Source organism: Clostridium vincentii, from assembly GCF_002995745.1.
Lineage (GTDB): Bacteria > Bacillota > Clostridia > Clostridiales > Clostridiaceae > Clostridium > Clostridium vincentii.
The window spans coordinates 1-57,671 of record NZ_PVXQ01000006.1 but is presented as its reverse complement, the minus strand read 5'-3'; the positions used below and the strand labels follow the sequence as shown (position 1 = coordinate 57,671).

Sequence of the window (57,671 nt, the reverse complement as noted above, 5' to 3'; positions counted from 1 at the left end):
TCATAATTGTTATTAGCTTTAAAATCTCCCCCTAACTTATCTATTTCGTTAAATTCTTTAAGTGCATCACTATAATTTGATTCATTACAAAGATCATCTATTTTCTTTTCTTTTATATCACTAGCTATATTTTTATAGTCTCCTTGAGATAATATAGCAGATATTTCTTCAAGTTTTTTCTCAGCCAAATCCACATCATTCTCTGCTATGTCAACAATAGTTTTTTTAAGTAAGTTCTTACTCTTAGTTGAATCAAAAGCTTTAGCAGCCTTTGTTGCATAGTCAATCTTATCCATTCCATTTAATGCACTATTGCTTTTTGACATATAGTATTCTCCCTTTATCCTATTAAAGAAAACACCAACTAATATTGCTAGGATTAAAAATACTCCTATAATTACCTTTGGAAAAACACCTGATAAGAAATTCTTATTGTTTTTTTTAGATTTTCTTACAACTGCTTCATTGTTTTTGGTATAATCCATAACTTTAGGTTTAGAAATTTCTTCTTCAGCCTTAAAGAATGAGTTACTATCCAAATTCCGTATGTTTTCTGAATCTGAAGATTCTATATTTTGAGGTTTATTTATATCAATTTTATTTATTTCATTTCCACAATTTTTACAGAATTTTATATCAGGTGAAATGGGCTTACCGCAGTTTTTACAAAATTTCATTATTACACCCCTAATCTCTATGTGCTTTTTAATTTTATTTACTACCTAAATTATCTATTTTCTTTATTGAATATACCTTGAATGCTGAGCCAATTTTATTCACAACATATGTTGTTCTAAACTCAGTAATTTTATATTCACTTTTTTTGCCATAATATATGTTGTATTTTTCATAAATAACTACCTCATACTGAGTATCACTTATTTTATTTATAGCTTCAATTTTATGATCTATTAAGCTTTCACTTATATTTTGTTCTTTGTAGCTTACTACAGTATCGTTCAATTCAGCTAATAAACTTCCGTTTAAATCTAATATTTCCTTAATATAATAGGTATCCTTATTATTTATCATTTGGATAAAATTCCTCAGATACTTGTCCATTGTATTCTTAATATCTACTTCATTATTGTCATAGGTATTAACTGCATTATTAGAATTAACAGTTTTAGTAGTATCTTTGCTTTTTTCTGGAGCTAAATAATTTACCTCTGCTATTACTTCCTTATCATTTTCCAAGTAAGCCAACTTTATATTTCTTTTTCCAGACGTACTTTCATCTGAAGTGTTATATGTTATTAAATACTCATTTTCTTCTATTGCTGAGTCAAGTTGTATATTCTTTTGAAAAGATTCATCTTCTTTTACAGTAAAATTTTCTCTAACAATATCTTCTGAATAATTATCAGTTTTTATTCTTATTGATATATTAGGATAATTAGTTGTATCTGCGTTTAGTATATCTATTCTTTGGCTCTCATCTTTTGGATTAGAATTTATTTTTATATATGTTAATGTGCCAGCTATTGAAACTATTAAAATAGTTGTTATTGCAAATAATATTATTTTAACTTTCTTTTTATTAGTTTTTTTATCTTGATGAACCTCATTTGTACCATCTTCTAAAAATATTTTCTCAATTACATTTTCATCATCTGAAATATTTATATTATCACTTAAATTAACTACTTCTCCACATTTTGTACAAAATTTAGCATTTTCCTTTACTATTTCTCCGCATTTTTTACATATGCTCATAAATTATTCCCCCATAGTTAATATTTAATGTAAAAATAATATGTCTATTTATCCTCAATTTTATACTAAATGAAACTTCCCATTGTTTCGAAAGCATTTGAAATTTCCATAATAGAACTTTCAAATTGTTTTGTAACGAATATTGCGAGTACAGCCGATACCACTATAAACAATATTGCCATTATGATAAATACCTTGTCATTTTTTTCTTCACTTAATTGTCTTATACCACTGTATATAGTAATAAATGATAATATATATCCAGAAATTAATATAAATGCTCCAAAAGTAGCACTAATAAAAGTCACTATAGTAGCTACTCCTAAAGATAATACTAATGGAATATATGATGCAGTTGATATTATTAATATATCTTTATAACTCATCCTGTTTTTTAAGATAACTGAATTAATAATAGCTAAAATTATACCTGTTAATATTATTATTCCTACTACTTGACCAGTTCCGTTAAGGAACACATCTTTATTATCCACAAATGCACTAATGTTATTTTTCATATCAACAACTTCACTTGATAAAAGTAATTCTTGTTTAGCAGTTATTGCTTCTTGTGCAGATATTATTCCAGATTTAGATAAAATATCTGGTAGCTTATTAAACATACTAAAAAAAGAATTAATTAATGATGACGTATATAAAATATTTATCAATCCATATATTATAGACAACCCTGCAAGTAACCCTACAGATGTTTTCACTGTATCATCATTTTTTAATTCACTAAAAAATGATAACGGCTTAATGAAATAGGTTTTTATTAATTTTATTATAATCAAATCTCTTGGTTTATCTTGTTTAATTCCTTTTTGATTTTCTCCAGGTTGTCCACAATTACCACAGAACCCATCGCCCTCGGCAATCTGACTACCACAATTTTTACAAAACATTATTATTCCCCCTATTTATATATATTTTATAAAATAACAAAACAACATACCTTATTAAAATATTTTTGTGCTTAATAAGGTAATACATTAAAATAATACCATAAATCCCATTAATATTATAATTATTTTTTCAGCAATTATTTACTTGTAAAATTCTGAACCCGCTCTTTTAATAATCTATTATACAAAAAAGGAACTGATGCATATTAGGATTTTAAAATCCTTTTGCAACAGCTCCTATTTATTTGGTTACTTAGACACAATCAAAAAAATAACAAATGAGTATACTTGTATATTTCCTTTCATGTGCCTTATTTCTTATTCTTGTTCTAAAATTACTCTTTTAGCATTAAGCATTGAAGTAGCACTCATCGAGAATTCATCCAAACCATATTCAACAAGAGTTGGTATAGCAATGTCATCTCCAGCCATTTCTCCACACATGCCTACCCATTTGCCCTGCTTATGAGCACCGTCGATAGTCATTTTTATAAGTCTTAATACTGCTGGATGCATTGGGTTATATAGGTAAGATACCTTTTCACTCATTCTGTCAGCAGCTAATGTATATTGAATTAAGTCATTAGTTCCTATTGAGAAGAAATCAACATGTTTTGCAAGTTCATCAGCACAAACTGCAGCAGATGGGATTTCAACCATAATACCCCATTGTATATCTTCTGCGAAGGATTGTCCTTCTGATTTTAATTCTTTCTTACATTCTTCAACAACTTCCTTAGCCTGAATAAATTCTTGCAACCCAGATATCATTGGGAACATAACGCAAAGATTACCAAATACAGAAGCTCTTAATAAGGCTCTTAATTGAACCTTAAATATATCTTTTTTATCTAGACAAAGTCTTATTGCTCTGTATCCTAAAAATGGATTCATTTCTTGAGGTAATGGCAAGTAAGGAAGAGTCTTATCTCCACCAATATCAAGTGTTCTAATTACAACTTGCTTTCCTTCCATTTTTTCAAGAACGAATTTATAGCTTTCATATTGTTCATCTTCAGTTGGAGCACTTTCTCTATCCATATATAAGAATTCGCTTCTAAATAAACCAATACCATCTCCACCATTTGCTAGTACAGTTAATACATCTTCAGGCTTGCCAATGTTTCCACAAACCTCTATTCTCTTACCTGACTTAGTAGCAGTCTTAACATCTATTAGTTTCTTTAATCCTTCTTGCTCAGCAATGAATTTCCTATTTCTTTCATGGTACTCAGCTATAACTTCTTCTGAAGGATTAATAAGTACATGTCCTTCAATACCATCAAGAATAACTGTATCTCCAGTCTTAACTGAAGTAGTTATATCACTAAGTCCAAGTACAGCTGGAATTTCTAATGTTCTAGCCATAATTGCAGCATGAGAAGTTCTTCCACCTACATTTGTAACAAACCCAATAACCTTAGTTCTATCTAATTGAGCGGTGTCTGATGGTGTTAAATCATTAGCAACAACTACTGTATTTACTTCAGTTATAGCAAATGCACTTCCGCCATTCCCAGCTAAATTAGATATAATTCTCTTTGAAACATCCTTTATGTCAGCTGCTCTTTCTTTCATGTAGGCATCTTCCATTGAGTCAAATATAGCAACAAAACCATTTGTCACGCTGTCGACTGCCTTCATAGCATTAATACTTTTTGTTTCAATCTCAAGCTTCATAGCTCCTGTAAATTCTGGATCATCTAATAGTGTAATGTGAGCTTCAAAAACTTCCGCTTTTTTTGCTCCCATCTCAATTGCTGCTTTTTCCTTAATTTTTTCTAATTGTTCTTTTGAAGCATCAAGTGCTTTTCGCAATTCTTTCTGTTCTTTAATTACATCTGTAACCTTAGCCTCTGTTATTACTATTTCTTCATGTTCTTGAAGAAATACTTTTCCTATTGCATATCCCTTTGACGCGGCAATACCTTTTTTCATAAATAATTGTCCTCCTCGAAATATATATTTAAGTTAATAAAATTTATCCCCATATTTCTCATTAAAAATTTATCAACTCTTAGTAAACCTTTAACAAATTAAAAATATCAAGATAATTATAACATATTTTTTTAATATGTTGATCTTTTTTAAATGATTATTTTTATTTTTTATTTTTTTATAGGTCATCTAACAAAGTTGCCGCTTTTGCATACGCTGTCGATTTACCTTCAAAAAAGTCAGTTTTAACTGAATTTGCATCGGCTAAAACATCTACCCAAGCTGCTGGATTTTCATTAATATCCGTATATATTTTAGGTAACCCAATTGCTGATAATCTAATATTTCCTAAATATTTTATATAATCTTCGATTAATTTTTTATTAATTCCCTGTATGCTATCTCCAATTACATACTGTCCCCAGGCAATTTCATGTTCTACCCCAGTCTTTACCATATTGACCAACTCTTGATTCATCTCTTTAGTAAATAATTCCGGTTCCTCTTCTTGTAATTCCTTTATTATATTTCTAAACAGCCATAAATGAGTATTTTCATCCCTATTTATAAACCTAATCTCTTGAGCAGACCCTATCATTTTACCATTCCTCTCAAGGTTATAGAAAAACATAAACCCTGAGTAAAAATATATTCCTTCTAAAATATAATTAGCCATAATTGTTTTCAGTAGATTTTTCTTTGTTGTGTCTACAATGAATTCATTGTAGAGCTCTCCAATAAACTTGTTTCTTTCTAAAAGAATTTTATCATCCTTCCACTGATAAAGAATTTCATTTCTTTTCTCCGGGGAACAAATAGTATCCAACATATAGCTATAACTTTGTGAATGTACAGCTTCTTGAAACGCTTGTATTGTAAGGCATAAATTCACCTCACTTGCAGTTATATAGCTTGATATATTACCTAAATTTGCTGTTTGTATAGAATCTAAGAAAATTAAGAAGGATAGTGTTTTATCGTAAGCCACCCTTTCCTCTTCTGAAAGCTTCCCATAATCCTTTAAATCTTGAGATAAATTTATTTCCTCCGGAATCCAAAAGTTATTCATCCCCTGTCTGTACCAATCACTAACCCAGGAATATTTCATATTGTTAAAATCATTAAGATTTGTGGTATTACCATTTATCATCCGCTTCTTACTAGTCTCAACATCTCCAAACTCATTAAAAAGTGGTTTTCTATTTATACTCATATTAAAATTTCTCCTCTCCTAAGCCGAACAGTTTTCGCAATCTCCCACAGTTAGGGATTTACTTCTTACATAATATATTGACTTAACTCCAAACTTACAGGCTGCTATATAAAGATTCATTATTTGTCTCATTGTGTAATCAGTTGTTATATATAAATTAAAGGATTGCCCCTGGTCTATATGCCTTTGCCTTATTCCATTAATTTTCACACACCATTCTTGATCTATATTATAGGCTGAATTGTAATACCAATAGTTATCCTCACATAAATCTGGAGCAGTTTTAGGAATAATACTTCCCTTCTTCTCCTCTAGATAAAATCTTGACATTACAGGATCTACACCTTCACTAGTACCTGCAATAGTTGCAGTAGAACCATTTGGAGCAACTGCCATAAGGTATCCATTTCTCATCCCATACTCTTTAATATTCTCCTTAAGTTCTATCCACTCACTCGAATTATATCCTCGTGATATGAAATAATCTCCATTTTCCCAATCTGACCCTGTAAATTCTGAATATCTTCCTTTTTCCTTTGAAATACTCATACTTGCTTTAATTGCATGATAATTAATTCTCTCATATATTTTATCGGCAAAATCCAAGTGTTCATCTGCAGTCCAATGGATTTTGTTATTAGCAAGCATATGATGATAGCCACTAGTCCCCAAGCCTATCCCTCTATACTTTTTGTTAGTTACTTCTGCATAGGGAACTGAATAATAATTTAGATCTATAACATTATCCATAGCTCTTATCTGTGTTTCAACAACATATCCAAGTTCCTCATCATTTAAAACATCTATATTTCCTAAAACCACTGAAGATAAATTACAGACAACAAAATCCCCTGGTTTCGTCCTTTCAACTATTACCTTATCTCCATTCTCCTCAATTATCTCTGATTTATCGATTTTTAAAGGACTCATATTTTGCATTATTTCCGTACATAAATTTGATGAATAAATCATCCCAGTATGCTTGTTAGGATTCATTTTATTTGCTGTATCTCTATAGAATGCAAAGGGGGTACCTGTTTCTGCAGCGCTTTTAATTATAAGCCTTACTATATCTTTTACTGACATAACTCGCTTCGGAATCTTATCATCCTCTACACATTCATAATATTTCTTTTCCCACTCTTGTCCATAAAAGTCCTCTAAAGAATATCCCTTTGCAATTTTAATTTCATGGGGACACATCATATACCAGTTAGCATCTATATCCTTTTCTGCTAATTTCCAAAATAAATCTGGATAACATAAACCCGGAAAAATATCATGGGCTTTTTTTCTATCATCCCCATTATTAGTTTTAAGTTGCAAAAATTCTGGCATATCCTTATGCCATGCATCAATCCAGATTGCGACTGATCCATTTCTTACTCCAAGTTGATCAACGGCAATTGCTGTGTCATTATATAATTTCACCCAAGGAATTACCCCTCCTGAAGCTCCTTTAAACCCTCTAATTGGCGAACCTAACGCTCTAATCTTTCCTAGATATATCCCCATGCCACCACCAAATTTAGATACCTTTGCAAAATTATCTAAAGTCTTATATATTCCCTGCAAACTATCCTCAACAGTGTCTATAAAGCAAGAGCTCAACTGATAAAAAGGCTTTCTTGCATTACTTATAGTAGGCGTTGCCATTGTAGCCTTAAGGGAACTTAGAACATCATAGAATCTTTTTGCCCACTGTACCCTCATTTCCTTCTTTTCGGGAATAGCTAGGTGCATAGCGATTCCCATAAACATTTGTTGTGGAAGCTCCACTATATCGCGATTAAAGTTATTAATTAAATATCTTGAGCTTAGCAGGCTTATTCCACTATATGTGAATAAATAGTCTCGTTCGGGTTTTAATTCCTTTTCTAATATGCAAATATCTTCTTTAGAATAGTTCTCTAGAATATATTTTCCATATAATTTTTTTTCAGTTAAGTCTGCTATGAAATCATAAAGTTCTGAATATAAATTCTTATCTTTATCCAATCCTCTATTTTTTCTAACTTGATCATGTAATCTTTCTATATATAATCTTGCAGCTACAAATTGCCATTTTGGTTCTAGCTCAGTTGTTAACTCCAAAGATACTTGCATTAATGAATCTCTTACCTCACTAGCATTCATATTAGGTCTTATAATATGCTCTAAAGCCTCTATAATTCTTTCTTTAGTATAAATTCCTTCATGATCCTTTATAGCCTCCAAGGCAAATTCACATAGGTTATCTAACGTATTCATTCTTTTCCTCCTATACAATATGTAGTGCATGATTTTTATTTTAATTCATCTATCTACAATATATAGTATATTATAATTATAACTTCTCTATCTGTAAAATATAAATTACCCCTTTCTGCCCTAATAGATACCTATATTAAAATATCTCTCTTATTATCTCCTTTTATCTGTAACTATTATTAATTAATATTTCCTATTTCATCTAGTTTGAAATTACAACTATACCAATCATATATGTCAATGACATTAAAAAAGCTGACTCCTGCATAGTACAGAAATCAGCTTTTAGTAGCTTAAACATCTTTTTTCTTTTTGACCCCAAACATAAAGCATGTTACTGAAAATCTTCTGGAAATCTCATAACATAATAATGTAATAACAAAGGTCATTACAACAATTAAACCAAACTGCAAAGGAATAATATTTGTAACCTTTAGCACATAAAAAGCAATGACAACTAACACTGTTTGATGGAAGAGATATATTGGAAATGCTGCTGGTGAAAAATACTGCGTAAATTTATTGTTAAAATTCAAATATCTCTTTCCAAATCCCATAATTGCAAGTATCCCAATCCAAGTAAGCATACGTTGCTCAATATCCCATACCAATCCATGACCTCCATTATTAAAATACAAATAACTTCTTAAAGCCATAAACACTATCCATAAAATACTAAGTGGTATACGATATTTCATAAGCTTGTCCTGAACATCATCAAGACTAAGAATAAAAAATCCAATTAAAAAGCATGCAAGGAATTCACCAACACTCTTTCCACCCACTTCAACGATTGGAGTCATTAGCAATATAATAATAAACATTGGAAGAAGTATGGGCATTGTAATTTTGCTTCCATTAAATTTCTTATCACTCTTGTTATACCAAAGCATAATTGGAAGTGATATCATTGAAATCACAAATAGATATAACATAAACCATGTATGTGCAGTGGTAAATCCTCCATCATATCCTGTTAGATCAGTAAACTTGGTAAAGAATACTTTATAATGTTCAAAATATCCTCCTGCATATCCATTATGAAAAACATCTGCTATGTAAGTTTGCAAAGGAATAATTGTTACTAGTCCAAACATAAGTGGAATTAGCAGCTTAGATACTCTTTCTTTTGAATATTTTTTACCACTTCTCTTTTTAAGGGCATAAGCCGAAGAAATACCTGCTATGGCAAACAGTAAAGCCATCCACCAAGGATAAACAATATTAACAAACTGCGAAAAGATATTAACAGGTTCACTAAACACATAAAATGGCTCTCCAAACGTATTAAAAATCATACATGTATGAAAGGGAAATAACAATAAAATACAAAAAATTCTGATGTTATCAATGTAATATTTTCTCATTATATTTTTCTCCTAACCAACAGTTAATTATAATAATGTCCTTTTTCTATCTAATCATAATAACAGAACTTCTCTTCTTATTGGTAAAAATGTATAAATAATCATAAAAAAAATTAAAACTAATAATATATTTAAGGACTATAGGTGAGTTTATATAAAAACAAACTCCTCTATAGTCCCTTTTTTCTTTAGACTTTCTTTATAACGGCAAAGTAAAACAAATAATTGTACCTTTAAAAGAAGATTCAACACAATGTATAAAACCTCCATGAGCCTCAATAATATATTTAGAAATAGAGAGCCCAAGACCAGATCCAGGAATATTTTGACTTCTACTCTTCTCTCCCCTATAAAACTTATTAAAAATATTAGGTACATCATTAGATGAAATACCTATACCATTATCCTTCACATAGACATATAAAGAGTTATCTAAGACTTCAAAGTATACAGCAATTTCTCCTTGAAGCTTTGAGTACTTTATACTATTTGAAACTAAATTATACATGACTTGAGAAAGTCTTTTTTTATCTCCATTTATCAATATATTAGGAATTTCATCTGGAAATTTAAACTTAATATTCTTACTTTCTATTTCAATATATAAGTCTTCTAAAATATCTCTAAAAAATTCTTCACAGTAAAATTCATCTAGTTTTATATTCATTTTATTAAGTTCAGCCTTTGAATGCTCTAAGATATCATCTAAAAGTTTATTTAACATCTTTAACCTATTTAATGTTAAGGTACAATAATTATCAATGCCTTCCTTATCTTTTACAATGCCATCTTTAATTCCTGACACATATCCATGAATAGCTGTTAAAGGTGTTTTAATATCATGGGATAAACATGCTAAAAGCTCCTTTTCATTAACCTTTATAGCTACTTCCTTTTCCTTCGAAAATTTAATTTCATCCCTCATAGCCTCAAAATCATGGCAAAACCCACCTATTTCAGTATTATAATCATACTTAATTTTATAGAAAAAATCCCCTTTTAAAATTTTACAAGCACTTTCATGTAGACTAGCTATAGGAGCTAAAATATCTTTTTTTGTGAAAAGGTATAAATATGTCGATAAGAATATAATTGCTAGTACACCTATAATTATTGGTAATAAACTTAAGAAAGTTAAATCCTTTGATGAAGTAGGTATAAACTCTTCCTTAGGAATCAAAAAAATTGCTGTTCCAACTTGTTTATTATCTATAATTAAAGGAGTGGGATATCTAACATAGTTAGGTTCATCAGCTAGGCTTTGATTATCATATTCTATAGACTCCTTTAAATTGACTACTGTATCTTTTTTATATCTATCAATAGTGGAAGCTAAAACCTTACCACTTAAATCTATAGCAGTATAATCATAAGTTAACTCTGTATTAAGTGTAAGACTATTATTTTCTAAAGCTTCCTCTATACTTAATTTTAAAGAGTTTGTTAAAATCCTACCCTTGTTAACAGTAGGATAAATGTTATTTTTATTAGATATAAGAAAAGCTGTATAAATAGTAATAGATATTGCACATGTAACTATTAATACAGTAAATATTTTTAATTTTGAATTTATACCCATCTTATTCATCTAAATCCTCTTCCCACTTGTACCAAACTCCCCAAACGGTTCTAATATAATTTATATTATGCTTGGCTAATTTTTCGCGAATTCTCTTTACATAAACAGCAACTGTATTTAATTCTCCAATATCACTCATCCCCCAGACATTATCATAAAGCTGCTCTTTTGAAAATACCTGATTTGGATAGCCTGACAAAAAATCTATGATTTCAAATTCTCGTGATGTTAAATGAATTTCTCTATCCTTGAAACTTAGCTTATAGCTTTTACTATCTATAGTTAAATCACCAAACTTCTTTTTATCCAAAATATTATTTGCTGGATTTGAAAAGGTCTTATATCTTCTAATATGAGCTTTAATTCTAGCAATTATCTCCATAGGAGAAAAGGGCTTGGTGATATAATCATCAGCCCCTACCCCTAAGGATAAAATTTTATCTATATCTCCACTTTTAGCAGATAGCATTATTATAGGCACCATAGAAGATATCCTAATAATTCTACATATTTCAATGCCATCAACCTCTGGAAGCATAATATCTAAAACAATAATATCCGGATTAAAGGATTTAAATACCTCTATGGCATCTCCTCCATTGTCGCAACAACTAACTATAAATTCTTCATTTGTTAAGTAATCCTTTAATATCTTTCTAATATCTTTATCATCTTCAATTATAAGAATCTTTTCATTTGCCATAATATCACTCCAAATATTTTGTAATTATCTCTAAAGATAATTTTACCACAAAAGGATGCCTTAGCGTATTTTACCAGCCTCTCTCACTTAGAAATTCAAATATTATAGTCTCTCTATTTTTATAATCAGTTTTAGAAAATTTATCTAAGGATAATTCCCCATCTACCCTACCATCTTTCAAATATACTAATCTAGAAGCACGAGCTGCAGCCTTTAAGTCATGAGTAACCATAACAACTGTTTGTCCTTTGCTGTTTAACTCAGATAATATGTCTAAGACTTCTTCTCCTTTAGTGGAATTTAATGCTCCTGTTGGTTCATCTCCAAATAGTATTTTAGGAGATGTAATTAATGCCCTCGCTATAGCTACCCTTTGTTGCATACCCCCTGAAATCTCAGAAGGATATTTATCCTTGTCCTCTTCTAATCCAAAGTCTTTAAGAAGCTTCAATACTTTTTCATTAACTTCTTTTTTATTTTTATTTACCCCATAACCACAATAAGCTATATTCTCAAAAACAGTTATATCTGGTAGTAGATTTATACTTTGAAAAACAAATGAGATATCTTTTCTTCTTACAGAAGATAAATCTTCTTCTTTCATTGATGTTATCTCATTACCAAGGATATTTACACTTCCACTAGTTGCTAAATCCATTCCGCTTAAGGAATATAATAATGTGGATTTTCCTGAACCTGAGCTCCCCATTATTACTGTAAAATCTCCCTCATATATATCTAAATTTAAATTTTTTATTACATTGTGAGCAGTTTTCCCTGTTACGAAAGACTTGCATAAATTATTTGTTTTAATAACTACATTTCTCATAAAATCACTCCTATTCTTCCATTAATTCAGTAGGCTTAGTATTTTTTATATTTGCGCAACTTACAATTGTAATAAGCAATATCAAAGCTATCATGACTACTAGTAAAACTGCCATTGTTTTTGGTGATATTACTAATACATCTAAGTTACTAAAGGCAGCAGCAATAAGAGGTCTACTTAAAGTTAAATTTAAGATAACAGCTATTACTGTGCTAATGGTTGTTAAAATTAGTATTCTATATAAATATCTATTTCGAATTTCTTTGGAGGTAAAGCCTAAAGCTTTCATAATTCCAAAGTTTCTTCTATTATCTCTAACACTTATTAATATAATATTTAGTATAGTGATTACACTAAAAATTATAAATACTACCATTAATATTTGAGTTATAGGAAGTATTAATTCTGGCATTGATTCTATGCTATCTTTTAAAAGTGGATGAACATCACTAGCATCTAAATTAGGATATTCATCAGTAATATCCTTTGTAAATTCATCTGTATCAGCTCCATCTTTAAGATTTAAAAAGATTTCACTTCCCTTAAATTCAGGATATTCTTTTTGCACAGCTGAATTTAACATCCTCATGGAATATCCATTGCCCGTTAATGAATTATAAGACCCTGATATCAAATAAGACTTTTTGTTATTGTTTATAGATAGTTCTATATAATCTCCTACAGTTAACCCCGAATCTTTTAATATCTTTGTTGTAACAGATACTTCATTATATTTTTCAGGATTATGTCCATGGATTATAGTAAATTCAAAATCATTATCAAAGGAATCCAGAACTGTTGTATTGAGTATAGTACTTTTTATATTGTATTTTTCCTTATCTACTGATACTCCATTATATAGCAGACATCCATTAACATAATTCTTAACCCTATCATCAGATTTGACCTTATTTAATACATTTTCAAGTTCACTCTGAGATGCCGTTAATGGTGCATCTAAACTCATCTTAGTACTTACAGTTATGCTACTTTTAGGAAGACCAAACCAAACATTAGTATTTTTATTCATTTCCCCTACCATCACATTAGTATTTCCAAAAAGCAATACCAAAGTAAAAGATAAGGTTAATGTCAAAGTAATTAAGATTGATATTTTTTTGTATTTAAAAATATCATTTACTGCTAAAGCTAAAGATGAAGTGGTATTTTTAATTAAAGATTTCGCAAGTTTCTTCTTTGAAGACGTAACACCTGTTCTTAGCGCTTCTACAGGGGAAATCTTATTAGTTTTTCTAACTACAAAATATAAATTTATAATTACTATTATAGAAAATAATAATATAGTTCCAAAAATTGCTGGTAAATTAATATCTACACCATTAAATTCACCTATATATCTTAAAGATTTAGACGCTATATAATTCAATATAGGTATACTACATAATGCACCTAAAATACTACCTATAAAAGCAGTTAATGAATATCCTATAATATAAAAATTAAGAATTTGCTTTTTAGTGAAGCCTAATGCTTTATATATACCTATAGATTTATACTCTTTTAAAATGTTATTCCATAATATAAACCTTATAAGTATTATTGAAACAATGAATATAAATACTGAAGCTAAAGTGCAAATACCTCCTACTGCAATAGGGGCCATAACGGAAGCCTGAATAAGTAAATCTTTATCAGCAAGTACTCCCCCAGTTTTTACATCCGAAGTTAATTTTTGTCCTAAGTCACTTGCATCAACATCATTTTTAACATCAATAAATATTATTGGTGATTTTGTAAAAGAAGAAAAATCTTCAATATTATTCTTATTTATATAAAGAATAATTTGACCTACAGTACTTGATGGTTGATTTGAATCATTAATTAATGAAGAAACCTTTAAAGTTACATCCTTATCTTTTATCTTAAAGGTTAAGTCATCTCCAAGTTTAATCTTATGATTATCAGCAACAAGCTGTGCAATCCAGATTTCTCCTTCCTTTGGCTTACTTTCATTATCTAATGATTCAACCTTATTTATTTTAAAAGGAAGCTCATTGCTGTTGTCTACAGGAGATACTTCATATACTGGAATCTTTAAATTCTTGTCATTATACCAGATGTCGTTTCCAGATACAAAAGCCTCCTTAACTTGTATGTCATTAACGTTAGAATTACCGTTGCACCACTCAACAACATCATTTTTAGCACCTTCATTAGAATTAAATATAGATAAATCATATATTTCATCCTTTGAATAAACATCATTAACGTAGCCTTTAATGGAAGTTACCATACATAGACTACTTGTAAATATTAAAGAAGATAAAAACAACAGTGTTCCAATTAGAAAACATTGAAGTTTCTTCTTTTTTAGTTTTTTAAACCACATATTTTGCACATCCTTTCTTGAGAGCTCTTATTTATATATTAACTTAAGAAAATGAAAAAAGGATATTTAAAATATTAATGAAATCTTACAACTTGTAGCCAAACTAAATAATTTAAGAGAAGCTTATCCTTATATTAGGACAAGCTTCTCTTTCTCTATTACTTTTTATGAGATAACAGTTACATTCTGTTTTTAACTATATTTTTAGCTCCAAAGTAAGTTGCTAAAAAATAACCACCATATACTACTACTATAAATACTCCACTAATAGATATTAGTTAAACAATACTATTTCCAGAGCCGAACATATTAACTATATTCATAGAAAGCTTTAGTCCAACAACAGAATGAACAATAGCTAATAATAAAGGTACTAAGAAATATATTCCTACTTGTCTAAATACAGATTGATATATTGTATTATCCTCTACTCCAATTTTTCTAAGTAGATTATATCTTTGTATATTGTCGTCAGATTCAGATAATTGCTGTATTGCCAGAATTGCAGCGGAAGCAATCATAAATATTATTCCAAGATATATTGCTAAATAAGCCATGGACACTCCTAGACTTTTGGAACTACTCTTTAGCTGATTATCAGTTACATAATTGAATTTACCATCCGGGACTAAAGATTGTACCCTATCTAAATCAGATATTAAATCTTTCTCTAAATTACTATCCTTGTTTTTGAAATCAAAATTTAAAAATGAGTTATATGGTTTCTGATTTGTTATTAAAGTATCATCTACAACTATGGTACAAAAGTTATTCTTCATAATGGCACTACTAAAGGTTTTATCAATAACTTTATCCTTAGCAGGTTTTATCACCTTATTATTTATAGTTAATTCCTTATTCTTCTTTAGGATATTCTCTAACGGTTCAGAAAAGTCATTTATATCACTATTTATTACATATTGATCCTTTCCTAGGGTTATAGTCTCCTCTCCCATCATGGAAAGTTCCTTATTAAAATCTGAAAGTTTAATTATAGGGATAGCTTGATCATTCGCCACTGGATAATAATTTTTCCCCTTTTCAATGGAATCAGCATCAAGTAGTCCACTATATTTAATATTATCAGTATAGATATGATAATAATGGTATCTATCAGTATATTTATTAAAATCAAAATTGTTATTTTCTAAAGAAGTTAAAAAGTCGTCTCCGTTATAGGAATACATAGACACATTATGTGGTGTCAAATCTTTTATATCTTTATTTAATGCTCTATTTATTAACAACCCACCTGATAAGGTGCAAATCAATATAAATAGCATTAAACATATAAAGGTCATTGAAACAAAGGTTGTATTAATTTTGCTATTAATTTGTCTTAGTAAAAACATATTTAATTCTTTTAGATAAATCTTTTTATTGCTTTGAACTACTTTTAATAAAAATCCTGAAAGACTCATAAAAAAAAGTAATGTTCCAACCGAACCTAAAATCACTGAAACTAAAATTTTATAATCTAATTTTGCTATCCCATATTTAAGCATTATAAAATATGCAGAACCAATACAAATAACGCTTACTATAAATAATATAACTGATGACCATAATTTCTTTACCTTAATACTTTCATTCTTTTTTGAGGCAGTTAAAAAATCAATAAGTTTTATTCTTTTAATTGATGTTGTATTAAATAATGCTACCAAAACATATATACCACCAAAGGCAAGGATGGCTTTAAGGCAAGCTGCACCTGAAAATATAAATTTAAAACTTTTCAAATCAACTTCAAACATTTTTGCTGTTAGTATTGATAATCCTTGGGACATAAATACACCAAGTACTAATCCAATAGCTAATGAAATTATTCCAATTAATAAAGTTTCAATAAATAATATCTTTGATATACTATTTTTCTCCATTCCTAATATCATATATATGCCCAATTCCTTTTTTCTTCTCTTAACTAAATAGTTATTAGCATATATGACTAAAAAAGCTAATATGAAAGTTATAAATACAGAAGCGATTCCCATAATATGACTTACCGCCTTAAAAGCCCCCTCATTTATTTCATCAAGATCAAGCATTGCTTTTTGTGATTCAATGGAATTAAATACATAAAATAAGCAAACTGCAAATATTAATGTTAAAAAATATATAGAGTAATCTTTAAAACTTCTGTGAATATTTCTAATTGATAACTTAGAATACATCTCTTTGGTCACCTCCAAGGAGAGTTACTACTTCTATAATTTTATTAAAAAACTCTTTCCTAGAATCCTTTCCTCTAATTAGCTCATTAAATAAATTTCCGTCTTTTATAAATAAAATTCTTTTTGCATAACTTGCAGAAAAAGCATCATGTGTAACCATCATTATGGTAGCATTTAATTGTTCATTTAAATTAACTAAGGATTCAAGAAGCATTTTTGCAGACTTAGAATCAAGGGAACCTGTAGGTTCATCTGCAAGTATCAGCTTGGGATTTGAAATTAATGCTCTAGCTGATGCAACTCTTTGTTTTTGTCCTCCTGACATCTCATAGGGGAATTTATATAATACATCTGTTATATTTAGTTTCATTGCAACTTCTTTAACCCTTTTATCAATTATTTCGGCATTAATCTTACATATTGTTAAGGCTAGTGCTATATTCTCGTAAGCATTTAATGTATCTAATAAATTAAAATCTTGAAAAATGAATCCAAGTTCTTCACGTCTAAATTTTGCTAACTTTTTATCCTTAAACTTTGTTATATCTTCATTTCCGATTAAGATATTACCACTTGTTACACTATCTATAGTTGAAATACAGTTTAATAAAGTAGTTTTCCCACTACCCGAAGCACCCATTATTGCAACGTACTCACCTTCTACAACAGTAAAACTTATATTATTTATAGCTTTAGTAACATTTCCTCTACTACCATAAAACTTTTGAATGTTCATGACTTTTAAAATTTCCTTATCCATATCATTTCCTCCTCTTCCCTTATAACTAAATATTACTACTTCTAATTTTTCATGCCATAGGTGTATATAACATAAACCTTACATTTTTGTAATATAGTAATGATTATTCAAAAATCATCATCTTATTTTTAGGAAACAATATAGATACTGTTGTGCCTTCCCCTAAAGTTGAGGATAAAGTTATTCCAAGTCCTAATTTATTGCATAACTTTTTACATAGATACAAACCAATTCCAGTGGACTCTTTAAACATTCGTCCGTTTTCCCCTGTGTACCCTTTATCAAAAGCCTTTAATAATGCTTTTTCATCCATGCCTATTCCGTTGTCAGATATATGAAGAACTATATCCTCCGCTAATTCTTCACCAGTAAAACATAAATATTTATGTGCTTTATCAAAATATTTAATGGAATTAGATATTATCTGATGCAAAATAAAATCCGCCCATTTATTATCAGTATAAATTTGATAATTTAAGTTGTCTTTTTTAACTTTTATATATTTTTCTATGAGTTGTATGGAACTTCTTTTTATAGATGTATTTACAAGGTCCTCAAGATTTAATGTTTTAATAATAAAGTCCTTTTCAACAGCTGAGCTTCTGGCATAGAAAAGGGCTTGTTCAATATATTCTTCTATTTTATTTATATCTTCTTCAATACTTGTTAGTATTTGATTTCTATAATTTTCTATTATTAACTTTGAAGATGCAATAGGTGTCTTTACCTCATGGACCCAAAGTTCAATAAATTCTTTATAATCTTTATTCTCAAGTTCTATTTTTGCTATATTATCATTCATAGCTTTATTACATTCTTTTAATATATTATAAATAGCATAATCCTCATCTTTACTAGGCTTATTCATTAATTCACTTAATAGATACTTTGCCTCTAAGCCGTCCAAGTTTTCATTTAATTCCTTAATAAAGGCTGATTTACTTCTATATTCATAAAATAATAATGATAAATTTAACAGGATAAATAAACTAGAAATAAGAATTATAGCATAGGTATCCACCTTTAGACTTGAAAAAAGTATTATCATAAACAGAACTAATAAAACATTACCAATTAGAAAACCTAGTCTTTCATTTAAAAATGATCTCAATTTCATAGTAATATATACCCTTGACCTCTCTTGGTTTGTAAAAATTCTTTTGCACCAATTGTCTCAAGTTTTTTTCTAAGACGGTTTATATTAACTGTTAAAGTGTTATCATCAACAAACTCATTAGATTGCCATAAAAAATCCATAATCTCATTTCTAGAGACTATACATTCTTTTTTCTTCATTAAAATATTTAAAATTTTACTTTCATTTTTAGTTAATTCAATTTCTTCATCATTAAATTTCATTGAACTTGTGGAAATATTAAATGTTAAACCTTTATAAATTAATATATCATTATCTGAATTATGGTAAGTCCTTTTAAGTACAGATGATATACGAGCCAATAGTATCTGGGTATTGTAGGGCTTAATAATAAAATCATCTGCTCCAAGATTCATACTCATTAGCTCGTCTATCTCACTTTGCCTACTAGTAACAATAATAACAGGAACATTTAATTTTTTTCTAATTTCACGACAAATATAAAATCCATCATAGTATGGTAAATTTATATCTAAAAGGATTATATGAGCATTTGACTCTAAAGCAATATGAACAATATTCTCAAAATCCCTTGAATAATCACATTCATATCCATATCTTGTTAAAAAAGTCGATAATTCTTTTCTAATTTTTTCTTCGTCTTCTATAATAAAAATTTTCTCCATTTACTAACACCTCTCCATTAAGTATTTACCTAATACCTTCACTCCACAAATATATACTTATTATAGCATCCTTTGATATTCCCAATTTAATAAGATTTCTATATCTTATTTTAAACTGTTCCCAATAATATCTTCATCAAAGCCATGGTCTTCAAATATTTTTCTAGTTAACTTCCAACATTTTATTTTTTCTCTTATCCATGAAAATACCCTACAGGTAGACTTTTTTAGTGTCTACTCTATAGGGTACAATTTATTCTTATCTGTGGTGATTTTTATTCAAATTTCTTTTAATTACTTAACTCCTTAATACTTAAAATTATTCTTTTACCAATCTCTTACAATACTAACAATTACATAATATTTTTTATAAAAGTATTTTAGCAAATTCCATATTATCAAATTCATTTTCTTTTATATAATCTAGTGAATCAACTAAATAAGTTTTATGATGTTCTATAGTCTTCGAGAATGATTGAATAAATTTAACTATGTTTTCTTTTGAATCATATTCATTATATAGATATTTCCCAACTAAATAAAATCTAATAAATGAATATCTTGTTAAAAGCATAATATATCCATCAAATATTGATTCTGTCTCTGAAAATGGGAATAAATTATTATACATAAAATTTACTAAATAGTTTTCAAAAATATAGCTATTCTTAATTATAAAATTTTCAGTATAATCTTCAAATGCTTTTACATACAATTCCGAATCTTTATTGATCTCCTCTCCCTCATCAAACCTGAATCCTGCCATAATTTGCTTAGTATATTCCTTAAAAGAAATACTATCCACTTCTTTAAATACATCTAAGAAACCCACCATCTTTTTGAAAAAATCTATCTGAAGAATATAACTTAATTGATCCTTTTCATAAGAATCACTACGTGAGTTTATATCATATTCTTTAATAAATTTAGGTACATTATTATAATTATATTTAAGTTCCTCTTCTAATGCATTTATGAAACCACCTAATATATAAAGTCTTTGGCTTAAATTAAATGTTCTATTCTTTATTATTTTAATACTCAAATCTCTAATTTCTTTAAAATACTTTATAGGTGAATTATTAAATTCTTTAGATTTAGTATCAATATCACTTGATACTATGTGTTTCCCTAAAGTCTCTTCACTTTCTTGGAATTCAATTCCCTGTTCTTTTAGCAAAAGAATCCTTGCAGCTTCTGGACATGCCACATCTAGAGATATCTCATAATATCCATCTATTTTATTGGTTATTCTAGGAAAAGATGTGCAAATATTTGAAAGATACTCTTCTCCAAGATTCGAATAAATCATACAATAATTTTCTTCATCTAAGAAGGGGCATCTTTTCCCATTTTTTAATTTCACTTTTCCATAATCTACATCCGGGCTTAAGTAATCTTCATTATTATAAACATTTTTTTGAAACATTCTCTTCATTTCTTTGTCTTGAACTTTATAATACTGTTTGAACGTAATCTTATCAATATCTACATCCCATCCAACACAACAACTGTCTTCACATTTTCCACCTATACACTCAAATTCTTTAAGATATCTTGGATATCTCATTTTTATATTTTTATCCATCGTATACTTCCTTCTCATTTTTTGTATTTAATTGCTTTTTTTCCTATTTAGGAAGATTAATATAAATCTTAAACATATCTCCCTCTGTATTAATAGTTATGTTACCCTCATGAAGTTCTATAATACTCTTAGTTATTGCAAGTCCAAGGCCAGAACCTTCTACATTTGAATTTCTAGACTCATCACCTCTAGCAAATCTCTCAAATATTTCTTCATTATTAAAATTCATTTCATAGTTTGCGATGTTTTTAATCGATATTCCTATAGATTCTCCTTCATCCATTATATCAATATATACCCTTGTATTTTCTAAGGAGTACTTTAACGCATTAATAACAATATTCTCAATAGCTCTAGACATCATCTTTCCATCAAGTTCTATATATAATTCTTCAACTATGCTATTTACCTTAAACTCCATCTCTTTATCTTCATAGAGTGAAGAATATTCTCCAACAGCTTGGTGAATTAATGACATAATATCAATCTTTTCCTTACTAAGTACCATCTTTCCACTATTAATCTTTGACATCTCAAATAAATCGTCTATAAGCACCTTAAGTTTCTTAGATTTTTGATCTACAATCTTTAAATAATCTTGCTTCTCTTCTTCTGTAATATCCTCAGATTTAAGTATGTTAACATAATTAATAATAGATGTTAGCGGTGTTCTTAAATCATGGGATACATTTGAAATAAGCTCAGTCTTTACTTTTTCATTTTTCAAAGTATCTTGAACTGCTATCTCATATCCTTCTTTAATCTTATTTATATTTGTAATAAGCTCTAAAATCTCTATTCCGCCTTGCTCTACTATATGATAATCTAAATCACCTTCATTAATTCTTTTTAAACTATCATTAACTAGATATATATCAACAGACTTCTTTATAGAATAAATAATTCCTATCATAGGTAATGTCATTAAAATTATGCTTCCTTTAAATGGGTATAAAGTGAAAAAGGTAACTAATATGTTATTCTTAATACCCCCAACCGCTAACATATATAAATAAAAAATAAAAAATATAATAGAACATATTATAGTCCCTATTAGTGTTTTTCTAGTTTGTCTATACTTAAATCCATTTTTCAATACATATATAATGCTAATAACAAAATTCCCCCTGATATTGGACCCATTTCTGCTTATTATTATCACACCTACTACTTTCGATATCAAAAATATTCCTAATACTATTAAGAAATATAATCCGAATACTATTTTAAAATACACATTCTCAACATAATTATCTCTAGATGTAAAATAGTACTCTTGAAAATTTGCTAAAACACTTTTATCATAAATTACATAATCCTCTTCCACAATCGTACTAAATTTATTCTCATTATCATAACTTACCAAAAGTTCCTTTCCTTCATATTTTTCATTTACATAACTTAATATATTTTCATCAGTATATTTTCCGTCAGATAATTCAAAATACCCACTTGAGTCATTAGTTATTATCTGATTAGTATTTTTATTTCTTATAATAAAGAAAATATTTTCATTTAGTTCAAATTCTTCCTTCTCATAAACTTTATCAATAAAATCCCTTTTAAAGGCTTCCTTAATAATATCATTTCCATAATATATTTTTTCTAGAGAATTGGTTTTTTGGTAAATCATATTAGTTATAGCTAAGGAATCCTTAGCTAAATTTTCTTCATAATATTTCTGTGGGTTTATTGTTGACCTAAAGATATTGATCATCTTTGACGAATCTGTTGAATAATATTTATATACTTCTACGCTAAAGTAACTAATAATAAATAACAATCCAATAATTTCCAACAACCAAATATGATTTAAGTAGTCTTTAACCCTACTTTTCAATTTTATACCCAATGCCCCACACCACCTTAATGTACTCGGGCTCCTTTGTATTTAATTCAATTTTTTCTCTTATTCTTCTTATATGAACTGTAACAGTGTTCTCACTTTTATAGAAGGGTTCTTCCCATACTTTTTCGTATATTTCCTTTATTGAAAAAATTCTTCCAATATTAGAGGCAAGTAAGTATAAAATCTTATATTCTGTTGCTGTAACCCTAATTTCTTCCTCTCTTACTATTATCTTTTTTGCCAAGGTATCTATCTCTAAATCTTTAACCTTAACTACACCTTTGTCCTCAACATTTAGTGGTTTTTCATATCTTCTTAATTGAGATTTCACTCTTGCCATTAATTCCAAATGATTAAAAGGCTTTGGTATATAGTCATCGGCTCCGACATTTAGCCCAAGTATTTTATCAGAATCTTCGCCCTTAGCTGATAACATTATTATAGGGATGTTATTAGTTTCTCTAATTTTCATACAAGTTTTAAGCCCATCTAGTTTAGGCATCATTATATCTAATATAATCAAATGGATTTGATTACTCTCTAAAATATCTAAAGCTTCTACGCCATCCTCAGCCTTTATTACCTTTAAGTTTTCACCTCTTAAATATATCTCAATAGCATCTCTTATTTCCTTTTCATCATCAACCACTAAAACATTGTACATAATAAAACCTCCTTAGGTTTTCTTTTCTTAATTATATCCTAACTCTATTAAATCATAAAACATTTAACCCTTTATTACTATTTTATTAATTACCCCTATTTCTCTTATAGATTACCATAAATTTTTCTTAAACATGCCAATTATAACCTTTTACTCAGCTTAAGTATAGTATACTATCCATATGAAATTAAGGAGGAAATGCAATGTTAGAAATTAAGTACCTTACAAAAACATACAAGAAGTTTGATGCTGTTAAAGACTTAAACCTCACTCTAGGAGAAGGTGAAATCGGGGTTCTAGTTGGTCCTAATGGAGCTGGTAAATCAACTACAATAAAATGCATCTCCGGTCTTCTTAAATATGTTGGCAATATAACTATTGGTGGACATTTAAATAAAAGTATAGAAGGCAAAAAAATATTTTCCTATGTTCCTGAACTTCCAGGACTTTTTCCATTACTAACAGTTAGAGAACACATTCATTTTATGGCAAAGGCTTATGGTCTAGATGACTATGATGACTATGCCAATGAATTGTTCGAAATATTTGATCTAAGCGATAAAACCGAAAAATTCGGTTCTGAACTCTCAAAAGGAATGCAACAAAAATTAAGTATATGTTGCGCCTTAATAACTAAGCCTAAACTGCTTCTTTTGGATGAGCCTCTTATTGGTCTTGATCCAAAAGCAATAAAAGAATTACGTAACCTATTGTTAAGACTTAAAAGCGAAGGTGTATCTATGATAATAAGTACCCATCTTTTAGATTCTGTAGATGAACTTTGGGATAGACTTATTATTATGAATAAAGGAACTGTCGTTTTTTCTAAAACTAGAACTGAATTTGAAGCTGATGAAAATATGTCTAATCAAAGTCTTGAGGATATCTTCTTTAAGGTTACTGAGGAAGGTGATAAATAATGAAACCATTTTTATATCTTTTGAAAAGAAATATTATAAATTATATTAAAAGCATAAGACACAAACCTACAAAAGCTATCCCTTTTGTGTTTATTATAGGTTTCATAGTGTTAATGTGCTTCGCTTTTTTTACTGATGATGCACAAGCTGAATCCTTAATTGATTCTAAGTATTTTATTGGCATAACAACAGGAATTCTTTTTGAACTTTTCTTATTCATAATTTATAGTGGCGTTACTCGAAAAAACTTTCGTTATTCAATGAGCGATGTAAATCTTATTTTCACATCTCCTATTAAGTCTCAAAATGTATTATTATATGGATTTGTTAAAGAGATTTCTTTCATGTTTGCTATGTGTTTGTTTTTAATCTTCCAACTACCTAATTTAGCCCTTAAGTTTTCTTTTATTCCTTGGGGGATAATTTATCTATTATTAATCTTAATGGCATTTTTTATAGTGCTTTCATCATTATCTTTATTAATATATGGGTTTTTCTCGAAATATTATAAACATAAGGATCTGGCTATTAAAATTGTTAAATACTTTAACATTGTAGTCTCATTAGGTTTAGCTGCTTATATTTATACTGGAGGCAAAGGTAATTATTATGAATTTGCTATGGATTTCTTTAATAAGGATTGGTGGAACTACATTCCTGTAATGGGCTGGGGTCGTGCATTATTGTCTCAATGTCTAACTGGATTTAATTCTTTTTCACTGATTCATGGTGGATTATTAATCTTTTCCTGCATTGGTGCAATAACTTTACTATACAAATTCAACCTAGACTTTTATGAGGATGCTCTTCCATCTGCAGAGCAAAATGAAGTAGCACAAAGCTATAAAAATAGTGGCTATGATCCTAAACAGCTTTCTAAAATGCAAAACACACGTAAACCTTTTGCTCGAAGAAAGGCAACCCTTACTTATTCTGCTAAATACGCAAAGGCAATATTTTTTAGGCATATGCTAGAATATAAAAAGACAGGATTTTATTTTATAAATATTCTTTCTGGAATATATTTAGTTGCATCGATTGCTGTTGGATTATATTTTGATTTGCCATTCTATGCATACTTATTATTTACCATATATATAATGGTTATATCAACCTATGGTGGTAAATGGTCAATGGACTTTAACGGACATTTCATATTTTTAATTCCAGCAAGTAGTGCATCTAAGTTATTTTATTCTACTTTATCATCTATAATAAAAGTTACGGTAGATAGTTTACTCTTATTTTTACCTGCCGGTTTTTTGATGGGAATTAGTCCAGTAGAAATATTACTATCAATTTTAGCTTATATATCCTTTGGGACAGTATCAACCTATGGCGCAGTACTAAATTATAAGCTTTTTGATAGGGTATCCAATCAAATGATGAAAGGTATCTTTATGATGATAACTTTAATTGTTTATATTCTTCCGGGTATAGTTATTGGAGCATTATTAAGTTTTAAGTTCGAAATTTTTGCCCCTTACTCCCTTCAAATTTCCTTTATTGTTTACAATACTTTGGCTTCTTTGGTTATAGTACAAGCTGCTAAAGGAATTTATGATAGTATAGAGACTTAAAAAATGTAACATTCACCCCCTTAGGGGCACTATATATAAATCCCTGTGGAATTTATTTTATTCAAAAAATTCTGCAGGGATTTTAATTTTTGATTTCAAATTTTAAATTCTACAAACTACTCTCTACTGAAGGAAGCTCTGCAGTAAATATAGTACTATTATCCTTACTTTCAACTGTAATCTTTCCTTTATATTTTTTAACTATAGATTTAGCAATAGAAAGACCTAGTCCATATCCGCCCTTTTCTCTAGCCCTAGACTTATCTACCCTATAAAATCTATCAAAAATCATATCTATATCCTCTTCTGGAATTATCTCTCCCTTATTTTTAACAGAAAAATATATCTTTTGTCTTCGCTCCTTTAATTCAACTTCTATATCACTATTTTTAAATGCATGCTTTATAGCATTATCAATAAATATTCCTACAAGTTGATTAATTCCTTCCTTATCCCCCTGAAATTCTATATTCTCAGCTATATCACACTGTAAATTTAAATTATTTTCAAATAAGACTGCTTCAAAGCTTAAAACCTGATTCATTATTCCATCACTTATATTGAACTTAGTTTCAATTCCTAGTTTCTCATTATTATCAGCCTTTGCTAAATATAATAGATTGTTAACAAGCTTAGCCATTCTATCAGTTTGAAATGATATATAATCTACCCACTTCTTTTGATTTTTTATTGTATCCTCTTCATTTGCTTTAAGAACCTCTATATTTGTCTTAACAACAGCTAATGGAGTCTTCAATTCATGAGATGCATCTGCAATAAATCTTTTCTGAGACTCGTATGCTTCCTCTACTGGCTTTATTGATTTGTTTACAATAACTATACTAACTAGAAACAATAAAGCTATACTAATAGTTCCTATTACAATACATGTAATAATAAGTCTATCCATAGTATCCTCATACATACTACTATCTTGAAAAACTATTTCTACCCCCATAAATGAATTTCTATATGTGTACGCGAAATTATCTTCGCTCTCCGTTATGAAGCCCTTATCCTTTCCATTTTCTAAAGCAGTATTAACCATTGATGCTATAGTCTCTGTCTCTATGTCATCCATACTAGAATATAGTACCGTTGAATTTTTCTTATCATATATAACACTAATACTGCCTTTATTATTTCTAAATTTTGGAGTAGTCTGTCTATTATCAGGAATTGATTCTCCTATTTCATTAGCAAATTCCTGATTTGAGATCCCTTTAATAGAGATTAATTTTTCCTCAATTTGAGAGAAAATCATATTCTCACTGTTTTCTTTAGTAAAAATATATATAGATGTACATATTAGCACCACCATAGAAACAATTAATATCATGGCAGTTGCTATAAATCTAACTTTAAGTTTTTTAAACATATCTATTCACCATCTTTATATTCTAAAATATAACCCATATTTCTAATTGATTTAATAATAACTTTAGACTTCAAATATGAAAATTTCCTTCTTAAAAAGGATACATATACTTCAACATTATTGTGCTCTGCCTCTGATTCAAATCCCCATAGCTTACTTATTATATCGTCCTTATTACTTATCATTCCTGATCTATTTATAAGAACCTCTAACAGGCCACTTTCCTTTGCTGTAAGTTTTACACTTTTATCATTACAGCTTAATTCTAGAGTCCCCATATTAAGGATTATGTCCTTAAATACTAAAGAATTATCACTTAATACTTCGCCTTTTCTTCTACTTAATGCTCTTATTCTAGCTAATAATTCCTCTGTATAGAAAGGCTTTGGCAAATAATCATCAGCACCACAATCAAGTCCTGTTACCTTATCTGAAATCTCCCCCTTTGCCGTAAGCAAAATTACAGGGGTAGCTATTCCGTCTTTTCTTGCTGCTTTTAAAACCTCAAGGCCATTCATTTTAGGTAGCATTATATCTAAAATAATTACCTCATAAATATCTGATAGCATATAATCTAATCCATCTTCACCATCGAAAACTCTATCAACAGTATAATTATTCTTTTCTAATATTGCCCCTAGAGCTTCTGATAATTGTATTTCATCTTCCACTAAAAGTATTCTCATTATTATCACCCTCTTGAAATTATTTTACCATAGAAAGCTTAAATGAAGATTAAATGAAGCTCTCGAATTTATGTTAAATTTTCTTTAAGTTTGGTTTAAGCTTTAAGTTTTATACTACTTATGTAGACGAAAGCGAGGTGATTATATGCCAGCGGTAAAATACAGACATGAATTAAAGCACTTTATAAATTACTCAGATTATCTTCAAATTAAAAACAGACTTAAGTTTATTACTTCCTTAGATAACTTTGCTGATAAAAAAACAGGTCGTTATAAAATTAGGAGTCTATATTTTGATAACATATACGATAAAGTTCTTCTTGAAAAAATCAATGGAGTTGATAACCGAGAAAAATTTAGAATTCGTCTTTATAATGATGATTCTTCTTTTATTAGACTAGAAAAGAAAACCAAAAAGAATGGTCTTTGCCAAAAATTAAATGCAATCATTACTAAAGAGCAATGTGCTCTTATTATAAGTGGAAGCTTAGGCTGGATAAAAGAAACCGATAACCCCCTTTTAATGGAGTTTTATTGCAAAAGCAAATATCAGTTACTAAAACCAGCAACAATAGTTGATTACACTCGAGAAGCCTATCTATATAAAGTGGGTAATGTAAGAATAACCTTTGATATGAATGTTCGATCAGGATTATACTCAAAAAATATTTTTGATAAGGATTTACCTGTAGCGGATCCAATTAGCGATAACTCTATAATATTAGAAGTAAAATATGATGAGTTTTTACCTGAAATAATATCAAATGTAATTCAAACAAATAATAAGCAAGCAACAGCCATATCAAAATATGCGTCCTGCAGAATATATGGATAATAATTTTAAAGGAGATACAAAATGAATGCACAACCAACAACAGAAACAGCAACAACGACTCTTAATGATATTTTTAAATCAAGCTTTATTGAAAAGGCTTCAACCTTTTCAATATTAGATACTGTAATTGCTTTAGCCTTAGCTCTTGCAATTGGACTATTTATTTTTACAATTTATAAAAAGACTTTTAATGGGGTAATGTACTCTTCTAATTTTGCAGTTTCACTAGTAGCCATGACCCTTATTACAACATTAATTATCTTAGCGGTTACTTCTAATGTAGTACTTTCTCTAGGTATGGTAGGGGCTCTATCTATTGTTAGATTTAGAAGTGCCATAAAGGAACCTATGGATATTGCATATATTTTCTGGTCTATTTCGTGTGGTATAGTCCTTGGTGCTGGATTAATTCCTCTTGCCGTCTTCGGCTCTGTAGTTATAGGAGTATTTATGCTTATATTTGTTAACAGAAAAAGTTCTGATAACCCCTATATTCTTGTACTTAATTATTGCACTGAAGAAAGTGAGCAAAACGCAATCACTCTTGTTAATAAGACAGTAAAAAAACATATAATAAAGTCTAAAACAGTATCATCTGATTCTAAAATAGAGCTTACTATGGAAATTAGATTAAATGATATGAGCACATCCTTTGTAAATGAATTAGCTTCAATAAACGGAATTAATACTGCCGTATTAGTAAGCTATAATGGAGATTACATGGGGTAATCCCATGTGTATTTTAAATTGATCAACGAAAAACATGCAAAGATTGTAGCCTGTATAGCTATAGTATGTGCTCTGCTATTTACAGTTACAATATTATTTATACCAAAGAACGTCTCTGATGATGCTTCAGGCACTGCTGCTTACTCAGATACTCTCTTTAATGAAGACGAGGTTTCAGATATACAGATATCCATTGATGATGAATCTTGGGCATCTATCTTAGAGAGCCCTTTAGATGAAACCTATTATAGCTGTGATATAACAATAAATGGAGAAACCTTATATAATGTTGGAATTAGGCCAAAGGGGAATACGAGTTTAACCCAAGTAGCCTCTTCGGATTCTGAGAGATATAGTTTTAAGGTTAAATTTGATGAATATGTAGACGGTCAAACCTATAATGGCCTAGATAAGTTGAACTTGAATAATACTTATTCCGATGCAACATATTTAAAGGAATACATATCCTACGATTTATTTGATTTCATGGGGGTAACTACTCCTGAGACAGCTTTCTCAAATATCACAATAAATAGTGAAAATAGAGGAGTATATTTAGCTGTAGAGGGCTTAGAAGAATCCTATTTATCTAGGAACTATGGCTCTGACAGTGGTAATTTATATAAAGCTGAAGGTACCGGAACTGATTTAGTATGGAATGGGGATACTCAAAGTAATTACTCTGGTCTTAAGGATAATTCTGTAAAGGACATAACTGATGAGGCTTTTCAAAAGGTAATTGATATGATTTCCAATCTTAATGAAGGTACTAACCTTGAAGATTATATTGATGTTGAAGCCACATTGAAATATTTTGCTGTTAGTACTGCCTTAGTAAATCTTGATAGCTATCAATGTAACTTATATCATAACTATTATATCTATGAAGAAGATGGCGTATGTACTATCTTGCCTTGGGATTTGAATTTATCCTTTGGAGCTTTCTCAGGCGGGGGTGGTGGAAATAATGCCAGAAACAATAATGATGGAGATAATGCAACCACTACTACTAATACTACTCGCGGGATTATTAACTTCCCAATTGATGAACCAACTTCAGCCACTCTTGAAGATAGTCCACTTCTATCTAAGTTATTAGAAGTAGATGAATATAAAGATATGTATCATGATTACTTAAATACTATTGTAGAAGAGTATTTTGACAGTGGTACATTTGAATCCAAAGTTAATACAACTTCAACCTTAATTGATAGTTACGTAGAGAATAACCCAACTGCCTTTTATGGCTATGATCAATTTTCTGCTTCTATAGATGAACTTTCTACCTTTGGTACTTACAGAGCTAAAAGCATAGCAATGCAATTATCCGGAGAAATTCCATCAACCAAAGCTGGTCAAAGTGAAGTAGATTTAACTACCTACTTCAGTGAAGATTCAGTAGATATGAATATCCTTGGCTCAATGGGCGGAGGTAATAAGGGAGGTGATCAAGGTAATAATACAGATACCGGGACTGTAGCTGAAGGACAAATGCCTGCTGGCTTTCCGTCTGGAGATATGGACCAAGGAGGTGCTAATATGACCCCATCATCAGATGTTCAGCAAAATGGATCTCCTAACACAGATACAACTAAGTCTGAACGAGATGATAATGGCATGCAAGCACCTGATGGAAATAATATGACTAGACCAGACGGTATGTCCAAAGGAGATACTAATACTTCTATCTCCATTACAAGCATAATTATATTTGCTACAAGCTTTATATCCATAATTATTGCTCTAGTTTTTTCAATTAAGTTTAAAAGAAAAAAATTTAAATTGTAACTATACACAATAACTACGTAAAACCTAAAAATATAGGTATAACGACATTTACGTAAATTAGTGCAAAATATAAGGAGACAGATTTATTTCTGTCTCCTTATATCTATTTAATTAGAGCCTCAAATTCAGCATTTCCTCTAACAGGGTCAAAATCTTTTTCTTCTCTAGCTACCTTTTTCACTCCAGATTCATTTTCTTTAGTGTCTTCTACTTCAATAGCTTTCTTTAAGTTGACTATAGTGCTTTCTACGTCTGCTCTTCGTCCATAAATAGATGCCTTACCATAATAGGTCCATACATAGTCTTCAATTTCTAAAGACTTGTCATAGCAAACTAATGCGTCATTAAATTTTTCATGAAGCTCATAGTTAAAAGCCTTTGTATATAATCCATAGCCATAGTTGGGTTTAATCGTTAATGCTTTATCTATATCCTTCATTCCCTCTTCAAAACCTTTAGTAAAATCTTTACTAAAAGCTTTAGCAAATCCTCTAATATTATATGCCTTATAGCTATCTGGGAACTTCTCAATAATAGCATTTGCTTTTTCTATAGTTCCACTATAATCTTCTTGATAAAAGGTATTAAGCGTATCATTATATAAATTTTCTTCCTCTTGGCTTACCGCAACTTCTACCTTTTCTTCTACTTTAGGTTCTTCTATTGTTACCTCTTCTACCTTTTTATCTTCAGCTACCTTTGATTTTCGATTATCAATTCCAACTTTAATAATTAGTATAACAGCCACTATAACTAGTAAACCTAATAATATTCTCTTAAATTTCTGACTTCCATGTAATTTAAATCTTCCCATCCTATATACTACCTTTCTATTATATTTGCTTTTACTTTTCCTCTATAGACTTTAAATATTCCTTTTGCCCCTCTTCATATAAATTCTTGCCTTCACTATCAATAATTACAACCAAAGGCATATCCTTAACTTCGATTCTCCTAATAGCCTCTGCGCCTAAATCCTCATAGGCAATTATCTCTGACTTTACTATACTCTTAGCAATAAGAGCTGCTGCTCCTCCTATTGCCCCAAAGTACACAGCCTTATTTCTTTTAATTGCATCTATTACCTCTTGATTTCTTGCCCCTTTACCTATCATTCCCTTCAATCCTAAATCTAATAGCTTAGGTGCATAGGGGTCCATCCTATAACTTGTTGTCGGACCAGCTGACCCAATTATCATCCCAGGCTTTGCTGGGCTTGGACCTACATAATATATTATTTCATTTTTTATATTTAAAGGTAACGCTTCATCATTATCTAATAAATCAATTAATCTCTTATGCGCTGCATCTCTTCCTGTATAAAGAACGCCAGATAATAGTACACTATCTCCAGCCTTCAAGTTTTTAACCTTATCTTCAGTAAGTGGTGTAATAATTTTAACCTCCATAATATCCTCCTATAAAATAATTTCTTTGTGCCGAGTTGCATGGCAACTGATATTTACTGCTACTGGCAAACCTGCTATATGTGTAGGATAGGTTTCTATATTAAGTCCCAAGGCTGTAGTCTTTCCTCCAAAGCCTTGAGGCCCTATGCCTAACTTATTTATAGTCTCAAGAAGTTCTTCTTCTAATTCCTTATAGAACTTACTTTTATTTCTTATGTTAATTGGTCTAATTAAAGCCCTCTTAGCTAAATATGCAGCCTTATCAAATGTCCCACCTATTCCAACGCCTATAACCATAGGAGGGCAAGGATTAGGCCCTGCTATCTTAACTGTTTCTATAATAAAGTCCTTTACCCCTTCTAATCCGTCTGCTGGTTTAAGCATTCCTATTCTACTCATATTTTCTGAACCAAAGCCCTTAGGTGCTAAAGTAATTTTAACCCTCTCTCCCGCTACAATATCATAGTATATTACTGCTGGTGTATTATCCTTAGTATTCACTCTATCTATAGGATCCTTTACTACAGATTTCCTTAAATAACCCTCTTCATATCCTTTTCTTACACCTTCATTTATTGCATCCTCTAGTAATCCTCCAACAAAATGAACATCTTGTCCAACTTCTAAAAACACGCAAGCCATGCCTGTATCCTGACACATAGGCATATTTTCATTAAAGGCTATATCTGAATTTATAATTATTTTATCTAATACATCCTCCGCTATTTTATAGGTTTCCTCTTTTTTTGATTTCAATAGAGCTTCTTTTATGTCATTACCGATGTAATAATTAGCCTCTATGCATAAAATTTTTACTGCTTTTTCTATTTCTTTGATATTTATATCCTTCAAATTTCACACCTCCATAAGTATATTATTATTTTATTTGTTTTCTTTGTTCTTTACAAGGCGACAATGTCCCCTATTGTAAAAAAATAAAGAAAACCTTCATTAGGTTTTCTTCATTTTTCTTTATATTTCCTAGGAAATCATTATTTTTCTTCAAAATATTTATTAATTCCGCCAGTAATCCCTTTTACTATTTTATCTTGATGTTCTTCTGTCTTCAATCGTTTCTCCTCATTATAGTTTGATAGGAATCCACACTCAACTATTACACAAGCACCATCATATCCATCTCTTAAAATTTTATATTGATCTTTAGCAGACTTTGCTAGCCTTTTATTATTATCATCTGTGTTTTCTTTAAGAGACTCTTGTACTTTTATGGCCAAATTACTGCTCTTATCATTATTAGCATACCATACCTGTGATCCAAAACATCTTTCTATACTAAACTTATTTTGATGTATAGAAATAAAAACATCACAGTTAGTCTCCTTTTTCATCTTACATCTGGCATTTAGATCTGATATCTTATTTTCTCCTAAAGAATTATCATCTTCTCTAGTCATACAAACCTTATAACCCTCATCTTCTAAACTTTTTTTAAGTTTTTCACTAATAGCTAGATTTATATGTTTCTCAACAGTCCCATTTTTCCCTTGTGCACCACCATCTACACCACCATGTCCTGCATCAATTAGTATTACGCCCTTACTCTCATCTGCCCTTACTACAGTAGACAATGACATTATTACTATTAAAATTCCTATAATAAATCTTTTTATCTTCACAACTAGACCTCCATTCACATACTTTTGTCCTAAGGTTATTATGTGAATTTTTCAATTCTTTATTCCATAAAAAAAATGCCATGATAATTCATAGCATTTAATTTATTAGTTTGAATAATTTTCAATAACACTTTCAGCAATATTTGTTGAATGATCTCCTATTCTTTCCAAATTAATTATTAAATCCAAGAAAATTGCTCCTGAATAGGCATTACACTTTCCATCATATAATCTCTTGATATGTTTTTCTCTAAATTTTCTGTGTGCTGCATCTATTCTAGCCTCTATTGAATCAATACTTCTTGCCTTCTCACAATCTCTATTAGAATAACTTTCGATTGCTACCTGTAGTGCAGTCATTGTATAGTTATAGATTTCATATAAATCCTCTATAGCCCCTGCACTATAAGTAAGCTTTTTGTTAATCTTTTGTTCTGCTAACTCTGCTATATTTTCAGCATGATCTCCTATTCTTTCAATGTCCATAATAACATGAAATGTGGATGCTATTATGCCAGCTTCCTTATCAGATAGATCGCATTTTGAAAGCTTAACTAAGAAAGTTGTAATAGCTTGTTCTAATACATTTATTAGCTCTTCATTTTCATAAACTTTTTTAACTAGTTTCTCATCTTCACTAGTAAATGCATTCATTGATAATTCAAGATTTCTTTTAGCTTTATTAGCCATTCTAATTGTTTCTTTTATAACTTGACCTGCTGCGATTACAGGAGTCTCAAGCAATCTATCATCTATGTATTTTGGAGCAATTTTCTCAAATTCATCCTCTCCGGGTATTATTTTATTTACGACCATAATTAAATATTTACTAAATGGAAGCATTATCATAGTATTAGCTATATTAAAAACGGTATGTGCATTAGCTATTTGTCTAGTTACACTTCCTGAAAAAGAACCCACGAAATCCCCTAGCACACCTAAAAAAGGTATAAATATAATCGTTCCAACTATGTTGAATATTAGGTGTATAGCAGCAGCTTTTTTACCATTTTTATTTGCTCCAACACTAGCTATAAGTGCTGTAACGCACGTACCAATATTACAACCAAATATTATTGGCAATGCAATTTTTATATCAATAGCACCTGCAGTAGCCACTGCAACCAAAATCCCAGTTGTAGCTGAAGAACTTTGTAATACTGCTGTAATTACTGCTCCAGTAATAATTCCTATAAACCAATTGTCTCCAATAGCAATAATTAACTGTTCAAATACTGGTGACGTTGTTAATGGAGTCATTGAAGTACTCATTACTCCCATTCCTGTGAATAGAATACCAAATCCTAGTACTATATTTCCTATTTCTTTTCTCTTTTTACCTCTTGCAAACATCACCATGACAGCGCCAGCAAATACAAATAATGGTGCAATTTGATCTAACTTAAATGAAACTAATTGAGCTGTTATTGTTGTCCCTATATTAGCTCCCATTATAATACCTGTAGCTTGTGCTAAATTCATCACACCTGCGTTAACAAATCCAACTACCATAACAGTAGTAGCACTACTACTTTGGATTACTGCAGCGACAGCAGCTCCGACCGTTACTGACATTATAGGATTACTCGTAATCTTCTCAAGTATTTTTTTTAATCCCTCACCCGCTGCATTCTCAAGACCATCACCCATAAGCTTCATTCCGTATATGAACAGACCAAGTCCACCCATTAATTTTATAATAATTATTAAAGTTGATTCCACAGCTTTTCTCCTTTGCATTATATAAGTATGTCTATAAATAGTTTACTTGATTTTTAACCATTTGTTAATATATTATTAATATATTTAACATGCTCTTAATAAAACTCTTATTAGAATATATAATTTTATATAAGAAAAAATCCCACAAACTTTGAGTTTGCAGGATTTGTAAGCTTCCTAATATTATCTCTTTGAGAATTGAGGAGCTCTTCTAGCCTTTTTAAGACCGTATTTCTTTCTTTCCTTCATTCTAGGATCTCTTGTAACGAAACCAGCTTTCTTTAATTCTGGTCTTAAAGCTTCATCAGCTTTAAGTAAAGCTCTAGTTATTCCGTGTCTTATAGCTCCAGCTTGACCTGTAAATCCACCACCATGTACATTAACTAAAACATCAAATTTATCCTTAGTTGCAGTTAAAACCAACGGTTGGTTTGCTATCATTCTTAAAGTTTCTAGACCAAAATAGTCTTCTATGTCTCTCTTATTTATAGTAATTTTACCATTTCCTGGTACTAGTCTTACTCTAGCAACTGATTTCTTTCTTCTTCCAGTTCCTATATATTGAACTTTTGCCATTTTTTATTCCTCCTCCAGAGCCTGTTTTAGTACTTTAATTCAAGTAATTCTGGTTTTTGAGCTGCTTGATCATGAGTAGCACCTCTATATACATTTAGCTTTCTTAGCATTTGTCTTCCTAAAATTCCTCTTGGAAGCATTCTTCTAACAGCTTCTTCGAAAGCAAATTCTGGTTTCTTAGCTAAAACTTCTCTATAAGGAGTTTCTTTTAATCCACCTACATAACCACTATACTTTCTTAAGAACTTTTGATCTAACTTCTTACCAGTTAAAACAACCTTTTCTGAATTGATGATTATTACGAAATCTCCACAATCAACATTTGGTGTAAATATTACCTTGTGCTTACCTCTTAATATTGAAGCAACTTGGCTAGCGACTCTTCCAAGAGGCTTACCTTCAGCGTCTACAACATACCATTTTCTTTCAACATCTTTTGCTTTTGCAATAAATGATTTCATCTTTTTCCCTCCTTGAACTTACATTTTTACTTTACTTTTATAAGTACTTCTCTTATGTAAAGACCCAGATTAGTGGATCCTTTACTCATAAATTTTTCTAACGAACAAAGTTTATTATAATACACGCATACGGGTGTGTCAACATTTTTCTGTTTTTTTCTGCTTAATAATAAACTTTCTCCAATACTAATCCATTAGCCTTAATACATGGCCCAGCCTTCATTCTATCCAGTGACTCTATGATGTTCCCAACATAATCTGCTTTTATCTTGCCTTTTCCAACTTGAATCAATGTTCCTACTATAATTCTAACCATATTATATAGAAATCCATCAGCAGTCACATGAATTTTTATTGTATCTTTTTCCTTTTCTATACATAATTCATCAATTGTCCTTATCGTAGTTTTCACAGAACTTCCCTTACTTTGAAAAGCTTGAAAATCATGCTGTCCAACAAAGTATTTACAAGCCATTTTCATGCTATCTATGTCAAGGTTCTCCCTTACTTGGCAGCAAAAGTTTTTTCCTATTACAACATTTTCATATCTATTAATTATGGTATAACTGTATGACTTCCCTTTACTACTATATCTAGCATGAAAACTTTCTTCTACCTCTTCTGATTTAATTATTGCAACATCAGATGGCAAATGCCTATTAATAGCTTCTCTAAACCGCTCTGCCGGTATGCTACTACTAGTAATGAAATTACAGACCATGCCTCTGGCATGGACTCCTGCATCAGTTCTAGAGCTTCCTATAGCATCAACCCTCTCATTAGTAGCTTTGTTTAAAGCCTTTTCAAGAGTCCCTTGTACAGTTATATTATTCTTTTGTTTCTGCCACCCACAATAATTAGTACCATCATACTCAATTATTAATTTTACATTTTTCATAGACTCCCTCAATCCTAAATTGCAAATTTTACTAACAAACTAGAAATAAACATTATGCTAAATATTCCATAAGCAATTATATCCCTAAAAGAATACTTTAATTCTTTCATTCTAGTTCTACCAATTGCACCTTTGTAACACCTAGCCTCCATAGCCATAGCAAGCTCATCTGCCCTCCTAAAGGAACTAATGAATAGTGGCACTAGTATTGGAATTAAGCTTTTTGCCCTTTTAATTATATTGCCTGTTTCAAAATCTGCTCCCCTTGCCTGCTGAGCCTTCATTATTTTATCTGTTTCTTCTGTTAATGTTGGAATAAATCTCAATGCTATAGTCATCATCATGGCTAATTCATGAGCTAATTCTTTTCCAATCGGTCTAAGAAGCCTCTCAATACCATCTGTTAGTTCTATTGGTGATGTAGTTAAAGTTAGTAATGAAGTCCCTATAATTAAAAATACTAATCTTAGGGTCATAAATGCAGCTATTCTTAACCCTTCATCATAAACATTAATAAATCCGAATTGGAATATTAAAGTATCTTCTGTTCCTTTAGTCATAAAAATATTTAGACCACCAGTTATTAGAATCAAAATAAAAATTGGCTTTAGCCCCTTTAAAATAAAACTTAAAGGGACTTTTGCATTAATTATTATAGCTGCTAAAAACCCGACGACTATTATATACCCAATAAATTTATTAACAATAAATAAAGAGATTATGAACATTAAAGATATAATGATCTTAGTCCTTGGATCAAGTTTATGTATAAACGACTCTCCTGGCAAGTATTGTCCTATAGTAATATCTTTTAACATCCCACGGCCCCCTTACTTATTCTCAACTAATGATTTAAGTATTTCATCTCTCGCTTGTTCAATAGTATACGCATTATCTGAAACCTTAAATCCTTTTGCCCTTAAAGCTTGTATTAAATAAGTAACCTGTGGTACACCAAGACCTATTTTTTCTAAAGTTTTAACTTCTTTAAAAACTTCTTTTGGGGTACCCTTAAGTACAACTTTACCATGATTCATTACCATTACTTTTAAAGCTATTTTAGCAACATCTTCCATACTATGACTAACTAATATTATTGTCATTCCATACTCTTTATGCAATCTTTGTATTTGCTTCAAAATATCGTCTCTGCCCTTTGGATCTAATCCTGCTGTAGGTTCATCAAGTATCAATGTTTTAGGCTCCATAGCTATTACTCCTGCAATTGCTACTCTTCTCTTTTGGCCTCCGCTCAATTCAAAAGGAGATTTATTCTTATACACTTCATACTCTAATCCAACCATCTCCATTGATCTTTTAACTCTTTCACTGATTTCTCCATCTGATAACCCTAGGTTTTTAGGCCCAAATGCAATATCTTTCTCAATGGTTTCTTCAAAAAGTTGATATTCTGCATACTGAAATACAAGCCCTACCTTCTTTCTTATATCTGTTAATTTTACACCCTTAGCAGTAATATCAATGCCATCTACTATTATTTTCCCCTTACTAGGTTTTAATAAACCATTCATATGTTGAATAATAGTTGATTTACCTGAGCCAGTATGCCCAATAAGTGCCACAAAATCTCCATCCTCTATTTCCAAACTAACATTATCTAATGCTAACTTTTCAAATGGGCTCTTTGGCATATATACATGTGTTAAATTCTCTATCTTAATTGACATAACGCATTCACCATCTCATCTACATTTAATATTTCTGTACTAATATTAATTCCTGCATTTTTTAATTCATATGCAAGCTCAGTTACTTGTGGTACATCAAGCCCTATGTTCTTCATAGTTTCAACTTGAGAAAATACATTTCTTGGAGTACCATCCATTATGATTTTTCCATCGTCTATTACAACAACCCTATCCCCTTCAGCGGCCTCATCCATAAAATGAGTTATTAGGATTATAGTTATTCCGTATTCTTTATTTAACTGTTTTATATTATTCATAACTTCTTTTCTTCCACTTGGGTCAAGCATAGCTGTTGGTTCATCAAACACTATACAATCTGGCTTCATAGCTAAAACTCCTGCTATTGCTACTCTTTGTTTCTGGCCCCCCGATAGCAAATGAGGTGCATGTCTTCTATATTCCAACATCCCTACCGTATCAAGACTTTCATTTACTCTCTTTCTTATTTCCTTTGGTTTAACTCCCAAATTTTCCGGCCCAAAAGCCACATCTTCCTCCACTATCGTAGCAACTAGTTGATTTTCTGGATTTTGAAAGACCATCCCAGCTTTACTTCTAATCTCCCATAGATTATTTGGATCTGAGGTATTTAGCCCATCTACTATAACGGTTCCTTCTGTAGGGATTAATAGAGCATTAATATGTTTTGCTATTGTAGATTTACCAGATCCATTATGCCCAAGTAGAACTATAAATTCTCCTCTTCTAACATTTAGATCTAGTCCTTTTACAGCATAGATTTCTACTTCTTTTTCATCTTCTATAGAAGTATATTTATAAGTTAATCCTTGAAAACTTATCATATTTTCACTCATAGCACTCCTCCTATTTAATCAAATCCTATTTTTCATATATTATACAAAAGAAATTTTCAGCTTTAATATATAGATTTATATATATATCTATAAGCTAAACCTTTTATTATTAATTTTTCAAAATATTACTTTGTTTCTTCTCTATAATAAATGAAATTTATTTATATATTATAAAATGGGGATTAAGCCTAAACTTAATCCCCTAATTGTTATACTAATTCAAGTATAACCATTTCAGCTGCGTCCCCTCTTCTAGGACCTATTTTATATATTCTTGTATATCCACCATTTCTTTCAGTATATTGTGAAGCTACATTGTCGAAAAGATTTTTAACAACTGCTTCCTCTTGAACAAAAGTAAGAACTTGTCTTCTAGCATGAAGATCTCCTCTTTTAGCAAGAGTAATCATCTTTTCTGCAATTCTTTTAGTTTCTTTAGCTCTAGTTACAGTTGTTTCAATTTTACCATACTTTAAAAAGCTTGTAACAAGCCCTCTAAGCATCGCTCTTCTTTGGTCAGTAGGAAGACCTAACTTACGTTGAAGTGCCATACATTTACCTCCTTACTCGTCATTTAATTTCAAATATAATCCTAATTCTTTAAGTTTATGTTCAACTTCTTCTAAGGATTTCTTTCCTAGATTTCTAACTTTCATCATGTCATCCATAGATTTTGTTGCAAGCTCTTGAACACTATTGATACCGGCTCTCTTTAAACAGTTATATGATCTAACTGATAAATCAAGTTCTTCTACAGTCATCTCTAGGACTTTTTCCTTCTTATCTTCTTCTTTTTCTATCATTATTTCAACATCATTAGTGTTATCTGTTAATGACATAAACAATTTAAAATGTTCTATAAGAATCTTAGCTGATAAACTTATAGCTTCATCGATTTTTATAGTTCCATTAGTCCAGATTTCCAAAGTTAACTTATCATAGTCAGTAATTTGACCAACTCTTGTATTTTCAACAGTAAAGTTAACTCTTTTCACTGGTGTGTATATTGAATCCACAGCTATTGCAGAAATAGGTAGTTCTTCACTCTTATTTTTATTTTGAGTGACATATCCTCTTCCCTTATTAACTGTTAGTTCCATATAAAGTCTTCCTTCTTTGTCAAGTGTTGCAATATGTAAATCCTTATTAACAACCTCAACATCTCCGTCACTCTTTATATCAGCACCTGTAACAATGCCAGGACCCTTTGCGTCTATATAGATAGTCTTTGGACCTTCACCATTCATTCTTAAAGCTAAGGCTTTAATGTTAAGAACTAATTCTGTAACATCTTCCTTAACTCCTTGTACAGTAGAGAATTCATGAAGTACACCATCGATTTTTAGTGATGTTGTTGCCGCTCCTGGTAAAGATGATAATAAAATTCTTCTAAGTGCATTACCTAAAGTAATCCCATATCCTCTTTCCAAAGGCTCAACCGCATACTTACCGTAAGTGCCCTGCTCGTTCACTTCAATACATTCGATTATTGGCTTTTCTATTTCTAACATACACAAACCCTCCTTATTTTTTAAATGGCAACCTTATTTTGAGGGCAACTGATTCTATATTTACTGTAACAATTTGTTTATCTAGTAAATACTATTATATTACTTGCTATATAACTCAACGATAAGCGTTTCATTAACTGGAATCTCAATATCGTCTCTTGTTGGTTCAGCAACTATTTTGCCTTCGTAGTTTTCAATATTTGCTTCTATCCATTTTGGTAATGTTTTTGGATTTTCAGCGAATACTTTAAACTTTTCAGTACCTCTACTTTTTTCAGAAACAGAGATAAGGTCGTTAACAGAAACTTTATAAGAAGCAATGTCAACTTTTTTGCCATTCACTAAGAAATGTCCGTGATTTACTAATTGTCTAGCTTCACTTCTTGATGCACCATATCCTAATTTATAAGCTACGTTATCAAGTCTTAATTCTAGTAATTTTAATAGGTTTTCACCAGTAATACCAGTCATGTGTTCAGCTTTATCATAATAAGTTCTAAATTGGCTTTCTAACACACCATATATTCTTTTTGCTTTTTGCTTTTCTCTTAATTGAACACCATAGTTTGAAACTTTTTTCTTACTTGCTCCATGTTGCCCTGGTGCGTAGCTTCTTCTTGAAAAAGCACATTTATCTGTATAACATCTATCCCCTTTAAGGAATAGTTTCATACCTTCTCTTCTACATAATCTGCATGTAGCTCCAGTATATCTTGCCATTAATTACACCTCCTGTGATGGTTGTACTTAGACTCTTCTTCTCTTTGGCGGTCTACATCCATTGTGTGGGATTGGAGTAACATCTTTTATTAAAGTTACTTCTAATCCTGCTGCTTGTAGGGATCTTATAGCTGATTCTCTACCTGCTCCTGGTCCCTTTACATAAACTTCAACGCTCTTTAAGCCATGTTCCATTGCTACCTGAGCTGCTGTTTCCGCTGCCATTTGGGCTGCAAAAGGAGTACTTTTTCTTGATCCTCTAAATCCTAGAGATCCTGCACTTGACCATGTTAATGCATTTCCTACTGCATCTGTCAAAGTAATTATTGAGTTGTTGAAAGTAGACTTGATGTGTGCAGCACCATGCTCAACATTTTTTCTTTCTTTTTTTCTTCTACTCTTCTTAACTTTTTGAGCTGCCATTATCTTCCCTCCTTGCTATTTCTTTTTGTTTGCCATAGTCTTCTTAGGACCTTTTCTTGTCCTCGCATTAGTCTTAGTTTTTTGTCCTCTTACTGGAAGACCTCTTCTATGTCTAATTCCTCTATAGCATCCTATTTCTTGTAATCTCTTAATGTTTAAAGCAACTTCTCTTCTTAAGTCACCTTCAACATTTAAATTCTTATTGATATAGGTTCTAATTTCATTAATTTCTTCTTCAGTAAGATCTTTAACTCTAGTATCTAGATTTACTCCAGTAGTAGCTAATATCTTATGAGAAGTAGTTAATCCTATTCCAAATATATATGTTAGACCTATTTCAACTCTTTTTTCCCTTGGTAGGTCAGTACCTGCTATTCTTGCCATTAAAATTTACACCTCCTGGTAATTGAAATGTCTTAAAACAATTGATTGTATAGTATATAATAAACTTTTAGGCATTAGAGAAATACATCTCTATGTCAGCCGCTCGTAAAACCTAATTATTAAATTAATGCCTATATAATCATATTTGACTTTACTAAAAAAGTCAATAATTTTTGACTGCCTTATCTATATTTTCTATAATATTATTTTCTATCAGCCCTGTTTTTGCTTGTGCTTTGGATTTTCACAGATAACCATTACGTTTCCGTTTCTTTTAATGACTTTGCACTTTTCGCAAATAGGCTTAACTGACGGTCTTACTTTCATAGCTAGCCCTCCTTGTATTAGTACTGGCAGAGATTTTTCTCTACCTTATTTTGCTCTCCATGTAATTCTACCTCTAGTTAAATCATAGGGAGAAAGCTCCACAGTAACTTTATCTCCAGGTAAAATTCTTATAAAGTTCATTCTTAATTTTCCAGATATATGTGCTAGAATCGTATGGCCACTTTCAAGTTCGATCTGAAACATAGCATTTGGTAACGATTCTAGGACTGTACCTTGCATTTCTATAACATCATCTTTTGACATAAGGTAATCAATCCTCCTTAACAATGTTTTTTAGTTTTATGAATCTCTTAATTTTTAAATCAGTACCTTTATCACTCTTTGCGATAGCCTCTTTTATTTCATCATCTACTGCATATAAAAAGTTTAAATGTTTAACCTTTTTCTTCTTAGGGTTTCCCATTGTTTTAGTAATACCATTTGATAGTAGAACATACTCATTATCAATTTGCCTAATAACAACATATAGATGATTTTTATCTCTTCCTGCTTTTGAAAGTACCACTTTTCCAATCAAGTCATTGTTTTGCAAATTATTCACCTCGATGATTACCTTAGCATAAATCACACATTTATTATGTGAATTTATAACTAAGCAACACTCTATTTAATTAGTGTTAGTATTTCGGGTCCATCTGGTAAAATTGCAACAGTATTCTCATAATGTGCTGATAGGCTTCCATCACTTGTTACCACAGTCCATCCATCATCAAGTGTCTTTACTCTATGCCCCCCTATGTTTATCATAGGTTCTATAGCTAAAACCATACCTGTTTGAAGTTTTGGACCTCTACCTGGCTTACCGAAATTTGGTACCTCAGGATCTTCATGAACATGTTTACCTATCCCATGCCCAACGAAATCTCTTACTACTGAGAATCCCCAACCTTCTACATAACTTTGTATTTCATGTGAAATATCAGTTAATCTATTACCAACTTGAGCAAATTTAATTCCCTCAAAAAAGCAATCTTTTGTAACGTCTATTAATGATTGTGTCTCTTTAGATACCTTTCCTACTGAAAAAGTTCTTGCAGCGTCTCCATGGAATCCCTTAAGAAGTGCTCCACAATCAATACTGATTATATCTCCCTCTTTAAGTTCATAGAATCCTGGCATTCCATGAACTACTTGTTCATTCACAGATATACATAAAGAAGAAGGGAAGCCATATAATCCTTTAAAGGATGGCTTAGCTCCATGCTTAGTTATAAATTCTTCTGCAATCTTATCAAGATATACAGTAGTTATACCAGGTTTAACGCAATCCTCTACAAGTAATAGTGTTTCAGCTACTAGCCTTCCAGCACTACGCATAAGTGAGATGTCATAATCATCTTTTAAAATAATCAATTTTTATGACTTCCTAATATACTACAGATGCCTTCAAACACTTCATTAATAGCCTTTGTTCCATCTACTACTGAAAGCAAGTCTTTATTTTTATAGAAATCAATTAGTGGTTGTGTTTGTCTTTCATATACATCAAGTCTTTCTTTAACAGTCTCTTCAGCGTCATCTTTTCTTTGGACAACATCAGATCCACATAGCTCACACTTTCCATCCAATGCTGGATTGAATTTCATGTGATAACTCGCTCCACATGAGGGACATACTCTTCTTCCAGTCATTCTTTCACGAATAAAATCTCTAGGCACCTCTATTAATAATGCCGTATCTAGACTTTCTTCTCTAAGATGTAAGAATTTGTGAAGTGATTCCGCTTGACTTACTGTTCTCGGAAAACCATCTAATAAATACCCTTTCTTACAATCCTCTTGTTGAAGTCTATCTTTAACCATATTAATAGTAACTTTATCAGGAACTAATTGCCCCTTATCCATATACATTTTTGCTTCTATTCCAAGTGGAGTATTCTGTGAAATATTTCCCCTGAAAATATCTCCAGTTGAAATATGTGGTATGGAGTACCTATTACTAATTGATTTTGCCTGTGTTCCTTTTCCAGCTCCTGGAGGACCTAATAATACCATCTTCACGAGCATCATCTCCATTTTATAATCTATTTAAGGAATCCTTCATAATGTCTCATAACCATTTGAGATTCAAGTCTCCTTGAAAAATCAAGGGCTACACCAATAACTATTAATAAAGCAGTTGCTCCGAAGGATATATTCTTAAAATCTGAATATTGCTCTATTAAAATTGGAATTATTGCTAATAATGCAGCAAATAACCCTCCTATAATAGATACTCTTGCGACTACTTTTTCAAAATACCTAGTAGTCTGTTCACCTGGCCTTATTCCTGGTACAAACCCAGCGGATTTATTAAGATTCTCTGACATTTCTTCAGGTTTTAAAGTTGCCTCATTGTAGAACCAGGTAAAGAATACTGTGAACAAGGCATATACAACTGGATACATCCATGTACTCTTATTAAAAATACTATAAGAGCTAGTTAATATCCAGACTGACCAATCCTTATCCGGGAAAAATTTAGCTAATGCTTCAGGGGTCCCCATAAGCGACATTGCAAATATAATTGCAATAACAGCTGCACTTATAATACTAAGTGGTATATGCGTTGACTGTCCCTTCATTACTTTATTACCAACAGCTTTTCCTGCATATTGTACTGGAATTTTTCGTTCTGCCAAACTAAAATATATTGCTAATGCTAATAATACTAATACGCCAGCAAAAAATAATGTTAGGTCTACAATAGTTACAGTATCAGCTTGTTCTAATTGAATTAGATTGTTTATTGTTATCGGTAATCTAGAAACTATATTAACAAATATTAAAATTGATGTTCCATTCCCAAAACCTTTTACTGTGATTTGGTCTCCTAACCATATACAGAATACTGAACCAACTATTAATGAAAGTATTACAACTACATATTCAAAACTGCTTATCCCCGTCGCTCCACCTTTTTGTGAAAGAGATGCAACTACACCAATAGCAAGAAATATTGCTATTACTATCGCTAAGTAACGAGTGGCCTTCTGAATTTTTTTCCTTCCTTCTTCGCCTTCTTTTTGAAGTTGCTCTAATGAAGGAATTCCTATTGTAAGTAACTGCATAATAATTGAAGCATTAATATAAGGCATTACACCTAGGGCTAATATACTAAAGCTGCTAAAAGCACCTCCAGATATTAAGTCGTAGAAACCAAGCAATCCAGATTGAGTCATTTCTTTTAGATAGTCAGCATTGATCCCAGGAACAGGAATTTTTGTTCCCATTCTAAAAATCGCTACTAATGCTATCGTCCAAAACAACTTTTTCCTTATATCTGGAACTTTCCAGGCATTGCGTAAAGTTGATAACATCTTAAATCACCTCGACTTTGCCCCCAGCTGCTTCGATCTTCTCAATAGCAGACTTTGAAAGCTTGCATCCTTTTATATTTAAGCTTTTCTCTAAGTTTCCATTTGCTAATATTTTAACTCCGTCCATAATCTTGCTAATAACTCTTCTCTCTAACAATACTTCTGGAGTAATTTCTGTTCCATTTTCAAATATATTTAATCTGTCTACATTAATACTAACAATTCTCTTAGAAAATATATTTGTAAACCCTCTTTTAGGAAGTCTTCTGTATAGAGGCATTTGGCCTCCTTCAAAGCCAGGTCTAACTCCACCGCCTGATCTAGAATTTTGCCCATTTTCGCCTTTACCAGCGTTTCTTCCTAGCCCAGAACCAGTACCTCTACCCACTCTTTTTTGAGCATGCGTACTACCAGCTGGTGCCTTTAATTCATGAAGTTTCATATTTCAGTACACCTCCCTGTCTTATAGTTCTTCTACTTTTAATAAATAGTCTATCTTGTTAATCATACCTTGTATTTGAGGATTCACCTCATGCTCTACTGTTTTACCTATCTTTTTTAGTCCAAGGGCATTTGCAGTAGCGATATGGGTCTTCTTTCTGCCTATTAAGCTCTTTACTAATGTAACTCTTAACTTTGCCATCGCAATATACCTCCTAACCTAATATTTCCTCAACGGATTTTCCTCTTAACTTAGCTATATCTTCAACTGTTCTTAAGTTTGCTAATCCGTTGATTGTTGCACTAACCATATTCTTTGGATTATTTGAACCTAAAGACTTAGCTCTAACGTCCTTTACTCCTGCTAATTCTAATACAGACCTTGCTGGGCCTCCAGCAAGTACTCCTGTACCTTCTCTAGCGGGCATTATAAGTACCTTACCAGTACCAAATATTCCATATATTCTATGAGGAATTGTTGTTCCAACCATGGCAACTTCAACTAAGTTCTTCTTAGCATCTTCTATTCCTTTTTTAATTGCTACAGGGATTTCGATAGACTTACCCATACCAACGCCAACATGACCATTCTCGTCTCCGACAACTACAAGTGCGCTAAATCTAAAGTTTCTACCACCCTTAACAACCTTAGTAACTCTGTTTATAAAAACAACTTTTTCTTTAAGATCAAGTGTACTAGGATCGATTCTCATTTATTTCCCTCCTCATTTATTAGAATTTTAGCCCTGCTTCTCTAGCAGCTTCAGCTAATTGTTGTACTCTTCCGTGATAAATATAACCACCTCTATCAAATACAACTTCTTTAATTCCTTTTTCTATAGCTTTTTTAGCAACTAATGCTCCTACAAGCTTAGCTCCTTCTTTATTACCACCCTTAGCTGAAAAATCTTTTTCTACACTTGAAGATGCAACAACAGTTATAGCATTTATATCATCAATGATTTGTGCATATATATTCTTTTCACTTCTATATACTGAAAGTCTTGGTCTTTCAGGAGTACCGAAAACCTTCTTACGTACTCTAAGGTGACGTCTTACTCTTGTTAACTTTCTGTCTACCTTCTTGAACATAGAATTCACTCCTTTCTATTATTTCTTACCAGTTTTACCTTCTTTACGTCTGATATATTCGCCTTCATACTTTATGCCCTTACCTTTATATGGTTCTGGCTTTCTCCAACGTCTTATATCAGCAGCTTGTGCTCCAACCATTTGTTTATCTATTCCCTTAATTATAACCTTAGTTGGAACTGGAATTTCAAAAGTAATTCCATCTAATGCTTGTATTTCAACTGGATGTGAGAATCCAAGATTCATTACCATTTTATTACCTTGTAATTGAGCTCTATATCCCACACCAACTAATTCTAATGTCTTTTGATAACCTTCAGTTGTTCCAATTATCATGTTATTTATAAGCGCTCTTACTAATCCGTGAAGAGCTTTATGCTCTTTCTTATCACTGGGTCTAGTTACAACTACTTCGTTGTTTTCAACGGCTATATTAATGTCCTCGTGCATAGCTTTTATTAGCTCACCCTTAGGCCCCTTAACTGTGACAACTTTATCTGCTGATACAGTAACAGTTACGCCAGTAGGTATAGCTATAGGTAATCTACCTATTCTTGACATAATTTCACCTCCTGTTTTTCTTGTACAAATATTTATTTAATCTATTAGTATCTGAATAAAAAGTTACTACCAAACGTAGCAAAGTACTTCTCCGCCTAATCCTAATTTCCTAGCTTCTCTATCAACCATAAGTCCATTTGATGTTGAAATTACAGCAATTCCTAATCCATTAAGAACTTTTGGAGTATCATCTTTCCTGCAGTAAACTCTTAGTCCTGGCTTAGAAATTCTTTTTATGCCAGTTATAACTTTTTCTTTATTTGAACCATATTTAAGAGAAATTCTCAACATTGGAACAACTCCATCATTGTATTCATTAATTTCCTTAATATATCCTTCTTGTAATAAGATATTTGTAACACCCTTCTTTACGGTTGAAGAAGGTACCTCTACTACTTCATGTTTAACAGCATTAGCATTTCTAATACGTGTTAGTAAATCTGCTATAGGATCTGTCATAACCATTTAATGTGCCTCCTTTCGCTTAACTTAGTATATTACCAACTTGCTTTCTTGCAACCAGGAATTTGGCCCTTGTTAGCAAGTTCTCTAAAGCAAATACGGCAGATACCGAATTTTTTAAGTACTGAGTGTGGTCTACCACATATTCTGCATCTTGTGTATGCTCTTGTTTTATACTTAGGTGTTTTATTCCACTTTTCAATAATAGCCTTACGTGCCACGATTTTCCCTCCTTATTATAGAGCAAACGGCATTCCAAGAAATCTTAATAATTCTCTTGCCTCTTCGTCAGTGTTAGCTGTTGTTACGAAGATAATATCCATTCCTCTTAATTTATCGATTTTATCGTATTCCATTTCTGGAAATATTAATTGTTCCTTTATTCCTAACGAATAATTTCCTCTGCCATCAAAGGCTTTGCTGGAAACACCTCTAAAATCTCTAACTCTTGGTAAAGCGATTGACATTAGCTTATCAGCAAATTCGTACATTCTTGTTCTTCTTAATGTAACTTTACATCCGATAGCCATGTTCTCTCTTAACTTAAAGTTAGCTATTGATTTCTTTGATCTAGTTAATATAGGTTTTTGTCCAGATAAAAGAGTTAAATCATTAACTGCTGATTCTAAAACTTTTTGATTTTCTTTAGCTTCTCCGACACCCATATTTATTACTATTTTTTCAAGTTTTGGTACTTCCATTATGTTTTTGTATCCGAATTTTTCAATCATTGCTGGTATTATTTCTTTTTCATACTTCTCTTGAAGTCTTGCCATATTGAGTTACCTCCTTTCAGAATCTTAGAATGTTTCGCCACATTTCTTGCAAACTCTAACCTTAGCTCCGTCTTCTAATAACTTAGTGCTAATTCTTGTAGCAGTTTTACATTTTGTGCAGTATAACATTGTCTTTGAGCTGTTAATTGCAGCCTCTTTTTCTATAATAGCACTTTCAGCTTGTTTCTTAGTAGCCTTTTGGTGCTTCTTAATTATGTTAATCCCTTGAACAAGAACCTTTCCTGTTTTAGGATATACTTTTAAAACTTCTCCAGTCTTACCTTTGTCCTTGCCTGAAATAACTACAACTGTATCATTCTTTCTTACATGTACCTTCAAGTAAGCCACCTCCTTCTATTATAGAACTTCTGGTGCTAATGATAATATTTTATTAAATTCTTTATCTCTTAGCTCCCTTGCAACTGGTCCGAAGATACGAGTTCCTCTTGGTTGCTTATCATCTTTTATTATAACTGCAGCATTTTCATCAAACTTAATGTATGATCCATCTGCTCTTCTTAACCCTTTTACAGTTCTAACTATAACTGCTTTAACTACTTCACCTTTTTTAACAACTCCACCTGGTGTTGCACTTTTAACACTAGCAACTATAATATCTCCAATGTTACCGAACTTTCTCTTAGATCCGCCTAAAACTCTTATACACATAATTTCTTTAGCGCCTGAGTTATCTGCTCCCTTTAACACTGATTGTTGTTGTATCATAGAACTTATCCTCCTTTCAGTTTTAAAGCTTATTTAGCTTTATCAACTATCTCAACAAGTCTCCATCTCTTATCTTTAGATAATGGTCTAGTTTCCATTATTATTACTCTATCATTAAGTTTAGCTTCATTATTTTCATCATGAGCCTTAAACTTAGTAGTCCTGTTCATAGTCTTTCCATATAACGGATGTCTAACCTTAGTTTCAACAGCAACTACAACAGTCTTCTCCATTTTATCGGAAACAACTCTACCAACTCTTTTTTTCCTTAATCCTCTTTCCATTAGGGATACCTCCTTCCAGAATTACTGTTGAACCCTTAATTCTTCTTCTCTTAAAATAGTTTTTATTTGGGCTATAGATTTTTTTACTTCTTTTATTCTCATCGGATTTTCTAATTGTCCTGTAGCTAATTGGAATCTTAAGTTGAATAATTCAGCTTTAAGATCTCCTAATTTAACTATTAAATCTTGAGGATCATTTGTTCTTATTTCCTTAATTTCTCTAGCCTTCATTATTCTTCACCACCCATTTCCTCAAAATCACTTCTTGAAACAAATTTAGTTTTCACAGGAAGCTTGTGTGCTGCAAGTCTCATTGCTTCTCTTGCAATTTCTTCGCTAACTCCTGATAATTCAAATAAAACTCTACCAGGCTTAGTTACTGCTACCCAGAATTCAGGTGCTCCTTTACCTTTACCCATTCTTGTTTCAGCTGGTTTCTTAGAAACTGGCTTATCTGGGAAAATCTTGATCCAGAGCTTTCCACCCCTTTTGATATGTCTATTAATAGCAACTCTGGCAGATTCTATTTGATTGCTTGTTATCCAACCGCAAGTAGTAGCTTGAATACCGAAATCTCCATAAGCAAGGAAATTTCCTCTTGTTGCCTTACCTTTCATTCTACCACGTTGTACCTTACGATGTTTTACTCTTTTAGGCATTAACATGATCTATTCCTCCTTTCTATGCTTGAGCTTTTTCCTTATCAACCTTTTTAGTTGGAAGTACTTCTCCATTATAAACCCAAACTTTTACTCCAATTTTACCGTAAGTTGTATCTGCTTCAGCAAAACCATAATCAATATCAGCTCTTAAAGTTTGTAGCGGAATTCTTCCTTCATGATATTGCTCAGTTCTAGCTATTTCTGCTCCGCCAAGTCTTCCTGCACAAGCAGTTTTAACACCATTTACGCCATGTTTCATACCTCTTTGAATAGTTTGTTTCATAGCTCTTCTAAATGATATTCTTTTTTCTAATTGAGCAGCAATGTTTTCTGCCATTAATTGAGCATTTGAATCAGCGTTTCTAACTTCAACAATGTTTATTAAAACATTCTTTCCATCTACAAGATTAGTTATCTTCTTCTTTAATGCTTCAATCCCTGATCCACCTCTGCCTATAACTACTCCTGGTTTTGCAGTGAATATATTCAACTTAACTCTTTTAGCAGCTCTTTCGATTTCTATTTTAGAAATACCTGCTGAGAAAAGTTCTTTTTTAACAAATTTTCTAATAGTGTTATCTTCAATTAGGTTATCTGCAAAGTTTTTTTTGTTTGCATACCATCTTGAATCCCAATCTTTAATAACACCAACTCTAAATCCATGAGGATGTATCTTTTGACCCACTTATTTTCCCTCCTTCTTCTAAGCCCTTTCTTTAACAATAACTGTTATATGGCTTGATTTTTTAAGAATTTTAAATGCTTTACCGTGATCCATAGGTCTAAATCTCTTAAGAGTCGGACCTTGACCAACATATACCTCTGATACATATAACTTATCTGTATCAAGTGCAAAATTATTTTCTGCATTTGCAACAGCTGATTTTAAAACTTTGTTAATTTCTACTGCTGCTTCTCTTGGAGTGTATTGTAAAATAGCAAAAGCATCTTTAACATTTTTTCCTCTTATTAAACCAGTAACAACTCCCACTTTAATTGGAGACATTCTTACATATTTAGCTACAGCTTTAGCTTCCATTTATTTTCCTCCTTTCCAGGCAACTATATTATCTCTTTGATTTCCTATCTGTGTTCAAATGTCCTCTGAAAGTTCTTGTTAAAGCGAACTCTCCAAGTTTATGTCCAATCATATCTTCTGATATATATACAGGAAGATGTTTTCTTCCGTCATGAACAGCAATTGTATGCCCTATCATTTGTGGAAAAATTGTTGAACTTCTTGACCAAGTCTTAATAACTTTCTTTTCACTATTCGCATTCATTTCTTCAACCTTTTTTAATAGTCCCGCTTTAATAAAAGGTCCTTTTTTTGTTGATCTACTCACTAATACTGCCTCCCTTCTTAAACATCAGGCCGACAAGGTATAAAGAGAACTAGTTATTCTCCTAATACTACTTATCATTTCTTTTCTTAATAATGAATCTATCTGAATATTTTTTATTCTTTCTTGTCTTGTATCCAAGTGTTGGTTTACCCCAAGGAGTAACTGGACTTGGTCTACCGATTGGTGACTTACCTTCACCACCACCATGTGGATGATCGTTTGGATTCATTGCAGACCCTCTTACCGTAGGTCTCCATCCCATATGTCTCTTTCTTCCTGCTTTACCAATATTAACTATATCATTTGTTGAGTTAGATACAGTTCCTATTGTGGCTCTACATTCGATTCTTACATATCTCATTTCTCCTGAAGGTAGTCTTAAAGTTGCATAGTTACCTTCCTTAGCCATTAGTTGTGCTGAATTACCAGCTGATCTAACTAATTGACCACCTTTTCCAGTTTGTAATTCAATATTGTGTACAACTGTACCTACTGGAATATTTCTTAATGGAAGAGCATTTCCTGGTTTAATATCAGCATCAGCTCCTGATACTACTATATCTCCAACCTTTAACCCTGCAGGAGCTAGTATGTATCTCTTATCTCCATCAACATAAACTATAAGAGCAATGTATGCTGTTCTGTTTGGATCGTACTCTACTGAGCCAACTTTTCCAGAAATCCCATCTTTGTTTCTCTTGAAATCTATTATTCTGTATTTCCTCTTAGCTCCACCGCCTTGGTGTCTAACAGTTATCTTACCTTGAGCATTTCTACCACCATTTCTCTTTATTCCAACAAGAAGTGACTTCTGCGGTGAATTTGAAGTAATTTCTTCAAATGTTGGCATTGTCATCGCTCTTCTTGAAGGGGTAGTTGGTCTAAACTTTTTAACTGCCATTTGTTTTCCCTCCTTATTCACAGCTTATCTGGTGCTTCACACCAATAAATCACTTTAATATACTATTGTTGTAGTCCCTCAAAGAATTCAATACCCTTGCTTCCTTCAGCAAGTGTTATGATAGCTTTCTTGTAGTCAGCTCTCTTTCCTACATGTACGCCCATTCTTTTAGTTTTTCCCATAGTTCTTAAAGTTTGAACATTGGCTACTTTAACGCCAAATACTTCTTCAACTGCTCTCTTTATTTGAGACTTATTTGTGTTGATTTGAACTATGAAAGTGTACTTATTTTCTGCCATAGCTGTCATAGTTTTTTCAGTTATAACAGGTTTTCTTATTATATCATGGCTTGTAATCTTCATTATGCGTACACCTCCTCAATAATTGATACAGCATCTTTGGTCATGATTAACTTCTCATACTTTAATAAATCATAAACATTGATGTTATTTGCAGGCATTACGGTAACTCCTGCTATGTTTCTAGCTGATTTGTAAGCTATTTCATCAGACTCAGCAGTTACTATTAACATTTTCTTAAAACCTAATGTTTTAATCATTTCAGTAACTTGCTTAGTGTTGATAGCAGCAAAAGCTAAATCTTCCATAACAATCATTTCATCTGCCATTACTTTACTAGTTAAAGCAGATTTAAGAGCTACTCTTCTCATGCTCTTAGGTACTGATATCCTGTAATCTCTTGGCTTTGGTGCGAATACAATTCCACCCTTAACCCATTGTGGTGCTCTGATTGAGCCCTGTCTAGCTCTACCAGTTCCCTTTTGTCTCCAAGGCTTAATTCCGCCTCCTCTGACTTCAGCTCTTGTCTTAGCTGATTGAGTCCCTTGTCTCTTATTTGCAAGTAATGCAACAACAACTTGGTGTACTGCATCTTGATTTACTTCAACTCCGAAAATTCCTTCACTTAATTGAAAATCTCCAACTTGCTTTCCTTCTTTATTAAATAATCCTACTGTAGGCATCCCGCTTCCTCCTTTCTTACAGAAATTAAGCCTTAACTGCGTTTCTTATTACTACTGTACCTTTATTAGGTCCTGGGATTGCGCCCTTAATTAGTATTAAGTTTTTTTCAGCTATAACCTTAACTACTTCTAAATTTATTATAGTTTTATTTTGTGCTCCCATATGCCCTGGCATATGTTTATTTTTAAATGTCTTTGATGGATCTGAAGATGCTCCCATAGAACCTGGTGCTCTGTGGAACTTAGATCCATGAGACATAGGTCCTCTTGCTGCATGCCATCTTTTTATAACTCCTTGAAATCCCTTACCTTTAGAAACTCCTGATACGTCAATTTTGTCTCCTGCAACAAATATTTCAGCAGTGATTTCTTCTCCTACTTTGTATCCACTACAATCCTCAAGTCTAAATTCCTTAAGAGTTCTTCTTAAAGATGCTCCAGCCTTAACAAATTGACCTTTAGTTGGCTTGTTAACTAACTTTTCTCTTATGTCTCCAAAACCTACTTTTATTGCTTCATAGCCGTCCTTTTCAATTGTTTTCTTCTGGATAACAACACATGGACCAGCTTCTACTACTGTTACAGGAATTACTTTTCCATCCTCATTGAATATTTGAGTCATTCCTATCTTTCTACCAATAATAGCTTTTTTCATTGTACTTACACCTCCTAAACTAATTAGCGGATTGCTATGCAATCATAATAGCTCATTGTTTATTCTAAAACTATTTGCTGCTAAAGCTTGATTTCGATATCTACCCCAGCCGGTAAATTTAACCTCATTAATGCATCAACTGTTTTAGGTGATGGATTAATTATATCGATTAGTCTCTTGTGAGTCCTTATTTCGAACTGTTCTCTAGCATCTTTGTACTTATGAACTGCTCTTAATACTGTTATGATATCTTTTTCTGTTGGTAATGGTACTGGTCCTGCAACCTTAGCACCTGTTGACTTAGCAGTCTCTACGATTTTTTCAGCAGATTGATCTAATATTGTGTGATCAAAAGCTTTTAATCTGATTCTTATTTTTTGTTTTGACATCTTGGTTTCCCTCCTTTTCATGTACGCTTTACTTCGAGCGCACAACAGCGTTTATTCTATAAACTGTTCCTAGTGTTTCTACCATCAGAACAAAATATAGTATCACTGTCGTCGGATTCTAGATCCAGACATACTCCTCAAGAATAACCCGGAAGTCCGGCAACCTCTTGATTAATTGCTACTTTTTCTGCAACTTCTATATTATACTATTATTAATTAATGTTTTCAAGTTTTTTTTACTATATTATTATCTTTTTATTCAGAAATTTATTTTATCTGATTTATTATTTTCATATCTTATTAAAATATTATCTATTTATTACCCTTTTATGCTTTATAGTGATTACAAATATCTTTACTGCTAAAAAAATAGAAGTTAAGATAAAATCTCAACTTCTATTTTTAATAATAAGATTGTTAGATGCATCTAACTTTCATATTTTAATTAGAATTATTCTAGAACGATGCTAGTAACAACACCTGATCCTACAGTTCTTCCACCTTCTCTAATTGCGAATCTTAATCCCTCATCCATTGCTACTTGAGTAATTAATTCAACAACCATATCTATGTGGTCTCCTGGCATTACCATTTCCATTCCATCTGGTAATTTAATTGATCCTGTTACATCTGTTGTTCTGAAATAAAATTGTGGTCTATATCCATCGAAGAATGGTGTATGTCTTCCGCCTTCTTCTTTCTTTAGTACATATACTTGACCTACAAACTTTTTATGTGGATGTACTGTTCCTGGCTTTGCTAACACTTGACCTCTTTCTACATCTGTTCTTTGTATTCCTCTTAATAATGCTCCTACGTTATCTCCTGCTCTCGCGTCGTCTAATAACTTTCTGAACATTTCTATTCCTGTTACTATTGTCTTCTTCTTTTCTTCAC

General features: G+C 31.2%; 69 protein-coding genes (1 of these 69 running past the window's edge). 5 read left to right on the top strand and 64 right to left on the bottom strand.

What is annotated here, in order from left to right:
• From CLVI_RS04165 to CLVI_RS04080, 18 genes are all read right to left on the bottom strand, one after another.
• Positions 1–677, bottom strand: partial view of a YARHG domain-containing protein gene (locus CLVI_RS04165; RefSeq protein ID WP_106058864.1) — the start only. It extends 841 nt beyond the left edge of the window; only the first 677 of its 1,518 coding nucleotides appear in the window; the start codon lies at positions 675–677; its stop codon lies beyond the left edge, outside the window.
• A gap of 34 nt (positions 678–711) precedes the next feature.
• Positions 712–1,716, bottom strand: a complete 1,005-nt coding sequence (locus CLVI_RS04160) for a zinc ribbon domain-containing protein (RefSeq protein ID WP_106058863.1) — start codon at positions 1,714–1,716, stop codon at positions 712–714.
• Positions 1,717–1,781: 65 nt separating this feature from the next.
• Positions 1,782–2,624, bottom strand: a complete 843-nt coding sequence (locus CLVI_RS04155) for a zinc ribbon domain-containing protein (protein ID WP_106058862.1) — start codon at positions 2,622–2,624, stop codon at positions 1,782–1,784.
• A gap of 318 nt (positions 2,625–2,942) precedes the next feature.
• On the bottom strand, positions 2,943–4,562 hold the full coding sequence (ptsP, locus tag CLVI_RS04150) for a phosphoenolpyruvate--protein phosphotransferase (RefSeq protein ID WP_106058861.1): 1,620 nt from the start codon (positions 4,560–4,562) through the stop codon (positions 2,943–2,945).
• A 178-nt stretch (positions 4,563–4,740) separates the two neighbouring features.
• Complete coding sequence (locus CLVI_RS04145) at positions 4,741–5,775, bottom strand: ribonucleotide-diphosphate reductase subunit beta (RefSeq protein ID WP_106058860.1); 1,035 nt, start codon at positions 5,773–5,775, stop codon at positions 4,741–4,743.
• An 18-nt stretch (positions 5,776–5,793) separates the two neighbouring features.
• A complete protein-coding gene (locus CLVI_RS04140) occupies positions 5,794–8,025 on the bottom strand; it encodes a ribonucleoside-diphosphate reductase subunit alpha (RefSeq protein ID WP_106058859.1) in 2,232 nt (743 codons plus the stop codon).
• A 293-nt stretch (positions 8,026–8,318) separates the two neighbouring features.
• Positions 8,319–9,392: an acyltransferase family protein gene (locus CLVI_RS04135; RefSeq protein WP_106058858.1), complete on the bottom strand. Its 1,074-nt coding sequence runs from the start codon at positions 9,390–9,392 to the stop codon at positions 8,319–8,321.
• Positions 9,393–9,591: 199 nt separating this feature from the next.
• The gene (locus CLVI_RS04130; protein WP_106058857.1) at positions 9,592–10,980 is read right to left on the bottom strand and encodes a HAMP domain-containing sensor histidine kinase; all 1,389 of its coding nucleotides are present in this window, start codon (positions 10,978–10,980) and stop codon (positions 9,592–9,594) included.
• Positions 10,973–11,674, bottom strand: coding sequence for a response regulator transcription factor (locus CLVI_RS04125; RefSeq protein ID WP_106058856.1), 702 nt, complete (start codon positions 11,672–11,674; stop codon positions 10,973–10,975). The genes CLVI_RS04130 and CLVI_RS04125 overlap by 8 nt, the downstream gene beginning before the upstream one ends.
• Before the next feature lie 70 nt (positions 11,675–11,744).
• Positions 11,745–12,503: an ABC transporter ATP-binding protein gene (locus tag CLVI_RS04120; RefSeq protein WP_106058855.1), complete on the bottom strand. Its 759-nt coding sequence runs from the start codon at positions 12,501–12,503 to the stop codon at positions 11,745–11,747.
• A gap of 10 nt (positions 12,504–12,513) precedes the next feature.
• On the bottom strand, positions 12,514–14,853 hold the full coding sequence (locus CLVI_RS04115; RefSeq protein WP_106058854.1) for an ABC transporter permease: 2,340 nt from the start codon (positions 14,851–14,853) through the stop codon (positions 12,514–12,516).
• A gap of 278 nt (positions 14,854–15,131) precedes the next feature.
• Positions 15,132–17,027, bottom strand: a complete 1,896-nt coding sequence (locus CLVI_RS04110) for an ABC transporter permease (RefSeq protein ID WP_242980550.1) — start codon at positions 17,025–17,027, stop codon at positions 15,132–15,134.
• Complete coding sequence (locus CLVI_RS04105; RefSeq protein ID WP_106058853.1) at positions 17,017–17,787, bottom strand: ABC transporter ATP-binding protein; 771 nt, start codon at positions 17,785–17,787, stop codon at positions 17,017–17,019. The genes CLVI_RS04110 and CLVI_RS04105 overlap by 11 nt, the downstream gene beginning before the upstream one ends.
• A gap of 103 nt (positions 17,788–17,890) precedes the next feature.
• On the bottom strand, positions 17,891–18,904 hold the full coding sequence (locus CLVI_RS04100) for a sensor histidine kinase (RefSeq protein ID WP_106058852.1): 1,014 nt from the start codon (positions 18,902–18,904) through the stop codon (positions 17,891–17,893).
• Positions 18,901–19,569, bottom strand: a complete 669-nt coding sequence (locus tag CLVI_RS04095) for a response regulator transcription factor (RefSeq protein WP_106058851.1) — start codon at positions 19,567–19,569, stop codon at positions 18,901–18,903. The genes CLVI_RS04100 and CLVI_RS04095 overlap by 4 nt, the downstream gene beginning before the upstream one ends.
• Positions 19,570–19,936: 367 nt before the next feature.
• Positions 19,937–21,157 carry a flagellin lysine-N-methylase gene (gene fliB, locus CLVI_RS04090; RefSeq protein ID WP_106058850.1) on the bottom strand — a complete coding sequence of 407 codons (1,221 nt, stop codon included), beginning with the start codon at positions 21,155–21,157 and terminating at the stop codon, positions 19,937–19,939.
• Between the two features lie 43 nt (positions 21,158–21,200).
• Positions 21,201–23,009: a sensor histidine kinase gene (locus CLVI_RS04085; protein ID WP_242980549.1), complete on the bottom strand. Its 1,809-nt coding sequence runs from the start codon at positions 23,007–23,009 to the stop codon at positions 21,201–21,203.
• Positions 22,987–23,670 carry a response regulator transcription factor gene (locus tag CLVI_RS04080; RefSeq protein ID WP_106058849.1) on the bottom strand — a complete coding sequence of 228 codons (684 nt, stop codon included), beginning with the start codon at positions 23,668–23,670 and terminating at the stop codon, positions 22,987–22,989. Before CLVI_RS04080 ends, CLVI_RS04085 begins: the two co-directional genes overlap by 23 nt.
• 203 nt (positions 23,671–23,873) lie before the next feature.
• Here CLVI_RS04080 and CLVI_RS04075 point away from each other — a divergent pair, with 203 nt between their 5' ends.
• Both CLVI_RS04075 and CLVI_RS04070 read left to right on the top strand, forming a co-directional pair.
• On the top strand, positions 23,874–24,590 hold the full coding sequence (locus CLVI_RS04075) for an ABC transporter ATP-binding protein (RefSeq protein WP_106058848.1): 717 nt from the start codon (positions 23,874–23,876) through the stop codon (positions 24,588–24,590).
• Positions 24,590–26,170, top strand: a complete 1,581-nt coding sequence (locus tag CLVI_RS04070; RefSeq protein WP_106058847.1) for a putative ABC exporter domain-containing protein — start codon at positions 24,590–24,592, stop codon at positions 26,168–26,170. Before CLVI_RS04075 ends, CLVI_RS04070 begins: the two co-directional genes overlap by 1 nt.
• Positions 26,171–26,279: 109 nt before the next feature.
• Here the strand turns inward: CLVI_RS04070 and CLVI_RS04065 are convergent, their stop codons facing one another.
• Positions 26,280–27,548, bottom strand: coding sequence for a sensor histidine kinase (locus CLVI_RS04065; RefSeq protein ID WP_106058846.1), 1,269 nt, complete (start codon positions 27,546–27,548; stop codon positions 26,280–26,282).
• 2 nt (positions 27,549–27,550) lie between these two features.
• Positions 27,551–28,234, bottom strand: a complete 684-nt coding sequence (locus CLVI_RS04060; RefSeq protein ID WP_106058845.1) for a response regulator transcription factor — start codon at positions 28,232–28,234, stop codon at positions 27,551–27,553.
• A 145-nt stretch (positions 28,235–28,379) separates the two neighbouring features.
• On the opposite strand from CLVI_RS04060, the gene CLVI_RS04055 reads away from it, so the two are divergent.
• From CLVI_RS04055 to CLVI_RS04045, 3 genes are read left to right on the top strand one after another with little or no spacing between them, the layout of a single operon-like run.
• Positions 28,380–29,069, top strand: a complete 690-nt coding sequence (locus CLVI_RS04055) for a polyphosphate polymerase domain-containing protein (RefSeq protein ID WP_106058844.1) — start codon at positions 28,380–28,382, stop codon at positions 29,067–29,069.
• A 21-nt stretch (positions 29,070–29,090) separates the two neighbouring features.
• Positions 29,091–29,798 (top strand): DUF4956 domain-containing protein, encoded by a 708-nt coding sequence (locus tag CLVI_RS04050; protein WP_106058843.1) that lies wholly within the window; start codon positions 29,091–29,093, stop codon positions 29,796–29,798.
• Between the two features lie 6 nt (positions 29,799–29,804).
• On the top strand, positions 29,805–31,586 hold the full coding sequence (locus tag CLVI_RS04045; protein WP_106058842.1) for a CotH kinase family protein: 1,782 nt from the start codon (positions 29,805–29,807) through the stop codon (positions 31,584–31,586).
• A 103-nt stretch (positions 31,587–31,689) separates the two neighbouring features.
• Here the strand turns inward: CLVI_RS04045 and CLVI_RS04040 are convergent, their stop codons facing one another.
• From CLVI_RS04040 to CLVI_RS03825, 44 genes are all read right to left on the bottom strand, one after another.
• Positions 31,690–32,400 (bottom strand): tetratricopeptide repeat protein, encoded by a 711-nt coding sequence (locus CLVI_RS04040; protein WP_106058841.1) that lies wholly within the window; start codon positions 32,398–32,400, stop codon positions 31,690–31,692.
• Positions 32,401–32,431: 31 nt separating this feature from the next.
• Positions 32,432–32,995, bottom strand: coding sequence for a Fe-S-containing hydro-lyase (locus CLVI_RS04035; protein WP_106058840.1), 564 nt, complete (start codon positions 32,993–32,995; stop codon positions 32,432–32,434).
• 9 nt (positions 32,996–33,004) lie between these two features.
• Positions 33,005–33,847 (bottom strand): fumarate hydratase, encoded by an 843-nt coding sequence (locus CLVI_RS04030; RefSeq protein ID WP_106058839.1) that lies wholly within the window; start codon positions 33,845–33,847, stop codon positions 33,005–33,007.
• A gap of 140 nt (positions 33,848–33,987) precedes the next feature.
• The gene (locus tag CLVI_RS04025; protein WP_106058929.1) at positions 33,988–34,590 is read right to left on the bottom strand and encodes an N-acetylmuramoyl-L-alanine amidase; all 603 of its coding nucleotides are present in this window, start codon (positions 34,588–34,590) and stop codon (positions 33,988–33,990) included.
• Between the two features lie 147 nt (positions 34,591–34,737).
• Positions 34,738–36,321 carry a Na/Pi cotransporter family protein gene (locus CLVI_RS04020; RefSeq protein ID WP_242980554.1) on the bottom strand — a complete coding sequence of 528 codons (1,584 nt, stop codon included), beginning with the start codon at positions 36,319–36,321 and terminating at the stop codon, positions 34,738–34,740.
• Between the two features lie 216 nt (positions 36,322–36,537).
• Positions 36,538–36,930 (bottom strand): 30S ribosomal protein S9, encoded by a 393-nt coding sequence (gene rpsI / locus CLVI_RS04015; protein ID WP_106058837.1) that lies wholly within the window; start codon positions 36,928–36,930, stop codon positions 36,538–36,540.
• A 26-nt stretch (positions 36,931–36,956) separates the two neighbouring features.
• Positions 36,957–37,391 carry a 50S ribosomal protein L13 gene (rplM, locus tag CLVI_RS04010; RefSeq protein ID WP_106058836.1) on the bottom strand — a complete coding sequence of 145 codons (435 nt, stop codon included), beginning with the start codon at positions 37,389–37,391 and terminating at the stop codon, positions 36,957–36,959.
• Positions 37,392–37,554: 163 nt separating this feature from the next.
• Complete coding sequence (truA, locus tag CLVI_RS04005; protein WP_106058835.1) at positions 37,555–38,289, bottom strand: tRNA pseudouridine(38-40) synthase TruA; 735 nt, start codon at positions 38,287–38,289, stop codon at positions 37,555–37,557.
• Positions 38,290–38,303: 14 nt separating this feature from the next.
• The gene (locus tag CLVI_RS04000; protein ID WP_106058834.1) at positions 38,304–39,107 is read right to left on the bottom strand and encodes an energy-coupling factor transporter transmembrane component T family protein; all 804 of its coding nucleotides are present in this window, start codon (positions 39,105–39,107) and stop codon (positions 38,304–38,306) included.
• 12 nt (positions 39,108–39,119) lie between these two features.
• Entirely contained in the window at positions 39,120–39,977 is an 858-nt protein-coding gene (locus CLVI_RS03995) for an energy-coupling factor transporter ATPase (RefSeq protein ID WP_106058833.1), read from the bottom strand.
• Positions 39,962–40,813 carry an energy-coupling factor transporter ATPase gene (locus CLVI_RS03990; RefSeq protein ID WP_106058832.1) on the bottom strand — a complete coding sequence of 284 codons (852 nt, stop codon included), beginning with the start codon at positions 40,811–40,813 and terminating at the stop codon, positions 39,962–39,964. The genes CLVI_RS03995 and CLVI_RS03990 overlap by 16 nt, the downstream gene beginning before the upstream one ends.
• A 209-nt stretch (positions 40,814–41,022) precedes the next feature.
• The gene (gene rplQ, locus CLVI_RS03985) at positions 41,023–41,364 is read right to left on the bottom strand and encodes a 50S ribosomal protein L17 (RefSeq protein ID WP_106058831.1); all 342 of its coding nucleotides are present in this window, start codon (positions 41,362–41,364) and stop codon (positions 41,023–41,025) included.
• A gap of 12 nt (positions 41,365–41,376) precedes the next feature.
• Positions 41,377–42,324, bottom strand: coding sequence for a DNA-directed RNA polymerase subunit alpha (locus CLVI_RS03980; protein ID WP_106058830.1), 948 nt, complete (start codon positions 42,322–42,324; stop codon positions 41,377–41,379).
• Between the two features lie 99 nt (positions 42,325–42,423).
• Entirely contained in the window at positions 42,424–43,044 is a 621-nt protein-coding gene (gene rpsD / locus CLVI_RS03975; RefSeq protein WP_106058829.1) for a 30S ribosomal protein S4, read from the bottom strand.
• 27 nt (positions 43,045–43,071) lie between these two features.
• Entirely contained in the window at positions 43,072–43,467 is a 396-nt protein-coding gene (gene rpsK / locus CLVI_RS03970) for a 30S ribosomal protein S11 (RefSeq protein WP_106058828.1), read from the bottom strand.
• Positions 43,468–43,482: 15 nt separating this feature from the next.
• Entirely contained in the window at positions 43,483–43,851 is a 369-nt protein-coding gene (gene rpsM, locus CLVI_RS03965) for a 30S ribosomal protein S13 (protein WP_106058827.1), read from the bottom strand.
• Positions 43,852–44,064: 213 nt separating this feature from the next.
• Positions 44,065–44,178, bottom strand: coding sequence for a 50S ribosomal protein L36 (gene rpmJ, locus CLVI_RS03960; RefSeq protein ID WP_106058826.1), 114 nt, complete (start codon positions 44,176–44,178; stop codon positions 44,065–44,067).
• 45 nt (positions 44,179–44,223) lie between these two features.
• Positions 44,224–44,442, bottom strand: coding sequence for a translation initiation factor IF-1 (gene infA / locus CLVI_RS03955; RefSeq protein WP_106058825.1), 219 nt, complete (start codon positions 44,440–44,442; stop codon positions 44,224–44,226).
• A 7-nt stretch (positions 44,443–44,449) separates the two neighbouring features.
• Positions 44,450–44,731, bottom strand: a complete 282-nt coding sequence (locus CLVI_RS03950) for a KOW domain-containing RNA-binding protein (protein ID WP_106058824.1) — start codon at positions 44,729–44,731, stop codon at positions 44,450–44,452.
• Positions 44,732–44,802: 71 nt separating this feature from the next.
• Entirely contained in the window at positions 44,803–45,552 is a 750-nt protein-coding gene (map, locus tag CLVI_RS03945; RefSeq protein ID WP_106058823.1) for a type I methionyl aminopeptidase, read from the bottom strand.
• Entirely contained in the window at positions 45,549–46,199 is a 651-nt protein-coding gene (locus tag CLVI_RS03940; RefSeq protein ID WP_106058822.1) for an adenylate kinase, read from the bottom strand. Before CLVI_RS03940 ends, map begins: the two co-directional genes overlap by 4 nt.
• Positions 46,200–46,222: 23 nt before the next feature.
• Positions 46,223–47,497: a preprotein translocase subunit SecY gene (gene secY / locus CLVI_RS03935; RefSeq protein ID WP_106058821.1), complete on the bottom strand. Its 1,275-nt coding sequence runs from the start codon at positions 47,495–47,497 to the stop codon at positions 46,223–46,225.
• Position 47,498: 1 nt separating this feature from the next.
• Entirely contained in the window at positions 47,499–47,939 is a 441-nt protein-coding gene (rplO, locus tag CLVI_RS03930) for a 50S ribosomal protein L15 (protein ID WP_106058820.1), read from the bottom strand.
• 21 nt (positions 47,940–47,960) lie between these two features.
• Positions 47,961–48,140 carry a 50S ribosomal protein L30 gene (gene rpmD, locus CLVI_RS03925; RefSeq protein ID WP_106058819.1) on the bottom strand — a complete coding sequence of 60 codons (180 nt, stop codon included), beginning with the start codon at positions 48,138–48,140 and terminating at the stop codon, positions 47,961–47,963.
• Between the two features lie 13 nt (positions 48,141–48,153).
• Positions 48,154–48,651, bottom strand: a complete 498-nt coding sequence (gene rpsE / locus CLVI_RS03920) for a 30S ribosomal protein S5 (RefSeq protein ID WP_106058818.1) — start codon at positions 48,649–48,651, stop codon at positions 48,154–48,156.
• Positions 48,652–48,670: 19 nt separating this feature from the next.
• Complete coding sequence (gene rplR, locus CLVI_RS03915; RefSeq protein ID WP_106058817.1) at positions 48,671–49,030, bottom strand: 50S ribosomal protein L18; 360 nt, start codon at positions 49,028–49,030, stop codon at positions 48,671–48,673.
• An 18-nt stretch (positions 49,031–49,048) separates the two neighbouring features.
• A complete protein-coding gene (gene rplF, locus CLVI_RS03910) occupies positions 49,049–49,591 on the bottom strand; it encodes a 50S ribosomal protein L6 (RefSeq protein ID WP_106058816.1) in 543 nt (180 codons plus the stop codon).
• 66 nt (positions 49,592–49,657) lie between these two features.
• The gene (gene rpsH / locus CLVI_RS03905) at positions 49,658–50,056 is read right to left on the bottom strand and encodes a 30S ribosomal protein S8 (protein WP_106058815.1); all 399 of its coding nucleotides are present in this window, start codon (positions 50,054–50,056) and stop codon (positions 49,658–49,660) included.
• A 32-nt stretch (positions 50,057–50,088) separates the two neighbouring features.
• Complete coding sequence (locus tag CLVI_RS03900) at positions 50,089–50,274, bottom strand: type Z 30S ribosomal protein S14 (RefSeq protein ID WP_106058814.1); 186 nt, start codon at positions 50,272–50,274, stop codon at positions 50,089–50,091.
• A 15-nt stretch (positions 50,275–50,289) separates the two neighbouring features.
• Positions 50,290–50,829 carry a 50S ribosomal protein L5 gene (gene rplE, locus CLVI_RS03895; protein ID WP_106058813.1) on the bottom strand — a complete coding sequence of 180 codons (540 nt, stop codon included), beginning with the start codon at positions 50,827–50,829 and terminating at the stop codon, positions 50,290–50,292.
• Between the two features lie 24 nt (positions 50,830–50,853).
• A complete protein-coding gene (gene rplX / locus CLVI_RS03890) occupies positions 50,854–51,168 on the bottom strand; it encodes a 50S ribosomal protein L24 (RefSeq protein WP_106058812.1) in 315 nt (104 codons plus the stop codon).
• An 18-nt stretch (positions 51,169–51,186) separates the two neighbouring features.
• The gene (gene rplN / locus CLVI_RS03885; protein ID WP_106058811.1) at positions 51,187–51,555 is read right to left on the bottom strand and encodes a 50S ribosomal protein L14; all 369 of its coding nucleotides are present in this window, start codon (positions 51,553–51,555) and stop codon (positions 51,187–51,189) included.
• Positions 51,556–51,584: 29 nt separating this feature from the next.
• Positions 51,585–51,839, bottom strand: coding sequence for a 30S ribosomal protein S17 (gene rpsQ, locus CLVI_RS03880; RefSeq protein WP_106058810.1), 255 nt, complete (start codon positions 51,837–51,839; stop codon positions 51,585–51,587).
• A gap of 21 nt (positions 51,840–51,860) precedes the next feature.
• Entirely contained in the window at positions 51,861–52,070 is a 210-nt protein-coding gene (rpmC, locus tag CLVI_RS03875; protein ID WP_106058809.1) for a 50S ribosomal protein L29, read from the bottom strand.
• Complete coding sequence (gene rplP / locus CLVI_RS03870; protein ID WP_106058808.1) at positions 52,070–52,504, bottom strand: 50S ribosomal protein L16; 435 nt, start codon at positions 52,502–52,504, stop codon at positions 52,070–52,072. The genes rpmC and rplP overlap by 1 nt, the downstream gene beginning before the upstream one ends.
• Before the next feature lie 16 nt (positions 52,505–52,520).
• Positions 52,521–53,186 carry a 30S ribosomal protein S3 gene (rpsC, locus tag CLVI_RS03865; RefSeq protein ID WP_106058807.1) on the bottom strand — a complete coding sequence of 222 codons (666 nt, stop codon included), beginning with the start codon at positions 53,184–53,186 and terminating at the stop codon, positions 52,521–52,523.
• Positions 53,187–53,204: 18 nt separating this feature from the next.
• Complete coding sequence (gene rplV, locus CLVI_RS03860) at positions 53,205–53,540, bottom strand: 50S ribosomal protein L22 (protein WP_106058806.1); 336 nt, start codon at positions 53,538–53,540, stop codon at positions 53,205–53,207.
• Between the two features lie 28 nt (positions 53,541–53,568).
• Positions 53,569–53,847 (bottom strand): 30S ribosomal protein S19, encoded by a 279-nt coding sequence (gene rpsS / locus CLVI_RS03855; RefSeq protein ID WP_106058805.1) that lies wholly within the window; start codon positions 53,845–53,847, stop codon positions 53,569–53,571.
• A 67-nt stretch (positions 53,848–53,914) separates the two neighbouring features.
• Positions 53,915–54,748, bottom strand: a complete 834-nt coding sequence (gene rplB / locus CLVI_RS03850; RefSeq protein WP_106058804.1) for a 50S ribosomal protein L2 — start codon at positions 54,746–54,748, stop codon at positions 53,915–53,917.
• Between the two features lie 62 nt (positions 54,749–54,810).
• The gene (gene rplW, locus CLVI_RS03845; protein ID WP_106058803.1) at positions 54,811–55,110 is read right to left on the bottom strand and encodes a 50S ribosomal protein L23; all 300 of its coding nucleotides are present in this window, start codon (positions 55,108–55,110) and stop codon (positions 54,811–54,813) included.
• The gene (gene rplD, locus CLVI_RS03840) at positions 55,110–55,730 is read right to left on the bottom strand and encodes a 50S ribosomal protein L4 (RefSeq protein WP_106058802.1); all 621 of its coding nucleotides are present in this window, start codon (positions 55,728–55,730) and stop codon (positions 55,110–55,112) included. Before rplD ends, rplW begins: the two co-directional genes overlap by 1 nt.
• 25 nt (positions 55,731–55,755) lie before the next feature.
• A complete protein-coding gene (gene rplC / locus CLVI_RS03835; RefSeq protein ID WP_106058801.1) occupies positions 55,756–56,385 on the bottom strand; it encodes a 50S ribosomal protein L3 in 630 nt (209 codons plus the stop codon).
• An 80-nt stretch (positions 56,386–56,465) separates the two neighbouring features.
• Entirely contained in the window at positions 56,466–56,774 is a 309-nt protein-coding gene (gene rpsJ / locus CLVI_RS03830) for a 30S ribosomal protein S10 (protein ID WP_106058800.1), read from the bottom strand.
• A 451-nt stretch (positions 56,775–57,225) separates the two neighbouring features.
• A partial coding sequence (locus tag CLVI_RS03825) for an EF-Tu C-terminal domain-related protein (protein WP_242980548.1) occupies positions 57,226–57,671 on the bottom strand: 446 nt, incomplete at its 5' end.

Coding starts and splice junctions, on each gene's coding strand:
- CLVI_RS04160 (WP_106058863.1), bottom strand. CDS start 1,716: ATGAGCATATGTAAAAAATGCGGAGAAATAGTAAAGGAAAATGCTAAA.
- CLVI_RS04155 (WP_106058862.1), bottom strand. CDS start 2,624: ATGTTTTGTAAAAATTGTGGTAGTCAGATTGCCGAGGGCGATGGGTTC.
- ptsP (WP_106058861.1), bottom strand. CDS start 4,562: ATGAAAAAAGGTATTGCCGCGTCAAAGGGATATGCAATAGGAAAAGTA.
- CLVI_RS04145 (WP_106058860.1), bottom strand. CDS start 5,775: ATGAGTATAAATAGAAAACCACTTTTTAATGAGTTTGGAGATGTTGAG.
- CLVI_RS04140 (WP_106058859.1), bottom strand. CDS start 8,025: ATGAATACGTTAGATAACCTATGTGAATTTGCCTTGGAGGCTATAAAG.
- CLVI_RS04135 (WP_106058858.1), bottom strand. CDS start 9,392: ATGAGAAAATATTACATTGATAACATCAGAATTTTTTGTATTTTATTG.
- CLVI_RS04130 (WP_106058857.1), bottom strand. CDS start 10,980: ATGAATAAGATGGGTATAAATTCAAAATTAAAAATATTTACTGTATTA.
- CLVI_RS04125 (WP_106058856.1), bottom strand. CDS start 11,674: ATGGCAAATGAAAAGATTCTTATAATTGAAGATGATAAAGATATTAGA.
- CLVI_RS04120 (WP_106058855.1), bottom strand. CDS start 12,503: ATGAGAAATGTAGTTATTAAAACAAATAATTTATGCAAGTCTTTCGTA.
- CLVI_RS04115 (WP_106058854.1), bottom strand. CDS start 14,853: ATGTGGTTTAAAAAACTAAAAAAGAAGAAACTTCAATGTTTTCTAATT.
- CLVI_RS04110 (WP_242980550.1), bottom strand. CDS start 17,027: ATGTATTCTAAGTTATCAATTAGAAATATTCACAGAAGTTTTAAAGAT.
- CLVI_RS04105 (WP_106058853.1), bottom strand. CDS start 17,787: ATGGATAAGGAAATTTTAAAAGTCATGAACATTCAAAAGTTTTATGGT.
- CLVI_RS04100 (WP_106058852.1), bottom strand. CDS start 18,904: ATGAAATTGAGATCATTTTTAAATGAAAGACTAGGTTTTCTAATTGGT.
- CLVI_RS04095 (WP_106058851.1), bottom strand. CDS start 19,569: ATGGAGAAAATTTTTATTATAGAAGACGAAGAAAAAATTAGAAAAGAA.
- fliB (WP_106058850.1), bottom strand. CDS start 21,157: ATGGATAAAAATATAAAAATGAGATATCCAAGATATCTTAAAGAATTT.
- CLVI_RS04080 (WP_106058849.1), bottom strand. CDS start 23,670: ATGTACAATGTTTTAGTGGTTGATGATGAAAAGGAAATAAGAGATGCT.
- CLVI_RS04075 (WP_106058848.1), top strand. CDS start 23,874: ATGTTAGAAATTAAGTACCTTACAAAAACATACAAGAAGTTTGATGCT.
- CLVI_RS04070 (WP_106058847.1), top strand. CDS start 24,590: ATGAAACCATTTTTATATCTTTTGAAAAGAAATATTATAAATTATATT.
- CLVI_RS04065 (WP_106058846.1), bottom strand. CDS start 27,548: ATGTTTAAAAAACTTAAAGTTAGATTTATAGCAACTGCCATGATATTA.
- CLVI_RS04060 (WP_106058845.1), bottom strand. CDS start 28,234: ATGAGAATACTTTTAGTGGAAGATGAAATACAATTATCAGAAGCTCTA.
- CLVI_RS04055 (WP_106058844.1), top strand. CDS start 28,380: ATGCCAGCGGTAAAATACAGACATGAATTAAAGCACTTTATAAATTAC.
- CLVI_RS04050 (WP_106058843.1), top strand. CDS start 29,091: ATGAATGCACAACCAACAACAGAAACAGCAACAACGACTCTTAATGAT.
- CLVI_RS04040 (WP_106058841.1), bottom strand. CDS start 32,400: ATGGGAAGATTTAAATTACATGGAAGTCAGAAATTTAAGAGAATATTA.
- CLVI_RS04035 (WP_106058840.1), bottom strand. CDS start 32,995: ATGGAGGTTAAAATTATTACACCACTTACTGAAGATAAGGTTAAAAAC.
- CLVI_RS04025 (WP_106058929.1), bottom strand. CDS start 34,590: ATGTCATTGTCTACTGTAGTAAGGGCAGATGAGAGTAAGGGCGTAATA.
- CLVI_RS04020 (WP_242980554.1), bottom strand. CDS start 36,321: ATGGGTGGACTTGGTCTGTTCATATACGGAATGAAGCTTATGGGTGAT.
- rpsI (WP_106058837.1), bottom strand. CDS start 36,930: ATGGCAAAAGTTCAATATATAGGAACTGGAAGAAGAAAGAAATCAGTT.
- rplM (WP_106058836.1), bottom strand. CDS start 37,391: ATGAAATCATTTATTGCAAAAGCAAAAGATGTTGAAAGAAAATGGTAT.
- truA (WP_106058835.1), bottom strand. CDS start 38,289: ATGAAAAATGTAAAATTAATAATTGAGTATGATGGTACTAATTATTGT.
- CLVI_RS04000 (WP_106058834.1), bottom strand. CDS start 39,107: ATGTTAAAAGATATTACTATAGGACAATACTTGCCAGGAGAGTCGTTT.
- CLVI_RS03995 (WP_106058833.1), bottom strand. CDS start 39,977: ATGTCAATTAAGATAGAGAATTTAACACATGTATATATGCCAAAGAGC.
- CLVI_RS03990 (WP_106058832.1), bottom strand. CDS start 40,813: ATGAGTGAAAATATGATAAGTTTTCAAGGATTAACTTATAAATATACT.
- rplQ (WP_106058831.1), bottom strand. CDS start 41,364: ATGGCACTTCAACGTAAGTTAGGTCTTCCTACTGACCAAAGAAGAGCG.
- CLVI_RS03980 (WP_106058830.1), bottom strand. CDS start 42,324: ATGTTAGAAATAGAAAAGCCAATAATCGAATGTATTGAAGTGAACGAG.
- rpsD (WP_106058829.1), bottom strand. CDS start 43,044: ATGGCAAGATATACTGGAGCTACATGCAGATTATGTAGAAGAGAAGGT.
- rpsK (WP_106058828.1), bottom strand. CDS start 43,467: ATGGCAGCTCAAAAAGTTAAGAAGAGTAGAAGAAAAAAAGAAAGAAAA.
- rpsM (WP_106058827.1), bottom strand. CDS start 43,851: ATGGCAAGAATAGCAGGTACTGACCTACCAAGGGAAAAAAGAGTTGAA.
- rpmJ (WP_106058826.1), bottom strand. CDS start 44,178: ATGAAAGTAAGACCGTCAGTTAAGCCTATTTGCGAAAAGTGCAAAGTC.
- infA (WP_106058825.1), bottom strand. CDS start 44,442: ATGTCAAAAGATGATGTTATAGAAATGCAAGGTACAGTCCTAGAATCG.
- secY (WP_106058821.1), bottom strand. CDS start 47,497: ATGTTATCAACTTTACGCAATGCCTGGAAAGTTCCAGATATAAGGAAA.
- rplO (WP_106058820.1), bottom strand. CDS start 47,939: ATGAAACTTCATGAATTAAAGGCACCAGCTGGTAGTACGCATGCTCAA.
- rpmD (WP_106058819.1), bottom strand. CDS start 48,140: ATGGCAAAGTTAAGAGTTACATTAGTAAAGAGCTTAATAGGCAGAAAG.
- rpsE (WP_106058818.1), bottom strand. CDS start 48,651: ATGAGAATCGATCCTAGTACACTTGATCTTAAAGAAAAAGTTGTTTTT.
- rplR (WP_106058817.1), bottom strand. CDS start 49,030: ATGTTCAAGAAGGTAGACAGAAAGTTAACAAGAGTAAGACGTCACCTT.
- rplF (WP_106058816.1), bottom strand. CDS start 49,591: ATGTCAAGAATAGGTAGATTACCTATAGCTATACCTACTGGCGTAACT.
- rpsH (WP_106058815.1), bottom strand. CDS start 50,056: ATGGTTATGACAGATCCTATAGCAGATTTACTAACACGTATTAGAAAT.
- rplE (WP_106058813.1), bottom strand. CDS start 50,829: ATGGCAAGACTTCAAGAGAAGTATGAAAAAGAAATAATACCAGCAATG.
- rplN (WP_106058811.1), bottom strand. CDS start 51,555: ATGATACAACAACAATCAGTGTTAAAGGGAGCAGATAACTCAGGCGCT.
- rpsQ (WP_106058810.1), bottom strand. CDS start 51,839: ATGGAAAGAGGATTAAGGAAAAAAAGAGTTGGTAGAGTTGTTTCCGAT.
- rpmC (WP_106058809.1), bottom strand. CDS start 52,070: ATGAAGGCTAGAGAAATTAAGGAAATAAGAACAAATGATCCTCAAGAT.
- rplP (WP_106058808.1), bottom strand. CDS start 52,504: ATGTTAATGCCTAAAAGAGTAAAACATCGTAAGGTACAACGTGGTAGA.
- rplV (WP_106058806.1), bottom strand. CDS start 53,540: ATGGAAGCTAAAGCTGTAGCTAAATATGTAAGAATGTCTCCAATTAAA.
- rplB (WP_106058804.1), bottom strand. CDS start 54,748: ATGGCAGTTAAAAAGTTTAGACCAACTACCCCTTCAAGAAGAGCGATG.
- rplW (WP_106058803.1), bottom strand. CDS start 55,110: ATGAAGATTACAAGCCATGATATAATAAGAAAACCTGTTATAACTGAA.
- rplD (WP_106058802.1), bottom strand. CDS start 55,730: ATGCCTACAGTAGGATTATTTAATAAAGAAGGAAAGCAAGTTGGAGAT.
- rplC (WP_106058801.1), bottom strand. CDS start 56,385: ATGAAAAAAGCTATTATTGGTAGAAAGATAGGAATGACTCAAATATTC.
- rpsJ (WP_106058800.1), bottom strand. CDS start 56,774: ATGTCAAAACAAAAAATAAGAATCAGATTAAAAGCTTTTGATCACACA.